General features: G+C 42.6%; 48 protein-coding genes, 5 tRNA genes and 1 riboswitch (1 of these 54 running past the window's edge). Of the genes, 20 read left to right on the top strand and 33 right to left on the bottom strand.

What is annotated here, in order from left to right; genetic code table 11:
• Positions 1-50: 50 nt before the first annotated feature.
• The 9 genes from FTU01_RS03620 to secA all read right to left on the bottom strand — a co-directional run bounded on the left by FTU01_RS03620 (position 51) and on the right by secA (position 6,583).
• Positions 51-126: transfer RNA gene (locus FTU01_RS03620), tRNA-His, on the bottom strand.
• A 78-nt stretch (positions 127-204) separates the two neighbouring features.
• Positions 205-281, bottom strand: a tRNA-Pro gene (locus FTU01_RS03615).
• 18 nt (positions 282-299) lie between these two features.
• Positions 300-375, bottom strand: a tRNA-His gene (locus FTU01_RS03610).
• 36 nt (positions 376-411) lie between these two features.
• Positions 412-488 (bottom strand) — tRNA-Arg (locus FTU01_RS03605).
• A 35-nt stretch (positions 489-523) separates the two neighbouring features.
• Positions 524-600: transfer RNA gene (locus FTU01_RS03600), tRNA-Pro, on the bottom strand.
• A gap of 154 nt (positions 601-754) precedes the next feature.
• Positions 755-1,822 (bottom strand): quinolinate synthase NadA, encoded by a 1,068-nt coding sequence (gene nadA / locus FTU01_RS03595; RefSeq protein WP_179993243.1) that lies wholly within the window; start codon positions 1,820-1,822, stop codon positions 755-757.
• Between the two features lie 152 nt (positions 1,823-1,974).
• The gene (gene argJ, locus FTU01_RS03590; protein ID WP_180138167.1) at positions 1,975-3,195 is read right to left on the bottom strand and encodes a bifunctional glutamate N-acetyltransferase/amino-acid acetyltransferase ArgJ; all 1,221 of its coding nucleotides are present in this window, start codon (positions 3,193-3,195) and stop codon (positions 1,975-1,977) included.
• 154 nt (positions 3,196-3,349) lie between these two features.
• Positions 3,350-3,703 (bottom strand): hypothetical protein, encoded by a 354-nt coding sequence (locus tag FTU01_RS03585; protein WP_159124164.1) that lies wholly within the window; start codon positions 3,701-3,703, stop codon positions 3,350-3,352.
• Between the two features lie 153 nt (positions 3,704-3,856).
• A complete protein-coding gene (secA, locus tag FTU01_RS03580; protein ID WP_180031926.1) occupies positions 3,857-6,583 on the bottom strand; it encodes a preprotein translocase subunit SecA in 2,727 nt (908 codons plus the stop codon).
• A gap of 331 nt (positions 6,584-6,914) precedes the next feature.
• Here secA and FTU01_RS03575 point away from each other — a divergent pair, with 331 nt between their 5' ends.
• Together FTU01_RS03575 and FTU01_RS03570 are read left to right on the top strand one after the other, a co-directional pair.
• Positions 6,915-7,556 (top strand): peroxiredoxin, encoded by a 642-nt coding sequence (locus FTU01_RS03575; RefSeq protein WP_104426585.1) that lies wholly within the window; start codon positions 6,915-6,917, stop codon positions 7,554-7,556.
• 647 nt (positions 7,557-8,203) lie between these two features.
• Positions 8,204-8,794, top strand: a complete 591-nt coding sequence (locus FTU01_RS03570) for a dual specificity protein phosphatase family protein (RefSeq protein ID WP_180138164.1) — start codon at positions 8,204-8,206, stop codon at positions 8,792-8,794.
• 5 nt (positions 8,795-8,799) lie between these two features.
• Here FTU01_RS03570 and FTU01_RS03565 read toward each other — a convergent pair whose 3' ends face one another.
• From FTU01_RS03565 to trpA, 4 genes are read right to left on the bottom strand one after another with little or no spacing between them, the layout of a single operon-like run.
• Complete coding sequence (locus FTU01_RS03565; protein WP_373684505.1) at positions 8,800-9,846, bottom strand: SPOR domain-containing protein; 1,047 nt, start codon at positions 9,844-9,846, stop codon at positions 8,800-8,802.
• The gene (gene folC / locus FTU01_RS03560) at positions 9,837-11,120 is read right to left on the bottom strand and encodes a bifunctional tetrahydrofolate synthase/dihydrofolate synthase (protein ID WP_180138162.1); all 1,284 of its coding nucleotides are present in this window, start codon (positions 11,118-11,120) and stop codon (positions 9,837-9,839) included. Before folC ends, FTU01_RS03565 begins: the two co-directional genes overlap by 10 nt.
• Positions 11,117-12,013, bottom strand: coding sequence for an acetyl-CoA carboxylase, carboxyltransferase subunit beta (accD, locus tag FTU01_RS03555; RefSeq protein ID WP_180138160.1), 897 nt, complete (start codon positions 12,011-12,013; stop codon positions 11,117-11,119). The genes folC and accD overlap by 4 nt, the downstream gene beginning before the upstream one ends.
• A gap of 1 nt (position 12,014) precedes the next feature.
• Positions 12,015-12,815: a tryptophan synthase subunit alpha gene (gene trpA / locus FTU01_RS03550; protein WP_004782187.1), complete on the bottom strand. Its 801-nt coding sequence runs from the start codon at positions 12,813-12,815 to the stop codon at positions 12,015-12,017.
• 365 nt (positions 12,816-13,180) lie between these two features.
• Here trpA and FTU01_RS03545 point away from each other — a divergent pair, with 365 nt between their 5' ends.
• Positions 13,181-14,512, top strand: coding sequence for a Na+/H+ antiporter NhaC family protein (locus tag FTU01_RS03545; protein WP_180138159.1), 1,332 nt, complete (start codon positions 13,181-13,183; stop codon positions 14,510-14,512).
• Between the two features lie 40 nt (positions 14,513-14,552).
• Here the strand turns inward: FTU01_RS03545 and FTU01_RS03540 are convergent, their stop codons facing one another.
• A complete protein-coding gene (locus FTU01_RS03540) occupies positions 14,553-15,590 on the bottom strand; it encodes an AraC family transcriptional regulator (RefSeq protein ID WP_180053982.1) in 1,038 nt (345 codons plus the stop codon).
• 140 nt (positions 15,591-15,730) lie between these two features.
• On the opposite strand from FTU01_RS03540, the gene FTU01_RS03535 reads away from it, so the two are divergent.
• Positions 15,731-16,609, top strand: a complete 879-nt coding sequence (locus FTU01_RS03535) for a metal-dependent hydrolase (protein ID WP_179993252.1) — start codon at positions 15,731-15,733, stop codon at positions 16,607-16,609.
• A 63-nt stretch (positions 16,610-16,672) separates the two neighbouring features.
• Here the strand turns inward: FTU01_RS03535 and FTU01_RS03530 are convergent, their stop codons facing one another.
• The 3 genes from FTU01_RS03530 to FTU01_RS03520 form a co-directional block, all read right to left on the bottom strand.
• Entirely contained in the window at positions 16,673-17,665 is a 993-nt protein-coding gene (locus tag FTU01_RS03530; RefSeq protein WP_180138157.1) for a DUF2804 domain-containing protein, read from the bottom strand.
• 361 nt (positions 17,666-18,026) lie between these two features.
• Positions 18,027-19,271: a tryptophan synthase subunit beta gene (gene trpB, locus FTU01_RS03525; RefSeq protein WP_004782182.1), complete on the bottom strand. Its 1,245-nt coding sequence runs from the start codon at positions 19,269-19,271 to the stop codon at positions 18,027-18,029.
• Positions 19,252-19,896 carry a phosphoribosylanthranilate isomerase gene (locus FTU01_RS03520; protein ID WP_166139520.1) on the bottom strand — a complete coding sequence of 215 codons (645 nt, stop codon included), beginning with the start codon at positions 19,894-19,896 and terminating at the stop codon, positions 19,252-19,254. Before FTU01_RS03520 ends, trpB begins: the two co-directional genes overlap by 20 nt.
• A gap of 143 nt (positions 19,897-20,039) precedes the next feature.
• Positions 20,040-20,250, top strand: a riboswitch (cobalamin riboswitch).
• Positions 20,251-20,287: 37 nt separating this feature from the next.
• Here FTU01_RS03520 and FTU01_RS03515 point away from each other — a divergent pair.
• The 7 genes from FTU01_RS03515 to FTU01_RS03485 all read left to right on the top strand — a co-directional run bounded on the left by FTU01_RS03515 (position 20,288) and on the right by FTU01_RS03485 (position 27,847).
• The gene (locus tag FTU01_RS03515; protein ID WP_180138155.1) at positions 20,288-22,111 is read left to right on the top strand and encodes a TonB-dependent siderophore receptor; all 1,824 of its coding nucleotides are present in this window, start codon (positions 20,288-20,290) and stop codon (positions 22,109-22,111) included.
• A gap of 95 nt (positions 22,112-22,206) precedes the next feature.
• Positions 22,207-22,791, top strand: a complete 585-nt coding sequence (locus FTU01_RS03510; RefSeq protein WP_159124153.1) for a cob(I)yrinic acid a,c-diamide adenosyltransferase — start codon at positions 22,207-22,209, stop codon at positions 22,789-22,791.
• 145 nt (positions 22,792-22,936) lie between these two features.
• The gene (locus FTU01_RS03505) at positions 22,937-23,650 is read left to right on the top strand and encodes a glycerophosphodiester phosphodiesterase (protein ID WP_179993256.1); all 714 of its coding nucleotides are present in this window, start codon (positions 22,937-22,939) and stop codon (positions 23,648-23,650) included.
• 425 nt (positions 23,651-24,075) lie between these two features.
• Positions 24,076-25,242 (top strand): acyl-CoA desaturase, encoded by a 1,167-nt coding sequence (locus FTU01_RS03500; protein ID WP_104495369.1) that lies wholly within the window; start codon positions 24,076-24,078, stop codon positions 25,240-25,242.
• Positions 25,243-25,380: 138 nt separating this feature from the next.
• Positions 25,381-26,826 carry a YdiU family protein gene (locus tag FTU01_RS03495; RefSeq protein WP_180138153.1) on the top strand — a complete coding sequence of 482 codons (1,446 nt, stop codon included), beginning with the start codon at positions 25,381-25,383 and terminating at the stop codon, positions 26,824-26,826.
• A gap of 76 nt (positions 26,827-26,902) precedes the next feature.
• Entirely contained in the window at positions 26,903-27,277 is a 375-nt protein-coding gene (locus FTU01_RS03490; protein WP_180138151.1) for an MmcQ/YjbR family DNA-binding protein, read from the top strand.
• Between the two features lie 15 nt (positions 27,278-27,292).
• Entirely contained in the window at positions 27,293-27,847 is a 555-nt protein-coding gene (locus tag FTU01_RS03485; RefSeq protein WP_218952466.1) for a GNAT family N-acetyltransferase, read from the top strand.
• A gap of 93 nt (positions 27,848-27,940) precedes the next feature.
• On the opposite strand, the gene FTU01_RS03480 is transcribed toward FTU01_RS03485, so the two are convergent.
• From FTU01_RS03480 to baeS, 4 genes are all read right to left on the bottom strand, one after another.
• Positions 27,941-29,296, bottom strand: coding sequence for an amino acid permease (locus FTU01_RS03480; RefSeq protein ID WP_180138149.1), 1,356 nt, complete (start codon positions 29,294-29,296; stop codon positions 27,941-27,943).
• 219 nt (positions 29,297-29,515) lie between these two features.
• Positions 29,516-30,022: a GNAT family N-acetyltransferase gene (locus tag FTU01_RS03475; protein WP_180138147.1), complete on the bottom strand. Its 507-nt coding sequence runs from the start codon at positions 30,020-30,022 to the stop codon at positions 29,516-29,518.
• A gap of 90 nt (positions 30,023-30,112) precedes the next feature.
• A complete protein-coding gene (locus FTU01_RS03470) occupies positions 30,113-30,799 on the bottom strand; it encodes a response regulator (protein ID WP_034704234.1) in 687 nt (228 codons plus the stop codon).
• Positions 30,800-30,813: 14 nt separating this feature from the next.
• The gene (gene baeS, locus FTU01_RS03465) at positions 30,814-32,478 is read right to left on the bottom strand and encodes a sensor histidine kinase efflux regulator BaeS (protein WP_179993261.1); all 1,665 of its coding nucleotides are present in this window, start codon (positions 32,476-32,478) and stop codon (positions 30,814-30,816) included.
• 137 nt (positions 32,479-32,615) lie between these two features.
• On the opposite strand from baeS, the gene FTU01_RS03460 reads away from it, so the two are divergent.
• The 3 genes from FTU01_RS03460 to FTU01_RS03450 all read left to right on the top strand — a co-directional run bounded on the left by FTU01_RS03460 (position 32,616) and on the right by FTU01_RS03450 (position 37,308).
• Positions 32,616-33,245: a hypothetical protein gene (locus FTU01_RS03460; RefSeq protein ID WP_159124146.1), complete on the top strand. Its 630-nt coding sequence runs from the start codon at positions 32,616-32,618 to the stop codon at positions 33,243-33,245.
• 309 nt (positions 33,246-33,554) lie between these two features.
• Positions 33,555-35,357 (top strand): acyl-CoA dehydrogenase C-terminal domain-containing protein, encoded by a 1,803-nt coding sequence (locus FTU01_RS03455; RefSeq protein ID WP_159124145.1) that lies wholly within the window; start codon positions 33,555-33,557, stop codon positions 35,355-35,357.
• Between the two features lie 169 nt (positions 35,358-35,526).
• Entirely contained in the window at positions 35,527-37,308 is a 1,782-nt protein-coding gene (locus FTU01_RS03450) for an acyl-CoA dehydrogenase C-terminal domain-containing protein (RefSeq protein WP_180138145.1), read from the top strand.
• A 52-nt stretch (positions 37,309-37,360) separates the two neighbouring features.
• Here FTU01_RS03450 and FTU01_RS03445 read toward each other — a convergent pair whose 3' ends face one another.
• Positions 37,361-37,567 (bottom strand): hypothetical protein, encoded by a 207-nt coding sequence (locus tag FTU01_RS03445; RefSeq protein WP_125279369.1) that lies wholly within the window; start codon positions 37,565-37,567, stop codon positions 37,361-37,363.
• A gap of 172 nt (positions 37,568-37,739) precedes the next feature.
• On the opposite strand from FTU01_RS03445, the gene FTU01_RS03440 reads away from it, so the two are divergent.
• Positions 37,740-38,237, top strand: coding sequence for a phosphate-starvation-inducible protein PsiE (locus FTU01_RS03440; protein WP_005232065.1), 498 nt, complete (start codon positions 37,740-37,742; stop codon positions 38,235-38,237).
• A gap of 91 nt (positions 38,238-38,328) precedes the next feature.
• On the opposite strand, the gene FTU01_RS03435 is transcribed toward FTU01_RS03440, so the two are convergent.
• Positions 38,329-38,769: an RcnB family protein gene (locus FTU01_RS03435; protein ID WP_180138143.1), complete on the bottom strand. Its 441-nt coding sequence runs from the start codon at positions 38,767-38,769 to the stop codon at positions 38,329-38,331.
• 178 nt (positions 38,770-38,947) lie between these two features.
• Here FTU01_RS03435 and FTU01_RS03430 point away from each other — a divergent pair, with 178 nt between their 5' ends.
• Positions 38,948-39,406, top strand: a complete 459-nt coding sequence (locus tag FTU01_RS03430; RefSeq protein WP_004782151.1) for a hypothetical protein — start codon at positions 38,948-38,950, stop codon at positions 39,404-39,406.
• Between the two features lie 82 nt (positions 39,407-39,488).
• Here the strand turns inward: FTU01_RS03430 and FTU01_RS03425 are convergent, their stop codons facing one another.
• Both FTU01_RS03425 and znuD read right to left on the bottom strand, forming a co-directional pair.
• Positions 39,489-40,952, bottom strand: a complete 1,464-nt coding sequence (locus FTU01_RS03425) for a phospholipase D family protein (protein WP_180138141.1) — start codon at positions 40,950-40,952, stop codon at positions 39,489-39,491.
• Positions 40,953-41,057: 105 nt separating this feature from the next.
• Positions 41,058-43,184, bottom strand: coding sequence for a zinc piracy TonB-dependent receptor ZnuD (gene znuD / locus FTU01_RS03420; protein WP_180138139.1), 2,127 nt, complete (start codon positions 43,182-43,184; stop codon positions 41,058-41,060).
• A 141-nt stretch (positions 43,185-43,325) separates the two neighbouring features.
• On the opposite strand from znuD, the gene FTU01_RS03415 reads away from it, so the two are divergent.
• The 4 genes from FTU01_RS03415 to FTU01_RS03400 all read left to right on the top strand — a co-directional run bounded on the left by FTU01_RS03415 (position 43,326) and on the right by FTU01_RS03400 (position 47,237).
• The gene (locus tag FTU01_RS03415; RefSeq protein WP_180002344.1) at positions 43,326-44,090 is read left to right on the top strand and encodes a DUF4184 family protein; all 765 of its coding nucleotides are present in this window, start codon (positions 43,326-43,328) and stop codon (positions 44,088-44,090) included.
• 161 nt (positions 44,091-44,251) lie between these two features.
• Positions 44,252-46,036 (top strand): aspartate--tRNA ligase, encoded by a 1,785-nt coding sequence (gene aspS, locus FTU01_RS03410; RefSeq protein ID WP_034704264.1) that lies wholly within the window; start codon positions 44,252-44,254, stop codon positions 46,034-46,036.
• Between the two features lie 115 nt (positions 46,037-46,151).
• Entirely contained in the window at positions 46,152-46,373 is a 222-nt protein-coding gene (locus FTU01_RS03405; protein ID WP_005232078.1) for a hypothetical protein, read from the top strand.
• A gap of 18 nt (positions 46,374-46,391) precedes the next feature.
• Positions 46,392-47,237, top strand: a complete 846-nt coding sequence (locus FTU01_RS03400) for a lysophospholipid acyltransferase family protein (RefSeq protein WP_180138138.1) — start codon at positions 46,392-46,394, stop codon at positions 47,235-47,237.
• On the opposite strand, the gene FTU01_RS03395 is transcribed toward FTU01_RS03400, so the two are convergent.
• From FTU01_RS03395 to glnE, 8 genes are all read right to left on the bottom strand, one after another.
• Positions 47,234-48,151, bottom strand: a complete 918-nt coding sequence (locus FTU01_RS03395) for a hypothetical protein (RefSeq protein WP_180025140.1) — start codon at positions 48,149-48,151, stop codon at positions 47,234-47,236. The two genes, FTU01_RS03400 and FTU01_RS03395, sit on opposite strands and share 4 nt — an antisense overlap.
• Before the next feature lie 12 nt (positions 48,152-48,163).
• A complete protein-coding gene (locus FTU01_RS03390; protein ID WP_180138136.1) occupies positions 48,164-49,024 on the bottom strand; it encodes a WlaTC/HtrL family glycosyltransferase in 861 nt (286 codons plus the stop codon).
• Positions 49,025-49,056: 32 nt separating this feature from the next.
• Positions 49,057-49,827, bottom strand: coding sequence for a glycosyltransferase family 25 protein (locus tag FTU01_RS03385; RefSeq protein WP_180025138.1), 771 nt, complete (start codon positions 49,825-49,827; stop codon positions 49,057-49,059).
• A 13-nt stretch (positions 49,828-49,840) separates the two neighbouring features.
• Entirely contained in the window at positions 49,841-50,605 is a 765-nt protein-coding gene (locus FTU01_RS03380; RefSeq protein ID WP_180138134.1) for a glycosyltransferase family 25 protein, read from the bottom strand.
• 3 nt (positions 50,606-50,608) lie between these two features.
• Positions 50,609-51,583 carry a capsular polysaccharide biosynthesis protein gene (locus tag FTU01_RS03375; protein WP_180138132.1) on the bottom strand — a complete coding sequence of 325 codons (975 nt, stop codon included), beginning with the start codon at positions 51,581-51,583 and terminating at the stop codon, positions 50,609-50,611.
• A gap of 27 nt (positions 51,584-51,610) precedes the next feature.
• Positions 51,611-52,381 (bottom strand): glycosyltransferase, encoded by a 771-nt coding sequence (locus tag FTU01_RS03370; RefSeq protein ID WP_180138130.1) that lies wholly within the window; start codon positions 52,379-52,381, stop codon positions 51,611-51,613.
• 396 nt (positions 52,382-52,777) lie between these two features.
• Positions 52,778-53,704 (bottom strand): branched-chain amino acid transaminase, encoded by a 927-nt coding sequence (locus tag FTU01_RS03365; protein ID WP_180002350.1) that lies wholly within the window; start codon positions 53,702-53,704, stop codon positions 52,778-52,780.
• A 24-nt stretch (positions 53,705-53,728) separates the two neighbouring features.
• Positions 53,729-56,301, bottom strand: the 3' portion of a protein-coding gene (gene glnE, locus FTU01_RS03360) for a bifunctional [glutamate--ammonia ligase]-adenylyl-L-tyrosine phosphorylase/[glutamate--ammonia-ligase] adenylyltransferase (protein ID WP_180031545.1). The gene runs 178 nt beyond the window's last position; the window shows 2,573 of its 2,751 coding nt (coding positions 179-2,751); its start codon lies off the right edge, out of view; its stop codon occupies positions 53,729-53,731.

The raw sequence follows: 56,301 nt of genomic DNA, 5'->3' as shown, positions 1-56,301 counted from the left end.
CCAGGTGCACTACCAGGCTGTGCTATGCTCCGATGTTCAACTCAAAGAGTTGGGGTGAATGATGGGATTCGAACCCACGACAACCGGAATCACAATCCGGGGCTCTACCAACTGAGCTACATCCACCATTACGGTGTCTTCATTATTTAGACATAAAAAAACCGCTTGACGCGGTATCATTTATCTTAACCACCATGAAGAAGATGGTCGGAGCAGTAGGATTCGAACCTACGACCCCCTGGTCCCAAACCAGGTGCACTACCAGGCTGTGCTATGCTCCGATGTTCAACTCAAAGAGTTGGGGTGAATGATGGGATTCGAACCCACGACAACCGGAATCACAATCCGGGGCTCTACCAACTGAGCTACATCCACCATTGCCTTGGTTCTTAAATATCAAGCCACCAAAAATGGCGCGCCTGACAGGATTCGAACCTGTGACCATCCGCTTAGAAGGCGGATGCTCTATCCAACTGAGCTACAAGCGCTTTACTGATGATTTTCACCATCCGCCTTGAAGAATTGGTCGGAGCAGTAGGATTCGAACCTACGACCCCCTGGTCCCAAACCAGGTGCACTACCAGGCTGTGCTATGCTCCGATTCATCTCAGCTTTCGTATCAAGCTTATCGCTTGGTACGGTGTGCATTCTAGGCGTGACGCCATAAGACGTCAACACCTATATTTAAAAAAAATCAAAAAAACACTTCAAGCGTTTATTTATCAAGCATTTCAGACATTTTTTATACAAAATCTTAGCGTTTCAAGCTGGCACTAAAATCCAGCATACGATCTAAAGGCAGTTTGGCTCGTTGAGCTAATGCGGGGTCAACATGAATCTCCTGATCACGATGTTGTAGAACATGCAAGATTCCATCTAGCTCGTTCATGGCCATCCAAGGACAGTGTGCACATGAACGACAGGTTGCTCCTTCTCCAGCGGTTGGAGCTTCAATCAAAATCTTATCTGGCACAGCCTGCTGCATTTTATAGAAAATACCGCGATCTGTTGCCACGATCAAACGCTGATGTGGCAAGGTTTGAGCTGCCTTGATTAACTGAGAAGTACTTCCGACTGCATCAGCAATTTCTACCACAGACATCGGTGATTCTGGATGGACCAGCACTGCCGCATCTGGATATAAGGCTTTCATATTAGCAATTCCGCGCGAACGAAATTCTTCGTGGACGATACACGCGCCATCCCAAAGCAGCATGTCAGCACCGGTTTTATTCTGGATATAACGCCCTAGATGCTGATCCGGTGCCCAGATAATTTTTTCACCTAAACTATCGAGGTGTTCAATAATCTCAACTGCACAACTTGAAGTCACGACCCAGTCAGCGCGGGCTTTAACCGCAGCCGAAGTATTAGCATACACCACTACAGTATGATCAGGATGCGCATCACAGAATTTGGTAAATTCTTCTACTGGACAACCCAAATCCAGTGAACAGGTCGCTTCAAGAGTTGGCATCAGGACGGTTTTTTCTGGTGAAAGTATTTTTGAAGTTTCACCCATGAACTTAACCCCAGCTACCACCAAGGTCGATGCGGGATGGTCACGTCCAAAACGCGCCATTTCCAATGAATCGGACACACAGCCACCAGTCAGTTCTGCCAGTTCCTGTATTTCAGGATCACAATAATAATGTGCAACTAGTACTGCATTCTGCTTTTCCAATTCGGCTTGAATCTGTGCAAATTTTTCCTGTTTGGCCTGTGCACTGATCTGATGCTCTTTGGGTTCTCCTAAACGATCTAAATGCGCCTGCACAATCGATTTGGCTTCATTGGCTATTAATTTGGTCGCATCATTCATAACAACTCTTACTCTACCCTCATGGTTCATTATTCAACGAACCTTTCACCCTACATCCCGGTCATCTCTAGCAAAATACTTTTTTGACCAGTCATTAAAAATCATAAGATATAAAAAAAGCCCCACAACGGAGGCTTTAGAAACAATCTGAATTATGAACGATAATCAGCATTGATCTTCACATAATCATAGGACAGGTCACAGGTATAGACTGTATCTTTTGCTTCACCACGTCCAAGATCAACACGAATCGTCATTTCAGCTTGTGCCATCACACGTGCACCTGCCTCTTCGGTATAGTCTGCTGCTGCACCACCATCCTTGCAGATTTGTACATCATCTAACCAAACCTGAATTTTTGCAACGTCTAAATTCGCCACACCTGCATAACCGATTGCAGCCAGAATACGCCCCCAGTTTGGATCAGAAGCAAAGATCGCAGTTTTCACCAATGGAGAATGCGCGATACTATAGGCCACGTCACAGCATTCCTGAGTATTGGCGCCACCTTCTACTGCAACTGTGATGAACTTAGTCGCACCTTCACCATCACGCACAATCAGTTGCGCAAGACGTTTCATGGTACGCATCAATACTTCAAGTACAGCTGCATAACGCGGATCTTCAACTGATGAAATTTCTGTTCCACCGGCCTGACCTGTAGCAATAAAAATGCAAGAGTCATTGGTTGAGGTATCCCCATCAATGGTAATGCGGTTGAATGACTGATTCACTGTCTCAGATAAAAGCTGTTGAACCAGTTCACGGCTGATTGGCACATCAGTCGCCACATAACCTAGCATAGTGGCCATATTTGGGCGAATCATGCCGGCACCTTTGGAAATCCCGGTCATGGTATAAGTAATGCCGTCCAGTTCGAACTGTTCAGATGCACCTTTTGGTGTAGTGTCTGTGGTCATGATGCCGGTTGCCGCATCGATCCAGGCATCATCACGCAATGACTCTAATGCAGGCTGCAAACCATTCAGAAGACGTTCCATTGGTAATTGTTCGCCAATCACCCCTGTTGAAAATGGCAATACTTCTTCAGCTTTCACGCCTGCAAGTTCAGCCAGTTTGGCACAAGTGGCTTCAGCATTCGCCATACCTGTAGCACCTGTACCCGCATTAGCATTTCCGGTATTAATCACTAAATAACGTGGATTACCTACCGCCAGATGTGCTTTAGAAACATGCACAGGGGCAGCACAAAAAGCATTCTGGGTAAATACACCTGCAACATTGGAGCCTTCAGCCAGTTCAAATATCACCAGGTCACGTCGGTTCTGATAGCGTACATACGCTTCTGCCGAACCAATTCTCACCCCTTTTACCACATGCATCTGTGGCATAGATACGTCACCAACTGCCATTTTTAAATGTCCAATATTGAAGTTTCAGAAAAATACAGCTTAGTTGATCTTCATTAAAAAATCGAGCCAAAGCCAGATGAACACTCACTTTTCTTATGGTTTTTCACAATAAAAAACCAGTCATGGTGACTGGTTTTATTAAACTGGATCAAACTTAGTTTTTAGCCAGCTGGGTTGATTCACTCAATAAAGCCTGTTTCGCCTGTTGCTGACTTGCCGCAGAAAGCGCAGGGTTAGAAGCAACAATACGGTCAGCATTCGCTGCATTGGCTGCTGCAATCGCTGCAGTCTGCAAAACGATTGGACGGTTTGAATTATTAAAGGTATAGCGAATGCCAGTACGCGGACTTGCAATGGTCACCTGACCATCTGTACCCGTCTGAACCTGAGCCGTAGTTGGACCAATGGCCTGCTGAACTTTAGCAGGTGTCGTTGTTGCTGTTTCAGCAAAACTTAAAGTCGGGATTACCAAAGCAGCAACCATCATCGTTTTTAATACTTTTGTCATTGTTTCTTCCACTTTGCGGTGTTCAATCTGCCATTAAATACCATTTAATCCGGTACAGTGCAAACAGTATTCATCAGCTGAAAAGTCCATATACATAAAAAGATCAGGACCATTTGGTCCTGATCTTTTTATAGTTTAGAAACTTAGCAGAAATTAGATCTTGCCATGACACTGTTTGTATTTCAGACCTGAACCACATGGACAAGGTGCATTACGGCTTGCCGGTGCTTCAAAGACTGGTGCAACAGGATTGGCCTGCGCATTTTGTTCAGTGGTGATTTCATCTTCTTCAGCCAGTAATCCATCAAATTCCTGATGAGATAACTGCAAACGCATCGCTTCAGCCTGTGCCTGCTGCTGTGCTTCCATTTCAGCCAGCTCTTCAGGTGTTGGCACATGGATACGTGACAGATCAGTAATGACGTCAGATTTAATCACGCCCAGCATGTTTACAAACAGGTTATAGGCTTCTTTTTTGTATTCCTGCTCTGGGTTTTTCTGTGCATAACCGCGTAAATGAATCCCTTGACGCAGGTAATCCATCGCAGCCAGATGCTCTTTCCAGTGACGGTCCAGAGAGTTCAGCATGAAATGACGTTCAAGTGATGCTGCAGATTCAGCACCCATTTGTTCACGACGTGAACGGTAACGATTTACCACTTCTTCAGTAATTCGCTCAACCAGTGCTTCTTCATCTAAACGACGATCCTGCTCTAACCATTGTGCAACTGGCAGATCAATCGATAAGTCTTCACGTAGTGCAAGTTCCAGACCTTCAATATCCCACTGATCATGAATTGATTCAGGCGGAATATAGTTGGCGATCATGCCCTGCATCACTTCACGGATCATCTCTTCGATATAATCCTGCAATGAACTTTCAGCCAGAATCTCATCACGCTGACTATAGATAATTTTACGCTGCTCGTTATTCACGTCATCGTATTTCAACAGGTTCTTACGAATGTCGAAGTTACGTGCTTCTACTTTACGCTGTGCATTTTCGATTGAGCGTGACACCATTTTGTGTTCAATCGCTTCATCTTCTTTTAAGCCCATTGCACGCATCATGGCAACCACACGGTCACCCGCAAAGATACGCATCAAGTCATCTTCAAGAGACAGGTAGAAACGCGATACACCCGGGTCACCCTGACGGCCCGCACGACCACGCAACTGGTTATCGATACGGCGAGATTCATGACGTTCAGAACCGATAATATGCAAACCACCAGAAGCAAGAACTGCTTCATGATTCGCTTCCCATTCTGCTTTCAGGCGTGCTTCATCTTCAGGGGTTGGGTTTTCAATTTTGGCCAGTAGCGCTTTCCAGTTACCACCCAGCAAAATATCGGTACCACGACCGGCCATGTTAGTTGCAATCGTTACAGCACGCGGTGCACCCGCTTGGGCAATAATATCTGCTTCACGCTCATGCTGTTTGGCATTCAGGACTTCATGTTCAATACCAGCTTCTTTAAGCTTGTCAGAAAGAATTTCCGACGCTTCAATAGTGGCCGTACCAATTAGGATTGGCGCAACACCAGCTTCATGAACACGCTGGATTTCCTGAATAATCGCGTTGTATTTGCCTTCACGATTCAGGTAGATCAAATCGTTCTGGTCATTACGGATCATTGGACGGTGGGTTGGAATGATTACCACATCCAGACCGTAAATTTCTTTCATTTCCGCAGCTTCAGTATCTGCAGTACCGGTCATACCGGATAATTTTTTATACAGACGGAAATAGTTCTGGAATGTAGTAGTTGCAAGAGTCTGGTTTTCCGGCTGGATTTCCAGACCTTCTTTTGCTTCAACTGCCTGGTGCAGACCTTCAGACCAGCGACGACCTGGCATGGTACGACCGGTGTTCTCATCGACGATGATCACTTCACCTTCATGGATGATGTAATGCACATTACGTTGATACAGATAGTGCGCACGAATCGCAGCAGTCACATGATGCAGCAAATTCAAATTAGAAGCTGAATACAGGCTTTCACCTTCAGCCAGCAAGCCCATTGCAATCAATTCACTTTCAATGGTTTCAAAACCGGTTTCAGTAATTTCAACAGAACGCTGTTTTTCATCAATCCAGAAATGACCGCCATCCGGTACTTTTTCTTCTTTCTGTGCTTTTAACTTCGGTGGAATGCTGTTGATCGCTGCATAAAGCTGGGAGGAGTCTTCACTTTGACCAGAAATAATCAGCGGTGTACGCGCTTCATCGATCAGGATCGAATCGACCTCATCGATAATGGCATAGGTCAGACCACGCTGTTTTTTCTCAGCCAGCGAGAACACCATGTTGTCACGAAGATAATCGAAACCGAATTCGTTATTGGTACCGTAAGTGATATCTGCTTTATAGGCTTCAGATTTTTCTATCGGATTCTGCATGGAATAGATAATCCCAATGCTTAAACCCAAGAATTCGAACAATGGACGGTTTAACTCGGCATCACGTTGTGCCAGATAGTCGTTCACCGTGATGACATGGACACCCTGCCCGCTCAATGCATTAAGATAACAGGCCAGCGTCCCCATCAGGGTTTTACCTTCACCGGTACGCATCTCGGCAATCTTGCCTTCATGCAGGGTAATACCACCAATCAACTGTACGTCGTAGTGACGCATTCCCATAACACGTTTTGCAGCTTCACGACAGACTGCGAATGCTTCAGGAAGTAACTTATCTAGGCTTTCACCCTTATTATATCGTTGTTTGAATTCTTCAGTTTTTGCAGATAAGTCTGCATCGCTTAGGGCTGATATCGTCGGCTCGAGCGCATTAATCTTGTCTACGATTTTACGCATGCGTTTGAGTTCGCGCTCATTTTTGGTACCGAAGATTCCTCCGATCAGACTTGCCAACATGAATAGACTCTCTAAATCTTGCTTGTCAAATAAATATGTTCTTAGTCGTTATTATGGTGCTAGAAATTTGAACTACAAGGGTTTTGCCAGAAAACCAATGAAAAAAACTCATCCTTCGTCCTAGCCCTGAGACCTAAGGCAAAGTAATGTAGCAAATTTTACCCATGCAATATAGTTAATTAGACGACTGATTTGTCTGATTCTGAATCGACAGCCTACTTCTTTATTCGGTTTATTCATAAGAAATTCTAAAAACACTATTTTTAATCATAAAAAAATTGGTTCATATTTATTCTCATCGACACATTACAAGATCAATTGAGGCAAGAAAATGAGTTTACGTTTAGGCGATACCGCACCGAATTTTGAACAGCAATCTAGCGAAGGCTTAATTAACTTTTATGACTTTCTAGGCGATAGTTGGGGCATTTTATTTTCACATCCAGCAGACTACACACCTGTATGTACCACTGAACTGGGCTTTACCGCGAAACTGAAAGACGAGTTTACAAAACGTGGCGTGAAAGCGATTGCGCTTTCTGTTGATGATGTTGAATCGCATCATGGCTGGATCAAAGACATTAATGAAACTCAAGGTACGACCGTTAACTTCCCGATCATTGCTGATCAGGACCGAAAAGTGTCTGAGCTGTATGGTTTCATTCACCCAAATGCCAGCGAAACCCTAACTGTACGTTCTCTGGTAATCATTGATCCAAACAAGAAAGTGCGTCTGATTATTACCTACCCTGCATCAACAGGTCGTAATTTCCATGAAGTATTACGTGTAGTCGACTCTCTGCAATTAACCGACAATCATAAAGTTGCAACTCCAGCAAACTGGCAACATGGCGATGATGTAGTGATTGTGCCTTCACTGAAAGATGAGGAAGAAATTAAACAACGCTTCCCTAAAGGTTATAAGGCAGTAACTCCATACCTACGTCTGACACCACAGCCTGAGCGAGGATAAGCGAAGCACTGCTTCGCCCGAGCGCAAGAGCCATAGCTATGCTATGGCTGGTAAGGAATTAAAAGGACTCCTTTTTAATTTTGCGCAAGGCAAGCGTAGCGCGCAGTTTCCATTGTACTGCCCTTGCGCAAGACGAGAAGCTATGCTTCGAGTGACAAAACTGAAAGCACTGCTTTTCAGTTTTGCGCAAAGCAAACGAAGTGCGCAGTATTTGAAGCACTGCTTTAATTTGTGACAAGACAAGCGCAGCGCGTAGCTTCCAAAACACCGCTTTGCTTGAATGCAAGACGAGAAGCTATGCTTCGAGTGATAATTTGAAAGCACTGCTTTAGTTATTCGTAAGACAAGCGAAACGCGTAGTCTCTAAAAGGTGGTACTTTTTCGCTCAAGAACCTCAGCTATGCTAAAGTTATACGGATAAGCAAAGTTACTGCTCTTTAACCATGACACCGAAAATTTAGAAAAAACTCTCCACCATGAAAATGAAGATCATCATGCATCAACCCTCATTTTCATGTTTAGTTTGATACCCACCGACGAGCCGGGTTTTCGAACTTTTCCCATCAAGCCTGTCTTCGGACAGGCTTTTTTTTGAAAAAGCCGATATGCTGTTGAAGAGAATGATTAAAAAGGTGAGTTAGGTTGCAATGAAAAATAATTATGTACTTCTTCTGGTTTCTACGCTTGTTTTATCTGGCTGTACTCCAGCGCTGCCTGAACAGGAACGCCCAATGCATTGGGGACAGGAACTGCATGAAGAACATAATTTTTATCAGATTAGCAATGAACTTTACCGAAGTGAACAGCCAAGCGATGAACTGACGCCCTTATTAAAACAATATGCCATTAATGTGGTGATCAACCTGCGTTCACGCGATAAAGATACGGATATTTTGTCAAATGAAGACCTCAAGCTTAAACATGTTCCCATTCATACCTGGGCTATGAATCGCGAGGATTTACTGAATGTGATGCAGTTAATCCAGCAGGCACGACAAAATAATGAAAAAATACTTTTACACTGTTATCACGGTTCAGACCGTACCGGTGCCAGTGTGGCCATGTACCGGATTATTTTTCAGAACTGGCGCATTGAAGATGCAGTACAGGAAATGAAGCATGGCGGTTATGGCTTTCATTCCATTTGGCGCAATATTGAAAAATTATTTACCCCTGAAAATGTAAAATGGATTCGCGAGCAACTCGCGAATCCATCTACAGAAACTTCGGTTAAGTAAGAGAGTTAACGCTTATCTAGCGGCACCCAGTCATTTACCCAGGCTGATTTCATGTTCAGGCTGGCATCAGACGCGATTTTCTTACGCAGTGCATCTGCTGTTTCACGGTCTTTAGATGGACCGACCATAATACGCACACCTTTAGATGTCTGGCTCTTGGTGACCTTGTAGCCTTTGGCTCGCAGTTTGGCCGCAATGGCATCAGCATTGGCTTCATTGGCAGCCAGGGCCACCTGCACCATCCACTGTTTATCACTTTCACCTTCAAGAAGTTTACGGGCTTTTTCAGCTTCAGCCTTTTTCTTGGCCTCTTCTGCTTTATGTTTCTCTTCAGCTTTGCGCTTTTCTTCTGCCTTACGTTTTTCTTCTGCCTTACGTTTTTCTTCAGCAGCTTTATGCTCAGCTTCTTTTTTCTTTTCAGCCGCTTTGTGCTCTTCCTCGGCCTTACGTTTTGCTTCAGCTGCCTTATGCGCTTCTTCAGCTTTACGTTTCTCTTCTAGCTTACGTTTTTCTTCTGCAGCCTTCTGCTCTGCCTGTTTCTTGGCAGTATCAGCTGAAGTTTGGGCTTTTTGCTGCTCAAGTTTCTGCTGTTCTAACTTTTTTTGTGTAGCAGCCTTGTCTTCAGCCAGACGTTTTTGCTTCGTCTGTTCATCTTCTGCCAGCTCAGGTGGAATATTGTCTGAACTTTGCTGTCCCATACGATGGGCATTCAAAGCAGCATATTCTTCAGCCGCACGACGTGCTGCATCTGCCTCAGCCTGCTGTTGCATGGCTAAAAATTCAGCTGCACGGGCTTCCTGTTCAGCCACTGCTTTTTCGCGGTCACGACGCTGCTGTTCCAGCAGACGTTTTTCTGTTTCCACATCGACTGTTAAAGAACCTAATGAATTGTTGACTGTATCTTTTGATTCTACTTCTGCAGCCAGTGCCGGGTTTTGCTGACGATCCTGATGAATTTCATTTTGGCCTTTCAGGAGTAATGCTGCCAATAAAACACCACCACCTAGTAAAACAACGCCACCCATCCAGCGTTGTTTGTTATTCATTGACATTCTTCCAAATACTCCCATACCGCTTCTAAGGTATGAAATGATCCACATACCAAAATCAGCTGATTATTCTCTGTTTCATCCAGCGCTGATTTAAAAGCTAATTTTACATTGTCAAATTGTTCTATCAATTCACCTTGCAATGCATCAGTCAAAAGTGTGACCTCTGCCGCACGTGGCACAGATAATGGTGCAATTTTCCACAAATGAACAGTGTCTTTCAACAACTTGACGACAGAATTTATATCTTTATCTGCCAGCATGGAAAATACACAAATGACTTCTTTATATTTCTTGTTGTAATTTAAATAATTGCGTAATTGTTTTAACAGGAACTCTACCCCATGCGGGTTATGTCCGGCATCAAAAATTACGGTCTTATTCTGAATTTCTCGGACTTCAAAACGCCCCGGCAATTTAGCTGCCTGAATTCCTCCCACAATCGCTGTCTGGTTGACTTCCAGACCACTCAGCAAGATCGCTGCAACCGCTGTCGAAATATTATCCAGCGCCAGTGAACCTGTTGGCAATTTTAAAGTCGTACCCGACGATGCAAAAGCCCAGGTTTTGCCATCTTCAAAGGCTTCATAGAAATAATCACGGTTGATAGCATACAACGGCGCATTGCATTCAGCAGCTTTATCCAGAATGGCTTGCGGAATATCTTGCTGACCACCAAATATCACGGGAATATTCGGACGGATAATACCAGCTTTTTCAAAAGCAATTTTTTCAATGGTATCACCGAGCCAGTCGGTATGATCCAGTCCGATATTGGTGATGACTGCAACATCCGGATTAACCACATTCACGACATCCAGACGGCCACCCAATCCGACTTCCAGCACCCACACATCACACAGTTCATGTTTAAAAATCACAAATGCAGCAAGTGTGGTTGCTTCAAAGAATGACAGGCTTAAATCGCATTCGCGACGTGCCCGATCGACTTCAACAAAAGCATCAATCAGCAACTGGTCTTCGACTTCAACCCCACGTAATTTCACCCGTTCATTAAAACGATATACATGAGGAGACTGATACAGTCCGACCTTAAAACCCTGAGCATTGAGAATGGCAGCCAGAGTCGTGGTCGTTGAACCTTTACCATTGGTTCCGGCAACCGTCAGGACTTTAGCCTCCGGATTGATCACGCCCAGCTTTTCAGCCACAGGAATAACACGTTCCAGGCCTAAATCAATCCCCGTAACGTGAACATGGCTCCAATAATCGAGCCATGTATCAAGTGAATCAGTTGCTAATGGTGCTGTGTTCAAGGCAGGTTCATCAATTTCGTGATAATACGATAAACTGTATCACGTAATGCATGACGGTGAACAATCTGATCGATTACACCATGATCAAGCAAATATTCAGCACGCTGGAACGGTTCGTCCAGTTTTTCACGTACAGTTTGTTCGATCACACGTTTACCCGCAAAGCCGATCATGGCTTTCGGTTCAGCCAGATGTACATCACCCAGCATAGCTAAAGACGCAGTGACACCACCGTAGACTGGATGGGTCAATACCACCACATAAGGCAGACCTACTTCTTTCAAACGCTGAATCGCTGCTGAAGTACGTGCCATTTGCATCAAAGACAGCATGCCTTCCTGCATACGCGCGCCACCAGAAGCTGCAAAACAGATCAGAGGTTGATGTGTTTCAATCGCACGCTCGGCTGCCTGCACAAAACGGTCACCCACTACGGTACCCATAGAGCCGCCCATGAAGTCGAATTCAAATGCAGTTGCAATCATTGGCACGCCTTTCAGCAGACCTTGCATCACGATCAGTGCTTCAGTTTCACCCGTTTTCTTTTGTGCTTCCGACATACGCTCAGGATAAGCTTTGCTGTCGACAAATTTCAGTGGATCTTTGGCCGTAAATTCCTGACCCATTTCAGTCTGTACCTGATCAAAGAACCAGTTCAGACGGTCACGTGCTTTCATTTTCAGATGTTCATCGCATTGTGGACAAACATAAGCATTAAATGACATTGCAGTACGTGTCACCAAAGCATGACATTCAGGGCACTCAATGGTTGGCTCTGTGAATGTCGCTTTTAGGGTAGTTTGCTCATCAGGTACATGAATGCCCGGAACAATACGCTCCGTCCATGGGGTCGATGGGCTCAGAATTTTGCCTGATTTCACTTGTTGACTCATACTATAACTCATCGAGCGCTGCTCGAAGCTCCTTGACTTTATTCACCGTCGCAATAACGGCTTGTTCTGGCGCGAGGGTTGCAAACTGTTTTACAAACGCACTTCCCACAATAACTGCATCGGCAGCAACACCCATCGCTTTCGCAGATGCAGCATCACTGATACCAAAACCCACGCCTACAGGAACATCTGTCTCTGCCTTAATTTTCTGAATACGTGCAGCTGCTTCAGATACATCTAATGTTGCAGCACCCGTCACACCTTTCAACGACACATAGTAAATAAAGCCACTGGCCTGTTTCACTACATGCTGAATACGCTCATCAGTTGAGGTCGGAGCCAACAGGAAAATCTGATCCATTTCATATTTTTCCAGCACCTGCCCCAAATCTTGAGCTTCTTCAGGAGGAAGATCGACCAGAAGCACGCCGTCGACACCGCATTCATAGGCATAAGCCACAAACTTTTCATAGCCAATGACTTCAACCGGATTGAGATAACCCATGAGTACCACTGGTGTTTCGCGGTCTTTCAAGCGAAATTCTTTCACCATGTGCAGGGCATCCAAGGTATTAGTGCCACCGGCCAGCGCGCGTTCAGCAGCCAGAGCAATCACCGGACCATCTGCCATTGGATCTGAAAAAGGGAGACCCAGTTCAATCACGTCGACGCCAGCGTCCACCATCTGGTGCAGCAAAGGTACGGTTACCTCTGGATGCGGGTCACCAGCCATAACATAAGAAACTAAAGCTTTACGCTGTTGAGATTTAAGTTGTCCAAATCGTGTGGCTAAACGAGACATAGGGCTGAGCTTTCCTTAAGGTGTTTCAAACTTGAGACATTGACTATGTAGAAATACAAGACATCGCATTGTAACGCTATTTTTTGTACATTGAACAGTGTGCAACATCGACCTCTGGCATTTCATTTCCTGTGCGAGGATTTCAGAACAACCCGAAGGGATCTATTTACGATTATTTTGATTTTTTTCTCAATGATCAAAGATGCCTAATTTTGGCATTCCCTAAAATGTTGAATATTTAGATAAACTTATTTTTATCATGGAAAAATTAATAAAAATGCAGGTGTTAGCGCATTCATTTAAAGTTTTCTGAAATTGCAAAACCTGTTTTATACTAGCCCCATTCTCTTATTTTTTTATCTCCTATGCAGACTGACTCTGAAGGTACAGTGCAGGCACGCGCCATTGCACTGTTGCCGCTTATTGTATTTTTAACCATCTTTTTAGGTAGCGGGATCTATCATTCTTTGATCGGAACTGAATTTGCGTTTTATCAGATTAAAGCACCTGTTGCCGCCCTGCCCGCGATTATCTTGGCTGCATTAGTGTATCGTGGCAAACTCAACCAGGGTATTGAAGAATTTCTGAAAGGTGCCAGCCATCCTAACCTGATTCTGATGTTCATGGTATTTATGCTGGCCGGTGCTTTTGCCAGTGTTAGCAGTGCGATTGGCAGTGTTGATGCCACCGTACAGATGGGCCTGTCTGTCATTCCTCCGAGTTTTGTCTTACCGATGCTGTTTGTGATTTCGGCATTTATTGCGACGGCGATGGGTACCTCTATGGGAACCATTGCCGCCTGTGCACCCATTGCCTTTGGCTTTGCACAAGTGACCGAGATTCCGGTGGTTTATGCGATCGGCGCCGTGGTCGGTGGGGCAATGTTCGGTGATAATCTGTCCATGATTTCGGATACTACCATTGCTGCAACCAGCAGCCAGAAAGTGCAGTTACGTGACAAATTCAGTGTCAATGTCTGGATTGCTGTGCCGGCTTCTATCGTCACGATTTTGATCTATATCTTCAATACTGGTAGTTCTAGTCCAGTCGAATACAAGGACTTTAACTGGATTCTAGTCCTGCCTTATATTGTGGTCTTTTTACTGGCTTTTAGCCGTCTGCATGTTCTGGCGGTTTTAACCATCGGTGTCGTGTTATCGGGTTTATTCGGGCTATTTGCTACGCCAGATTTCAATATCCTCAAGCTGAACACTTCCATTTATGATGGCTTTGTCGGCATGTTTGAAGTGGCATTGTTATCCATGTTCCTGGGTGGCCTGTCTGCGATCATGCAACGTGAAGGTGGTTTACGCTGGCTGATCGAACGCATCTACGCGCTGACCCGCTTATTTAAAGTGGGCCGTCAGCGGGCCGGTGAAATCGGGATCAGTTTCTTGGTCGTATTTTCGAATCTGTTTGTAGCAAATAACACTGTCGCGATTATTCTGGCTGGTGATATGGCCCGTGAAGTGGCGAAAGAATATGGGGTTGATCCGAAACGTGCCGCCGCCCTGATGGATATTTTCTCCTGTGTGGTACAGGGGCTGATCCCTTATGGCGCACAATTATTACTGGCCTGTTCGATTGCCAAACTTTCTCCAGTCGAGCTAATCGGGGGCGTGTATTATTGCTGGATTCTGGCAATCTTTGCAGTGATCGCGATTGCTTTCCGATACCCTAAATTAAAAACAGCTTAAATTAAGTCATGAGATAAAGCGGCCAATGATGGCCGTTTTTTTATGCCTGATCCTGTTTTAATTGTTTTCTATATTGCAATAAAGTCCGGCCTGTTGCCGCCTTATAAGCACGGGCCAAAGCCGACTGGTCAGAATAGTCTAGTTGCTGGGCAATCTCGGTCAGGCTTAGGGGCTGATGCAATAAGCTTTCACAGCGTTTGATCCTTTCCTGCTCCAATAGTTTTTTAAAAGAACTACCTTGCTCATTTAGCTGACGCTGCAAGGTTCGAGTCGATACAAACAGTTGCTCGGCCAGCTGTTCAATTTTAATCGCCTGTTGTCTGCTTCTTAGATGCTCCGCAACCACTTTTTGAGCCTGAGTCAAAATACTTTCCACGGGTGATTTAGCTGCAATCGCTTCTTCAGCTTGACGAATCAATAACTGTAATAACATTGGATCGGCCTGTTCCGATTTCAGGTTCAGTCCCTGTATATCCAGTTCAAAGCCATAATCCTGCTGTGAAAACTGCACTTCCGCAGCATAGAATTTTTGATAGTGAATTCGGGCAATTTCTGGCGCATGAGCAAAACGCACCCGACGCAAGAGCAAAGGATGATCCTGCAAAATAAAACGTCCCAATTGCACCATGGCTGCGATAGTTAGCTCATTCAGCAGGTTATAACGCTCATCCTGATAAATCCAATACAATTCAATACTCTGCGCATGCTGTCTTAGTTGCAATGGGACAAATTCACTCCCATCAATGACCAGTCGCTGAAAACGCATGATATAGCCGATGATCTCAGGAATACTGCTGCTTTTAGATACCATATAGCCCAGCACACCAAAATGTTCTGGCCGAATGCACTGCACAATTTCAAAAATTAACTGTGGACACGCTAGCTGTTTTTGGGTTCTTAACAGGATGCTATTGAGAAAATCCAGCGGAACTTGTGCATCAAAAGGCTGATCAATCAGTCCAATGAGCTGAGGTCGTAGATCTGCAAGAAACTTTGCGGTTAAAGGTTCTATATTTAAGCTACGTAAATAGGTGGCCCATAGCTGGATATAGCCATTGGAGATTTTGATGTCCTGCATGAGCGCGTCCCTGTCTCCGCTGCGAATGTATATTTTATTTTTCTCTGGCGTAAAATGTATAAAAATTGGCCATATCTGTCAAAACAATTTGTGCAATTCTGAACATACTGTCAGCATCTTCAGAAAAAGAATGAAAGCAGATGAACGCACCTTTAAAATCTTCCGTACAGCCTGTGGTACGCAGTAATCTTGATTTTAAGCTGAGTGAAATTCCGCGTTACTGGTTTGGTGGCGATCCATTCCTGACCCGTATGTTTGATGCACTGAGTCTGACCTTTCCAGATGGTGAACGTTATTTCATTCAGAGTGTGCGTCTGTTCCGCGACCAGATCAAAGATCCAGATCTACAAAAACGGGTAGCGGATTTTATCCGTCAAGAAGCCCAGCATGGCATTGCCCATGACAAGATGAATAACCTGATGCGGGAACAAGGCATGCCGGTCGATCAGTTTATTCAGCGTCTGAACTACATGATGAACTATGACCTGAAGAACCGTTCACCTGAGTACAATATTGCAGTCACTGCAGCCGCAGAACATCTGACCGCGCTCATGGCTGAAACTTTTTATGGACAAAAAGATACTTTAAGAAATGCCCATCCTTTTGTTCGCGCCATGTTTGCCTGGCATGCGATTGAGGAAATGGAACATCGTGATGTGGCTTTTGATGTGATGAAAGATGTGGCAAAAACGCCAGAATGGCTGCGTCAATATACTTTGCTCATTACGACTTTGCTGATGTTTGGTTTTACCATTTACCGTGCCAATGTCATGCTTAAACATGATGGCTTTAGTCCGCTGCAACGCTTGCAAATGAATATCAGGGGCTTACCTTGGTTCTTTGGCAAAAAAGGGACTCTGACTCGTATGGGTAAACAGTATCGTGACTGGTTTAAAAAGGATTTCCATCCATCCCAGCACCCAGTGATTGCTCAATATGAGGTTTGGGTAAAAACGCTGGCAGAAACCGGCGACCCGATTCAGGCAGGAGAAGCCTTCTGGCAAGCTGCAGAAGATTAAACCTCGAAATCAAAAGCCTTCGAGATTGAAGGCTTTTTTAGATTTAGAAGTTAGAAAAATGAATTACCATTTGGCATAGTGCTGTTCTAAAAGTCCATATTCATTAACCAGTACAATATCTTGGCCATCTTGTCGGATAGTACCGGATACTTTTGCTTGCCACTGGCTAAACTGGCTGCCGACCAGACGCAGATTCAGATTTTCATAACGGCGCCAGCCTGTGTATACATTCAGGTTCAAGCAGCCATCCAATGACTGGATGTTCCAGCGTTCGTCAGATTCCTGCTGAAATAACACATCCGCCACAGGATAAATTTTGCCATTTACCCACAAACAGTTTTCATTACCAAAGCTTTCATTGACACCGGAAGCGAGATTGATCCCGATACGGTTACGATTGGTATCCCAGAAATTACAAGATAGCCAGAACCAGGCAGTTTCAGGACGCAAAAAGCCGCAGGTATCATCCAGAGAGGCGAAGGTGCGCTCATTAAACTGGATGGTTTCACCCTGCTTATTTACGAAATAACCTTCACAACCCAAAGTGGTCAATTTCTGGGTATAGGTCCAGCCATTGATTCCGGTCGGACTGCACATACTCAGCGGATCTGTACCTGCACAGAAAATTCGGGCACTAAGCTTGATTTCACCATATTTGGTCACATGGATATAACGCACCCCATTGGCATGCTGGATATCAATCTGAAAGGGAGATTTGTGAAAATAACTATGATTAAACAATGGCTGTTCATCTAGCACCGTATTGCGCGAGAAGAAATTGATCGCATTCCATTCCTGCACTTCATTGGTGCTATGGTTATAGATATAGAAAAAACTGTGCCCGGCCCAAGCGATATCCGCAATTGCAAGGCCAATCGTATAATGCTCGTGTTGAATACTACAGAATTTAAATTTTTTATATTTTAGTTGTTTACGCCATCCCTTGAGTACATCACCATAGGGATTTTTGTACTGGTACGTATGGTAATCAATACTTTTTGGAATTTCCTTGAAACGTCCGTAACGTGGTTGTCCATTTTCCTGAATTAAATCCATTAAGACATTCCATCTCAATCAAAAACTATTTTTGCTTGAAGCTATTATGCCGATTATTGAGATTTGATAAAGAATTTTTTAAAACCGTTCGTCAGCTCTTCCGGCCAATTCTGCTTAAAATAACCATTTTAATTTTCTGAATGAGAAACTGATTTTTTGCTGTTTTATCCAGAACTTGTATAATTTTTATACCACTTCCAGCCAGATTGATCCTTCCTCTTCATCTTTAAAAATTTTCTTATCTATAAAAATAAAAAAATCGTACTGAATAGCTTCAATACGATTTTTTTAATCCACCTTACTCTCCTTTTAGATAGGAGGGTTTTCACCCCTCTTTGAAAAAGAGGGATCGGAGAAAATTTTACATCTCAACCATTTCCACGCCATCAATACGGGCAACAGTCATCAAGTCTTTATCACCACGACCAGAAACGGTCGCAATAATGATTTGATCCTTGTCCATGGTTGGGGCAAGTTTAGTGACATAAGCCATCGCATGTGAGCTTTCAAGCGCAGGAATGATCCCTTCGATCTTGGTTAGATCACGGAAACCTTGTAACGCTTCCTGATCATTGATCGGTACATAGTTCACGCGTTCCATATCTTTCAGGAAGCTGTGCTCCGGACCTACACCCGGATAATCCAGACCGGCAGAAATTGAATGCGTTTCAATGATCTGGCCTTCTTTATCAGACATCAGATAAGTACGGTTACCATGCAGTACACCGACGTGACCCGCATTTAGTGGTGCAGAGTGCTTGCCAGTTTCAATCCCTAAACCTGCGGCTTCAACACCATACATTTTCACATCCTGATCGTTCAGGAATGGATAGAACAAGCCCATCGCATTTGAACCACCACCGACACAAGCGACTAACGCATCTGGAAGGCGACCTGCCTGTTCCTGAATCTGACGGCGTGCTTCACGGCCAATGATGGACTGGAAGTCACGAACCAATTGTGGATATGGATGTGGACCTGCCACGGTACCAATCACATAATAAGTTGAGTCAACATTGGTGACCCAGTCACGCATTGCCTCGTTCATGGCATCTTTTAATGTTTTAGAGCCACTTTCTACAGGGACAACTGTTGCACCCAGCAGACGCATACGGTAAACGTTCATCGCCTGACGTTTCACGTCTTCAGCACCCATGAACACCACACATTCAAGACCTAAACGTGCTGCGATGGTTGCCGTTGCTACACCATGCTGACCGGCACCAGTTTCTGCAATAATGCGTTTTTTGCCTGAAAGTTTAGCCAATAAAGCCTGACCAATTGTGTTATTTACTTTATGTGAGCCAGTATGGTTCAGATCTTCACGTTTCAAGTAAATTTGCGCACCACCCAACTCTTTTGACCATCGTTCAGCATGATATAAAGGACTAGGACGACCTACGTAGTAGGCTAGATCACGGTCGAATTCTGCCAGAAACTGTTCATCATCTTTCATGCGGAAATAAAGCTTTTCCAGATCTTGTAAAGCCGCCATCAGAGTTTCTGACACAAAACGCCCGCCATGGATACCGAAATGTCCACGCTCATCCGGGAATTGGGTATAGTCAATCACGGGCTTGTTGTGATTAGTACTTTGCTGATCCACGATGGACTCCTTGCATAAAGCGTTCTATGAGTTGTTGGTCTTTTATACCTTTTGCGGATTCGACACCACCACTAACATCAACAGCATAAGCCTGTGTGGTGTGAATTGCTTGCTCGATATTGTCCGGGTTTAAGCCCCCAGCCAGGATCAAGGGAATATCTAATTGAGGAAAGGTGCTCCAGTCAAAGCTGTGGCCGGTACCACCTTTTAAATCAGGATGCCATGCGTCTAACAGTACTGCGCTGGCCCCTGCTGTCTGATAACGTTGAATCTCAGCGACTACGTCCAGATCAGGTTTGACCTGAATCGCTTTATACCAGCGACGCCCAACCTGCTTTGCGATAACCTGACATTGTTCAGGGCTTTCATCACCATGAAACTGCAGAATATCCAGCGGAACAGTTTTTAAAATATCCTGGATGTCATCTGCCGTACTATTAACAAATAAGCCCACCACTTGAATATAAGCTGGCACTGCTTTGACCAGCACTTCAGCCTGTGCCTGAGTCACGCTACGTGGGCTCGGTGAATAGAACACGAATCCAATGGCATCACAGCCGGCATCAGCAACAGCTTGGACATCTTCAACTCGGGTGATTCCACAGATTTTGGCACGGGTTCGCATATAGTGTTGGCTCTGATTTACCAAGATATCAAGTAATCTATGAGATTGGGGTGAATCATTGTAATGCAAATCATCGATCTTGCGTAAAGTTCATACGGATTATTCTTGATCTTGATTGTTTAAGTCATAAGCAGACTTTATACTTGCCACAATTTGCAACGAGTCAAGGCCTTAAGGCTTTAGGGAAGTTGGTGCAAATCCAACGCTGCCCCCGCAACGGTAAAAAATGAAAAGCTTGTCTTTATAAATCCTCAGGATTTACACCACTGCATCAATATGTGGGAAGGTGGATAAGTAAGTATGTTTCAATACTGCATTTAAGTCCGGATACCTGCTTGTTGTGTTCTTTAACTCAATCATTCACGGGGAGTGAATGTATGGAGCACATCTCATGTCTATTCCATTTCAACCTACTGCCTTGGTAGGTGCGATCGCACTTGCGTTGGGTTTTACTTCATCTGTTCATGCCGCCGAGCAAAAAGTTGCAAAAGCCTCTTTAGATACCATTGTAGTCACGGCAACTCGCTCTGCAGAAAACATTGAAAATGTACCTGCGCGAATTTCAGTGATTGAACCTGCGACTCTTGAGCAATCCCCTATTGCTTCATTGCCAAACTTATTGAAAAAAGAGGCTGCTTTAAACGTCGCTCAACTAGGCGGTTATGGACAACAATCCTCTATTTTTATGCGAGGCACAAGCTCGTCACATACACTCGTTCTGCGTGATGGCATGCGATTGAATACTGCTTTAAGCAGTTCAGCTTCTCTCCCTTTTATTGATACTACCGATATCAAGCAAATTGAAATTCTGAAGGGTCCAGCATCAGTTTTATATGGTACAGATGCCATTGGCGGCGTCATTCATATGATTTCTAAAACACCTGAACAATCAGGTGCATTTATAACAGGTGAAATTGGCGAGAATAAAACTTACAAATCACTCGTGGGTGCCGATTTAGCTGAAGATGGTTTTTATGCCCAAATCCGTGGTCAACGCCTGGAAACTGACGGAAAATCTGTTCTAGATGATGAAGATGAAAATTACTCCTTTGACCAAAAAGGTTTCAGCACAAAATTTGGCGTCCACAAAGACCAATATGGCTTATCTCTCGATTACAGCCAAAATAAAGGCACAAGTGATTACAATGCAGGTAGCCTCACTTCACAAGATTTTGAAAATGAAATGGTTAACCTGAGAGGACGAATTAACCTAGGCTCACAATTAGAACTCAATGCTCGCTTATCCCAGTTTGACGATCAATTAGATCAAAATGCTACGAATTATCTAGGTCAGGTCGATTATTCATATAGCACTACTCAAGAAGCAGAATTGTATGCCAAACTCAATCTAAATGATCAGCATCATATTTTACTAGGGACAACGTATAGCAATCTTGATGGTGATGTTCTTTCTTATGGAGTTGCCTACAAAGGTGATGTTTCCTCTCAAGGATATTACACACAGCATCAATATCAATCAGATAAACTCAATACACAACTCGGCATCCGTGTTGAAGACAACGAAAAGTATGGCTCTCATACTGTAGGGCAAGCTGCTGCACGTTATGTAATATCACCTCAACTCAGCGTCTATACGAATATTGGTTCAGCTTTTCGTTCACCAAACTTAAACGAGCTGTACAGTGGTGAATCTGCAAATCCAAATTTAAAAGCCGAAGAAAGTCTGTCTTATGAAATTGGCTTAGACCAGGCCCTCACTCAAAACTCATCTGTTTCATTTTCCGTGTATCAAAACGAAGTGGATAACATGATCCAAAAAGTTGATGGCAAGTTAAATAATATCAGCGAAGCAACGCTTCGTGGTGGCGAGCTGGCATGGAACTGGAAACAAGACGATTGGTTCATCGATACTGCTTTTGCGTATGTACAAGCTAAAGATAGCAAAACGAATATTGAGTTAGCTAAACGACCACGTCAAACCCTCACTCTGACCACAGGTTTGGAAAATGAAATTTATGGGATGAGTGCTTCTCTTATTGCCCGTTCCAAGTCAAAAAGCTGGAGTGATTCAGACCATAATCCGGGCTATGCGACCGTCGATTTAAATGCTTACTGGAATATCAACCCACATGTCAAAGTATTTACCAACATAGAAAATGTCGGTGATGTGCGTCATAAGATCGAATACAACTGGAATAATTATTATGTTGATGAAGGCCGCCTCGCTTCTGCCGGCGTGACTTTTAAATATTAAGCTCATTCCAATCCAAGCAAATACTTTTGAGAATCATGTCATGCCTATGGCATGATTCTTTTTATTTACAGCATGCAATAATTTAAGGAACTCTCATGGGTCACCGTTTAAGTAAAATTTACACGCGCACAGGCGATTCGGGCACTACCGGACTGGGTGATGGTTCACGTGTAGCCAAAGATGATTTGCGTATTGCCGCGCTCGGTGATGTGGACGAGCTAAATGCCATCATTGGGGTTTTACGCGCACAAATCGCGGCAAGCAGCATTCAGGATAAAGCGACTTGGGATAAATCTTTAAGCCTGATCCAGCACTGGTTGTTTGATCTGGGTGGTGAAGTGTGTATCCCTGGCTTTAACCTGGTTCAACCAGTCTCGATTGATTTTCTGGAAAATGACATCGATCGTATGAATGAAGCTTTGCCGATGCTGAAAGATTTTATTTTGCCTGCGGGTACTTTAGTTTGCAGTTTTGCTCATCAAGCCCGTGCCGTGTGCCGTCGTGCAGAGCGCAGCGTGATGTCAGTTCACTCACGCGACCAGAATATTCAGGCGACTTCCCTGCAGCTATTAAATCGCCTATCTGACTGGCTGTTTGTGGCTTCACGCACCTTGCAACGTGTTGAAGGTGGTTCTGAGGTGTTATGGCAAAAAAATATCAACGAAACCATTGATCAATAAATCCGCTAAAATGTATTAAATTGCACGGAAAATTCTGCGCCAACAGTATTTGCAACAAAGTGTTTCAGGCGCAGAATATTGCAATACTCCTGTCACAACTCTTCATCATTATGTTTTCATCTTCACTTCTTCAGGTTATCGCAGCATGCGCATAATTGGACATCGCGGTGCGCGTGGGGAAGCACCTGAAAATACACTAGGCGGTTTTCAATATATTCAGGATATCGGGATTCGCGCAGTCGAATTTGACGTACGCCAGCTTAAAGACAATGCCCTGATCATCATGCATGATGATAATTTTGTACGCACTACCGGTTTGCAAAAGCCCCTCTACGAATGTAACCGTCAGGATCTCAGTCAATATAATCACGCAGTAAAATGGTCAGAATGGAACAAGGTCGAAGCCACTCCTATGCTGGATCAGACCTTAACCGTGATTCATAACTTTGACCATATTGAAGTTGAAGTCAAAAGTGTAGCGAGCCAGGCCGATGCTGAAAAAATCACGCTTGAGCTTGAACAGCAGTTACAGGGTTATGAGCAGTCAGTCGTGATTACCAGTTTTGATCCTAAAATCCATCAGGCTTTGCAACAGCAAAATTCCAGTTTAAAACGCGGCCTTCTGATTGAAACAGATGTGAAATATCAGGCAATTGATCAAGCTTTAGAACTTGGCTGTTGTCAGATTGGCTGGATGAATGAGCTGGCCAGCAAAGATATTATTCAAGCCACACAAGCTGCCAAACTCACCATCAGCGTCTGGACCGTAAATGATGTTAATCGTGCCAAAGAATTACGCGACTGGGGTATTCAGGGTCTTATTACGGATTATCCGAAGTTAATGATGCAACATCTTTAAATGACCCAAAATGCAAGATTCTATATAAAGATTATTTTTCTTTAAGCCTTGAAAAATCATTTAAAGAAGAATACCTGTCTGTAATCTTGTTTAACCTTAGGTTATGGGTTTGCTTACAAATTTATTTCTCTGCAATCTAGTAGAAAAAATGAACATTCACTTAACTCATTTTAAGAAAATAAATTTGATTAAAAGCTTCAAAAATCTCAGTGATTTACTCGGAAATCAGAGCCTGTCTAGCTCGTGAAAATGGTAGTTTTCATCCTACTTATTCTGTTACCGATAAGTACAATACAACCGTACAATAATGCTAGTGATGCCCTAGGGGGGCGTGCTAATATGAATGACTTAACCGCTGTTAAAATAAACAATAGCGGCCTCTGCTTTTTGTTATACCTTCCCAGGTTCCAGGAGTGCTGTTGGAGATGAATGCTCCCCTACCTCAAGCCCCAATTAACTGGGTCGCTGTGTTTGCTCTGGTAGTTTTACCCATTGTAGCTGTTATCGCGATTCCGTTATATGCGTATCACCATGATTTTAGCCTTGCCGCTTGGATCAGTATGTTTGTTTTGCTCGGCGTTAGCAGCCTGGGGATTACAGCGGGCTATCATCGTCTTTGGGCACATCGTGCTTATGAAGCGACTTTACCTTTAAAAATCATTTTAATGATCATGGGTACCTTTGCCGTGCAGAACAGTATTCTGTACTGGGGTTCAGGTCACCGTACCCATCACCGTCATGTCGATGACGTGGAAAAAGACCCATATTCAATTAATAACGGCTTCTGGTATGCGCACCTGGGCTGGATGCTGCGTGACTATCCTGCTGCAGAACCAAACTACAAAAATGCACCAGACCTGCAAAACGACAAAGTCGTTATGTTCCAGCACAAATACTATGTGCCTTTAGTAATTGCAGTACACGCTGCGATTCTCTTGCCAATCGGCTGGGCTGTAGGCGATGTCTGGGGTGTATTATTATTGGGTGGTCTGGTTCGTTTAATCCTGAGCCATCACGTGACCTTCTTCATTAACTCACTGTGCCATATGTGGGGTTCACGTCCTTATACGGATGAAAACACTGCACGTGACAACTTCTGGTTAGCAATTGCAACTTGGGGTGAGGGTTATCATAACTACCATCACATCTTCCAGTATGATTACCGTAATGGCGTGAAATGGTGGCAATATGATCCAACCAAATGGTTAATCTGGACTTGCTCTAAACTGGGCCTGGCTAAAAATCTGCGCCGTATTCCAAGCTTTAATATCAAAAAAGCTGAACTGGCAATGAAGTTTAAATATGCTGAGCAGGATCTGGCGGTATATGGTCATAATGTCAATGAAGACATTATCAATGTGAAAAGTAAAATCGCTCAGGAATATGAAGCTTTTACTCAAACATTGAATGACTGGGCCAAACTCAAAGAACAGGAAATACAGGTGAAAAAGGCAGCTGTAGCAGAAAAGATTCACCAGATGGATGACAAACTTAAAGTTGAATTCCAGCTGGTTGAACAGCGTCTTTCCCATCATCGTGAAACACTGAATCTGTTAGTACGTAATTTGAAAAAAGCGCCTGTCTCTCAATAAGATTTAGATTCTCAAAAAAGCTCCTGAAATCAGGGGCTTTTTTTATTTTTGTCTGTCTTACTTATACTTTCCTTTTACAACAGTTTTAAACAGAGATCTTTGTTATATTGCTTCTATTGCCTAAATATTTTAACTGCCATGTACTTTAATTCCCGATATCAGACTCTCCCTCCTCGTCTTTATCATCATCAGCCCCCACTACCTTTAAAAGGTGTTAAAGCGGGACATTTTAATGCTGCGCTTGCGGATCAACTGCAATGGTCTGAGGAAGATAAAGCACAATGGGTCGAAATCTGTAGTGGTCAAAAAACCTTTGCCGAGTTTGAACCTTTGGCCATGGTTTATGCTGGCCATCAGTTTGGACAATGGGCAGGACAACTGGGTGATGGACGTGGTTTATTAATCGCCCAGATTCTAGATAAAGATAACCAGACCATTGACCTGCATTTGAAAGGTGCTGGTGCAACGCCGTATTCGCGTATGGGAGATGGTCGTGCAGTCTTACGCTCGGTAATTCGGGAATATCTGGCCGGACATGCCTTAAATGCGCTAGGTGTAGAATCCAGTAATGCTGTCGGCTTTACCTCTTCCGCTCAAGGTGTACAGCGTGAAAAACTGGAACAGGGCGCGATGCTATTACGGACGTCTGACTGTCATATCCGGTTTGGACATTTTGAATGGATCAATCAGTATCAGCCAGACTTGCTGCCTGTATTCACACAAAAATGTATGGAATGGCATTACCCGCAATGTCTGCAAGCAGAACAGCCTATTCTGGCATTTGCTACCCAAGTGATTCAGCGCACGGCAGTGATGATTGCCAAATGGCAGCTGGTCGGATTTGCGCATGGTGTCATGAACACTGACAACCTGAATATTACCGGTTCAACGCTAGACTTTGGTCCTTATGGGTTTATGGAGCGGTTCCGTCCCAACTGGATTAATAACCACTCGGATTATCAGGGTCGCTATACTTATCAGCAGCAACCAAGCATCGGCCACTGGAACTTGTGGATGTGGCTGAATAACCTGATTCCATTATGTCCTGAAAACTATGATGAAGAACAATGGAAACAGGATCTGGCCCAATGTCTGGAACATTATGAACCGACCTTCCTGGAACATTATAAGCATGGCCTAAACCAGAAAATGGGCTTACCGAGTTTTCACAAAGACAGCTTTGACTGCGCCATGGCTTTTCTCAGAATCTTACAAAGCGAGCAACTCGACTATACGCAAAGCTTTATTCGCCTGCAGAATCATGAATATGAAGCAATCAAGGATGATTGTTTGGATCGCCGTCAGTTTGAAGCATTCCTGACTCAATATGAAGCGATCCGCGAACATCAGGATACTGGAGAATTAGATGCCGCCATGCAACTCGTCAATTCACACTATATCCTGCGCAATCATATGGCACAGAAAGCCATTGAACTGGCTGAGCGGGATGACTTTTCTGAAGTCGATCGCCTGTTTAAATTATTAAGTCAGCCTTATTTAAAACAGCCAGATCTGGAACACCCTGAAGATCTAGGGCCATTGCCGAGTGATGTACCTGAAGTCATGGTAAGTTGTTCATCTTAATTTATTCACAAGACGACCAAAAACTGTGGATAATTTAAGCATTATCCACAGTTTTATTTCGGTTTATTCATAACTTATGACCTTACATCAAATCTCAGCACAGATAGCGATAAGTTTACCTGAAGTCACTGTGACTCAGCCTTTCGGTGAAGGTTGTAAGGTATTCAAGGTGCTAGATAAAGTCTTTATGCTTCAGTTCTATCTCCAAGGCAAAGCTGTCATTAATTTAAAAGTAGCGCCTGATCATGGTGCTATGCTGCGAGATATTTATTCTTATATCCATGCTGGCTGGCATATGAATAAACAACACTGGATTTCAGTGTATGAAGATAATCAACTGGATGAATCTCTGGTTGAGGACCTAGTACAGAATTCTTATGAGCTGGTAGTATCGAAATTAAAGAAAGCAGAAAAAGTACGAATTAAGTTATTACGAACATTAGAAAAATAAGTGCAGATACCACCGATGACTAAGATCAAGCCAATAACATTAAAGACAAAGCGTTTAATTCTTCGCTCCTACCACTGTGGTGATGAAATCAATTTATTTCAAAACTATTTTAGCGATCTAGCAGCGTCAAAATATTTGCAAAGACATCCACATCGGAACCAAACTCAAACTCGACAAACTTTAGAAAACTGGGCGGGACAAAAGTGGGAAAACTCAGATCCTGAGTTTATGTGGATTATTGCAGATCATTTAACCCAGCAACCTATGGGTATTTTGATCTTTATACAAAGGCATGACATTGGAGAAATTCACTTCGGGCTTGGGACTCCTTATCAGGGACAAGGTTTGATGTGTGAAGCGATGACTTCAGTGATCCAATTTTTAAAACAAACTAAAAAACTCAATAGAATTGAAACCTTTTGTGCTACTGAACATTTAGCGTCAAGACAAGTGTTAGAAAAAACAGGTTTTCATAAACAGCAACTGCTTCGTGCTTGGACCATCTTTCCTTTATTGGGAAATGACCTTAAAGACTGTATTCAGTATATTCTGCCACTAAGATCAAAATAAACCTTAACTCATCTAAAAGCTTTAGATATTGCGACAATATGAAAAAAGCCCAATCATTTCTGGTCGGGCTTCTTCTGATTGGAGATTTTAGGCTTAAGCATTCCTTTTATTCAGAAACTTAAACACGCCAAACAACACCGCAATCCACACCGGCAACATTAACACTGACAACATAAAGCCTTGTGTCCACATGATGTATAAAATCATCAGCATAAAAGCTAAAACAAAATAGTTACTAAACGGCGCAAAGATTGCTGGAAATTTTGTTTGAATCCCCTTTCGTTTGATGGCTTGTCTAAATTTCAAATGAATCAAACTGATCATCATCCAGTTCAATACCGCAGCTGCTACTACAATATAAATCAGGTAACTCAAGGCTTTTTCAGGCACAAAGTAATTCAGGATCACACAGCCAAAGATCAGAAATGCGGAGAACAATACCGCTGCCACAGGCACACCATGTTTATTCACGCTCTTAAATAATTGCGGTGCATTCCCTTGTTGAGCCAGCCCCATCAACATACGGCTATTGGCATACATGCCACTATTACAAACTGAAAGTGAAGCAGTTAAAATAATGAAATTCAGTAAATGTGCAGCCCATTCAATCCCCATCTGGCTGAAAATCATTACAAATGGACTATGATCTAAATCGCCTAAATTCAGCTGATTCCATGGTACGAGTGAAAGTAATACGGCAAGCGAGCAGATATAAAATAAAAATACCCGAATCACAGTTTGATTTACAGCACGTGGAATGTTCTTGTCAGGATTTTCGGTTTCTGCCGCTGCCATACTAATCAGCTCAATACCACCAAAAGCAAACATCATAAAAGCGAGCATATAAAACAGCCCATCAAAGCCATTCGGAAAAAATCCACCATGAATCCATAAATTGCTGATCGAAGCGGTTGAAGTTGCATCGGCAGTGAGGAGTAAATATATGCCAAAGATAATCATTACAATGATGGCAAAGACTTTAATCATCGATAGCCAGAATTCAGATTCACCATAAATTTTGACATTGGCCAGGTTGGCAAGTGTTACCGCCAAAAAGAAGATGAGTACAGACACCCAAGCTGGAATATGTGGCCACCAGTAATTGATATATTTGCCAATGGCGGTCAGTTCTGTCATTGCGACCAGAATATATAAAATCCAGTAATTCCAGCCGGTTAAAAAGCCTGGAAATTTACCCCAGTATTTAAATGCAAAATAACTGAATGAACCAGTCACAGGCTCATGCACAATCATCTCGCCCAACTGGCGCATAATCAGGAATGCAATCAAACCACCAATCAAATAGCCCAGAATAATGGAAGGTCCTGCGGACTGAATAATCTGTGCGGACCCCAAGAATAATCCGGTTCCAATGGCGCCACCCATAGCAATCAGCTGGATATGACGATTCTTTAAACGGCGCTGTAGTTGCGGTGCTTCACTCTCCAAGACACGCTCTCATGATGAATAGAAAACCGAATTGTAGCGGGTCTCCAACTAATCAACTAATACATAAATTTAAGTTATTAATTATTAAACTTTTATTTCTTGTATCTACTCAGATAAAAAGAAATACAAATAATTGATTTCATAATAGATGCTATTTAAAAGTTATTTACCTTTTAATGCTCCATAACTTTTCAATAGAAATAGCTCGTTTTTGATGGATTATTGCGTCGCATTAAATGCCTCATGGTAAACCGCTTCTCCATGTGGAATAGATCCATTAAATGCAATGACTTGAAAATATTCTGGAGGAACATCCTTGAGGTAAAGTTCTGGAAAAGCCTTAAACCCGAAACGACCATAATATTGAGGATCACCGAGCACTACACATCCTTCAGCCCCCAACTGTTGCAGGCGATCTAAAGCTACCCGTATAAGTAAAGTGCCGATTCCCTGTCCTTGTTTTGCAGGTAATACCGAAATTGGGCCAAGACCGTACCAGCCAGTTTCACCTGAAGAGATAGTGACAGGTGAAATAGCCACATGGCCAACCAGCTGATTATTTTCAAGTGCAACTAGAGAGATCGTTAACTGCCCATGCGTGCGCAAAGCATTGACAATAAATTGTTCAGTATGACTTGAATGGTCAGTATTTTGAAAAGCCGCTCGGGTCAATTTAGCAATGGCTAGAATATCTTCTAGCCGTTCATCCCGAATGATGATTTTCATTATTTTGGCTCTCTTATATTGATCATTTTCAGAAATAAAAAAGCGAACAAACCAAGAAGTCTATCCGCTTTTCTTTAACGAATTCGAATATCAGTCTTCAGGATATTCAAAACGATACCCTACACCATAAACGGCCTGAATCCATTCATGACGATTTCCGGTTTCTGCAGCATCTGAAATTTTGCGACGCAGGTTCTTGATATGACTATCAATCACACGGTCTGCCACATCAAAACTGTCCGGATTGATATGATCAAGTAGCTGTGCACGTGAATACACCTGGCCGACATGTTCTAGGAACAGCTCCAACAAACGGAATTCAGTCGGTGTCAGGTTCAAGGCTTTTTGCTGGTACCAGATACGCTGTTGTGATTTATCCATACGGAATAGATCATTGCTTTCCGGCTCAGCTTTACGGTCTAAACGGCGTAATACGGCTTGCACACGGGCAACCAGTTCTTTTGGACTAAATGGCTTGCAGATATAGTCATCCGCGCCCATATTCAAGCCCAGTACACGGTCAATTTCTTCAGTACGCGCAGTCACCATAATGATCGGCAAGTCTGATTGCTCACGTACTTTACGGCAAATGGTCAGACCATCCATACGCGGCACCATCAAGTCCAGGATCATCAGGCTCGGTTTACGCTGGGTAAAACTGTTATATGCTTCTTGCCCATCATGAAACACGCTGACTTCAAAACCAGCAGCCTCTAGATAATCTCGCACCAACAGGGCAAGTTCGACTTCGTCTTCAACCAGCATAATATGTTTCATGAATATATTTTCCTTTATGGTTTCATTTGTTTAGGAAAGCTCAGTTTGCATCGTAAACCACCTAATGGTGAATGTGCAAAGCTTAAGCTACCACCCATAGCCTGAGTAATTTTACAAGATAAGGCCAGACCCAAGCCTGTCCCACCGGTGGCACGGGTACGCGAATCATCAACACGATAGAAACGCTCACCAATGCGGGCCAGCTGCTCATCAGTCAAACCGAATGGACTGTCATCGACATATAAAGTCCATTCTTTCTCATTCTGTTCGGTATGGATATGTACCTGACCACCGGCTTCTGTATAACGGATACTGTTGCTAAGCAGGTTAGCTACAATCTGCTTGAAACGGTCCAGATCCAGCTCGACTTCAGCACCGTCACCTTCAATAGTCACTTTCAGATCAGCCTGTTCAAATTTAGGCTGGAAGTTCATTAATTCCTGCTGCACCACCTCCCATGGATTTACAGTTGCATAGTAAAACTGTAATTGCTGGGCATCAGCCTGCGCTAGAGCTGCCAAGTCCTGAGTCAGTTTTTTCAGGCTGGTTACCTGTGCCAACATCGACGCAAAATGCTCTGGTGTCGGTTTACGGATTCCATCCTGCATCGCTTCAATTTGTGCCTGCAAGACTGCCAGCGGAGTTTTCAGTTCATGTGAGGTATCTGCTACCCACTGACGGCGTGAAGTTTCATGCTGATCCAAAATCACGGCCAGTTGATTCAGCTCATTAGACAGATCACCCAGCTCATCATTACGTTTCACTTTCACCTGATGCTGATAATTACCACGAGTCAATTCACGCGTACCGTTCAACAAACGCTGAATCGGTTTTTTAAAATAAGTTGCCAGTAATAATGCAGCAATCAGACTGGCTAGAATACTTAAACCATAAACTAAAAATAGGTAACGTTTCTGATTACTAAAGAAATTAATACTTAAAGCATCATCTTGGTCTAAAACCGGTTTCAAGCCCAGATAACCGACCACCTGGTTTTCAACCATAATTGGACGATAGGAAATCTGCTCATCTGACGCCTCACCTACTACAAAACGCCGTTTGGCATCATAGAGTGACAGGCGTGAACTTAGACCCAGACGGTCTGGCATCTGGATGAACTGCTTCTTGCCGGTAGGCGGCTGAACTGACTGTTGACCGCCATTATTGTCTTTACGGTCGGTTCTAAACAGGTTCTGATTGGAACTAAGTGGAAATCTTAAACCTTCAAAGGGCTGGAATTGTGAAGGCAGGTTAGATGCCAGAATACGCAATTCTTCTTCATTGACTGAACGCGATGTCAGATTTGGTTCAACCATACTTGAAGGCGCTACAGTGGCTAAGGTCTGCTCCTGAAAGTAACGCTGCTGTAAGGCAATATCATACTGACGCCGCAACCACCAGCGCGATAAACGGTCATAATCATCCGGTGCGGCTTCACCTTCGATTTGCAGAATCTGCGCCTGAATGGCATTACCCCAGTCTTCATATACCGTATAGACATCAGCCAGATTCTCGATCACATGATCCAGCTTCTGCATTTCTACATCTGCAACATAGCGGGTAAAGTTGCGCTGCATATTCAGATGCAATACGCCCAGACTCACCGTGGTAATTACCAGGGTGGTCAATAAAACAGTCAAAAACAGACGTAATGCAATCGGAATACGGCGAATCTTCAAAGTAAAAATCTCAGTTTTTCTTCTCTATATTCATTATTGTAGCGAACACAGACTTAAAAAACTCTCCATTGTTTCTTCATCTTTATTATTTAATCTTTACTCATCAAAAAGAATCAGCTCTTGAATGGGGTAAAAACATGAAAGCAATGACAAAAATCGCCTTAATCAGTGCCAGTGTTTTATCGATGGGTGCATTGACTGCCTGTCAATCTACGAGCAACGTGAATGAGCAGAAAGATCATTCTCGCATGATGAAACATCATGAAGGTCAAAAACAGCATCGTCTCACTCCAGAGCAACGCGAACAATTCAAAGCCGCTCGTGCAGAACGCATGCAATTGCATAAACAGATTCAACAGGCCTGTGACGGTAAAGCTGTAGGTAGTGCAGTCCAAATCAAGGCGGGTGATAAAACCATTGATGGGCAATGCAAGATTTCTTTCAAACCTGACCATAAAGGCATCACAGGTCAACGTGGTGAATTCCGTAGTATGCGCGGTGAACATCGTCCAATGCGTGGTGAATTCCGAGGTGGTATGAACCGTGGAGAAGCATTAACGGATAGTCAACGTGCAGAAATGGTTAAACAGTATGATCAGCGTTTATCAGAACGTCAGGCTCTACAAACTGCGTTTGCCAACGCTTGTAAAGGTCAAACCCACGGCAAGGCCGTTCAAGTGAAAGCGGGTACTCAAACTATTGATGGTCAATGTATCGTGCACTTCCAGCCGAATGCACCCATTAAGATGACTAAAGCTGCATCTTAATCTTCTTCTACGTTTCTTATTCATTCAAATTCAGGCACCTTCGGGTGCTTTTTTTTATAGCTGACTCCTCAGTCCTCTTTTGACCATTCATGTTCTGCTAATTTCTACAAAAGTCTTTGCAGTCAATATGTTTACTGTTCTGTGCAGATTAATCTTTGACTTTATAGTCACCAAGAAAGCCGCCTGAAAGCTTGTATGGCTGGGCAAGATGTTGCACGATTAGATTCATAGCAATACGTGTCACTGAAGGCACGTTTCAATTAATTTAGGATGATAACGCTGGTCTAAACCAGTATTGAGGAAACCGATATGCCACAATACAAAGCGCCCTTACGTGACATGCAATTCGTTCTACACGAATTATTAAATGCTGAAGAACATTACGCAAAACTTCCTGCGTTTCAAGAAAACGTAAGCCGTGAGTTGGTTGATCAGTACCTAGAAGCTGCAGCTGACTTCTGTGAAAATGAATTATCTCCTCTAAATCAGGTCGGCGACCGTGAAGGTTGTACCTGGAATGACGGCGTTGTAACGACACCGACTGGCTTTAAAGAAGCTTACCAAAAATACATCGAGCTAGGCTTCCCTTCTCTTTCTGCTGAAGAGCAATACGGCGGTCAAGGCTTACCAAATTCTTTAGGTATCACTCTTTCTGAAATGGTGGGTACTGCGAACTGGGCATGGGGTATGTACCCTGGTCTGTCTCATGGTGCAGTTCGTACTTTAGAACACCACGGTTCTCAAGAACAAAAAGACGCTTACCTGCCTAAACTGGTTTCAGGTGAATGGACAGGTACCATGTGTCTAACTGAATCTCATGCAGGTTCTGACCTCGGCATCATCCGCACTAAAGCTGAACCACAAGCTGATGGTAGCTATGCAATCTCTGGCGAGAAAATCTTTATCTCTGCTGGTGAACACGACATGGCAGAGAACATTATTCATATCGTACTTGCTCGTCTGCCTGGCGCGCCTAAAGGTACTAAAGGTATTTCTCTGTTCATCGTACCAAAATTCAACCTGAATGCTGACGGTTCAATCGGTGAGCGTAACGGCGTACGTTGTGGTTCAATCGAACACAAAATGGGGATCCATGGTAACGCAACTTGTGTCATCAACTTCGATAACGCCAAAGGCTTCCTGATCGGTCCTGAAAACCGTGGTCTGAACTGCATGTTCACCTTCATGAACACTGCACGTATCGGTACTGCTGTACAAGGTCTGTCTGCATCTGAAGCGGCGTTCCAAGGCGCTTTAACTTATGCTAAAGACCGTCTGGCAATGCGTTCTCTTTCGGGTCCTAAAGCACCTGAAAAAGAAGCTGATCCAATTATTGTTCATCCAGCTGTACGTAACATGCTTTTAACTCAAAAAGCATTTGCTGAAGGTGGTCGTGCACTGGTTTACCTGTTGGCTCAATATGCTGATGTGGTTGAACAAGGTACTTCTGAAGAAGAGCGCAAGTTCGCTGACAATATCCTGTCGCTATTAACTCCAATCGCAAAAGCATTCCTGACTGAAACTGGTTCAGAAGCTGCGAAACATGGTGTTCAAGTCTTCGGTGGTCACGGCTTTATCTCTGAGCATGGCATGGAACAAATCGTACGTGATACACGTATTGCCTGCCTGTACGAAGGTACGACTGAGATTCAAGCACTGGATCTGTTAGGCCGTAAAGTACTGGGTACTCAAGGTGCGATGTTGAAAGACTTCACTAAGATCATCCACAAATTTGCGGAAGCGAACAAAGACAATTCTGCAATGAAAGAATTTGTTGAACCGCTTGCGGCATTGAACAAAGAATGGGGTGACCTGACCATGCAGATTGGTATGCGTGCGATGCAAAACCCTGAAGAAGTGGGTGCAGCTGCAGTAGATTACCTGTACTTCTCTGGTTATGTAACACTGGCTTACCTGTGGGCTCGTATGGCACTGGTTGCTCAAGAGACTCTTGCTGCAGGTACCACTGATGCAGACTTCTACAATGCTAAATTGACGACTGCACGCTTCTACTTCAAGAAAATCCTGCCACGTGTTCGTTCACACGTTGACGTGATTGCAACTGGTGTAGAACCGCTTATGTCTTTAGATGCTGAACATTTCGCATTCTAAGCTGATGCAGTTTTAAATGCATAATAAGAAAAAGGACGGCCATCTTCAGGCAGTCCTTTTTCTTTATAAAGAGTTACAGAATTAACCTTTAGTCGTCTAACATTCAGATTTTTAATGCTTTAGACTGAGCCAAAACAATCCAATTAAACAATAAAACAGGTGACATACTATGCCAATTTATAACGCGCCACTTGCTGACATGAAATTCATCCTGAATGATGTTTTCAATGCAGAACAGTTCTGGCAGGCCAATGAAAATCTTGCCCACTTGGATACTGCCACAGCAGAAGCCATTCTTGAAGAAATGGCGAAGTTTGCGCAAAACGTCATGCTTCCTCTGAACCGTACCGGCGATGAAGAAGGCGCAAAATATGAAAATGGCAATGTCACCACACCAGCTGGCTTTAAAGAAGCATTCAAACAATATGCTGAAGGCGGCTGGATCGGTCTGGGTGCCGATGCAGAATGGGGCGGCCAGGAAATGCCGAAAATGCTCACCGTACTTTCTGATGAAATGCTGTTTGCAACTAACCCATCTTTCATGCTCTACCCGCTTCTTTCTGTGGGTGCAGGTATGGCTTTAAACAGCTATGCATCTCAAGAGCAAAAAGAAACCTATCTTCCTAAAATCTATTCTGGTGAATGGTCAGGCACCATGTGCTTAACTGAGCCACATGCCGGTACTGATCTGGGTATTATCAAAACCAAAGCTGAACGTAATGAAGATGGCACGTATAGCATTACCGGTACCAAAATCTTTATCACGGGTGGTGACCACGATCTTGCTGAAAACATTATTCATCTGGTACTGGCAAAAACTCCTGATGCGCCTGCCGGCTCTCGCGGTATTTCCCTGTTCATCGTACCGAAGTTCCTGGTCAATGAAGATGGTTCAATTGGTGAACGTAATCCAGTTGGTCCTGGTTCAATCGAACACAAAATGGGGATCAAGGCCTCTGCAACATGTGTAATGAACTTTGATGGTGCCAAAGGTTATCTGGTAGGTAAAGAAAACGAAGGTCTGGCAGCCATGTTCGTGATGATGAACTACGAACGTCTGTCTATGGGCATCCAGGGCCTAGGTGCTTCAGAATTTGCTTATCAAAATGCTGCGCAATATGCGACAGATCGTTTACAGGGTCGTAGTGCCCTTGGTGCTCAATCACCAGCTAAACCGGCAGACAGCATTTTAGTACATGGTGATGTACGTCGTATGTTGCTGAATGTTCGTGCGAACAACGAAGCATCGCGTGCATTTGCAGTTTATGTAGGTCAACAACTGGATATTACTAAGTTCTCGACTGATCCTGAAGCCGTAAAAAAAGCCAATGACCGTGTGGCACTGTTGACACCAATCGCGAAAGCTTACCTGACGGATACTGCATTCCAGGCAACCCTAGATGCACAAATGGTCTTTGGTGGACATGGTTATATCCGTGAATGGGGCATGGAACAATGTATCCGTGACCTGCGTATCTCACAGATTTACGAAGGAACCAACGGTGTTCAGTCACAAGATTTGATCGGCCGTAAAACTATTAAATGTGGCGGTGCGTACATCGGTGAATACATCGAAGAAATCCGTGACTTTGCGAACCAGTTAGATGCAGACCTGAACTTCATTAAAGATGCAACTTTAGATGCAGCTACTGAAGTCGAATCATTGACTCAATTCGTGCTTGAAGCTGCTGGCGAAAATGCAGAATTCCCGAATGCAGCAGCAGTTGATTACCTACACGCAGTAGGCCTATTGAGCTTCTCTTATATGTTTGCGCGCATTGCCAATGCTGCAAAAGACAAAGATGGCGAGTTCTACCAAAACAAACTGGCACTGGTGCGTTATTTCACGCAACGCATCTTGCCTGAACTTGCACTGCGTATCACTAAAGTGAAAGCTGGTTGCGAAGTAGTGATGAATTTCTCTGAAGATTACTTCACGACTCAAGCTTAATCTTGACGTGAATCCATATAAAAAGCCCTGCATCTGCAGGGCTTTTTATGCACTATACTTTTTCAATCAAGATCGTATCTGGTTGCGTCGTTATTTTAGGATTGAAATGCTTATTCACTATTTTAATTCCCCCTTGCGACTCTAAAGATTCACACAGTTCAAGTACCTTCTGCATCTCTTCAGCCTTGATCCCCGTGCCCAGGATTAATTTTTTTCCTGCTTCTAATTGACTAATTTTTGTTTGAATTTTGTCCAACATTTTTTTCTCCTATTTATTCAATGTAGTTCTCATACAATATAACAAGTTAGTGCAAAAAAAGTGCAAAAGTTCGAATAATTTCACTTTTATTTTATTTTTCTCTTTTTGTGCATGATCTTTGCTAGTTCTTTCCTGTTCATATGTTATTTCACATGAAAATCAGGAGGAGAACATGAGTAAATCTGAGTCTAAAGTGAAAAGAATAGAGACTCTCCTCGACCGATTTGGTAATCTTGCCGTTGAAAGTTTCCATTATCTTGCGCTGTTCATTATTGGCTGTATGGTGATCTGGTCTGCAGGTCATACTGTATTTGACATCTTGACTGTCAAACAGTTTGCCACCATTGATGATATTCTTTTACTGTTTATCTATCTGGAACTTGGTGCCATGGTGGGCATTTATTTCAAGACCAATCATATGCCGGTCCGGTTCCTGATTTATATTGCAATTACTGCCCTGACCCGTTTACTAATTTCTGATATTCAGCATACGCACAAAGCCAGCATGGATCAGGTTATTATTACCGGTTCGATTCTGATTCTAGCTTTTGCCATTCTGGTGGTCCGTTATGCGTCCTGGACCTATCCATCTGTCATTCGTGACAAGCATAGCGAAAAGCCCTTACCAGAAGGTAAAACCCCACGCCCGGAAGATGATGAGTTGGCATAGTCATAGAAAAGTCCCCCTTTGCAAAAGGTGAGAAGCACTGCTTCGCAAGAGGGTAATTAATCACCCCTCCTAACAAGAGAGGGAATTTCTTTTAACGATTATTCATCAATACATAACGTCCATTTTCATAAATCCAGTAACTTCCGCGTGGTGGTGCCGCTAATCCCAAACGCTGCCAGTCACTAATCACTGTATATCGCGAACTTTCAATGCGAGCCACATTTGGATCACCATTGACCCAGCTATAGCTATTGGAATTCTGGTAAATCGTGGTCGGTGCCTGATACTGGATATTGAACCCGCTTTGGCTCTGCGCAGGAGGATAATATCCGCCATGGGATGGACGTTGCGGATAATAGGGCCGCTGCCAATGAGGCGGCTGCGGTGCATAATGAGGACGCGATGGAGGACGATGTTGAGGTTTAGAACGATCAATACCAGTATAGCCTACCCAGGCATTATCCGCCCAAGCGGGCGCTGCAATACCGAACAGGAATGAAGCCAGCAATGCACCTGAAGCTAATGTTTTCATAAGTGCGTCCTCCAAAAATTTCTGTCCATATTTTAACCAAAATCCATGCAGAAAATATGGATAAATCCCCTACTGCTGCAAAGTTTTGTAATTAATTCCATGACTTTAACAGGCTTGCGTGATGAGCGCTGAAGTACGTATGCTAATATCACTTTTTTAATGCTTTGAGTTGCATACTGTGTCTGATTTAAATTTCGATCGTTTATATGAATATTTTTGCAAGGTACCCAGTGTTCAAAAAGGACTGATTGATAGCTATGGCTCGGATGGTAAACAGGCCTGGTGGTTTAAATTTCAGATCAATGTCGATCATCCTCTGGCATGGCAAACTGTGCAGGAACTAGGTCACGTCCTGAACTATATTTCTAAAAATGAGCGCCTGCCGACTCAGTTTCTTCCAGTTTCTCCACCGCCTTATATGAATGGTGTAGCCAAAGATTTCCTGTCTTGGGTGATCCAGTGCAATCATGCTGATTTTCCACCAGATGTGGTATGTGACTGGCTAGAAGCACGTTTACCAAATCCGGTAGATGATGAAGCACAATGGAAAATCAAGACTGATATCTCTGAACTGGATGAGCTGACAGATAAAGAATTGGATCAACTGGTTCCGCCGAATCCAGAATCGAAAAGCTAATACTAGAAATCTCCCTAAATCCCTCTTTGATAAAGAGGGACCTTCCTCTCTTTTTTAAAGGGAGGTTAGGAGGGATTTAAAATCAAAACGTCGACCAACCACTCCATTCCATAAAACGGTATAACCAGTACTTCCAGAATGACTCTTCAGCATATTGAGCATAGTCCACGCTCATGGAACGGCCATTCAAATTAGACCAGGCCGTATTGAAATACCGCTGCGCATCACTAAAGACTTCCGCCTGAGGCTGTCCGAGCACACGCAGATTGGTCTCCAGATTATAATTTTTTAGGTTACGTGCCGTGAAATTAGCGGAACCTAAAATCATTTCAGATTGCTGAGCATCATATTTCATCAGAATTTTATTATGACATTGCTCGCCTTGAGTATTACACCAGCGTACCGGAATACCAGCTTTATGCAGTTCTGAAGCCACCTGCCGGTTAGGAATGCCATTTTTTTCACGACCAAATGCATCTTTGTTTGGATCAAGTAAAATTCGAAGTTTTACACCACGCTCATGCGCTGCAATCAGCCCTTTCACAATCTTACGCTCTGACAGATAGAACATCGCCAGATCAATCTGCTCATCTGCTTTCGCCGTTTCAAGCAGCTTTAGAACTCCCTCATAAATGGCTTTTTCAGTTAGCACCTGAACTTGAGGCTGGTTTTTTTCCGCTTCAAACTCACCTGCAATCACAGCCGGCATATTGGCTTGAGACATGATCCCGACCGCCTGTTCTGTTGCAAGAATATCAATTGCTGTCCTGCCCCAGACCAGTAGACCAATATTGGAGTGCCGTGAACTGCCATCATGGGGGTTCATTGAAGTGACCAGTGCTTTCCAGCCCTGATCTGTATCAACGACCAGTGTTTTACGATGATTGGCTTTGAAATTAAACAAGTCGAAATAACTGCGTAAAGTCACTTTTTCTGGACCAAACGGATTCGGCAACCAGCCTTTTTCCGGATTATTGCCAATCCCCTGACAGCATAGATACCAGAAACCTGACCAGCTTGGATTAGAAGCACGCAGCGGTGTCAGATTGGTTTCGATTACATCTACTCCTGCCTGACGCAGTTCACGATAATGCTGTGCTGTAATTCCACCGTAGACAGAATTAATCGGATCGGTAATAAATTTGATTTCCACTTCAGGCTGCATCAATCGCTTGTTGAGTAAGGCCTCTGTGAGCTGTTTGCTGAGTGCCTGATGTTCCTGTTTAGAGGCACCGGTTTGCTGATTAAACAGGAACATATCCAGCACGATCAGGGATTTTGCTTCCTCAACCATCTTCAGCATTTCATTAAAAATCTGATGATCCAGTTGTTGCTTGCCCTGTGCATCCAGATAAGTCTGATCGACCAGAAATTTCACCTGTGCATGGCGCAGCTTACCCGTGTAATTCAGCCCTTCAGGTAAGGGTTTATAAGTATGATAAATTGCTGAAGCCAGATAACTGGCCATCAGCACACCAATGATCAAGGCCGCATAACGGCGGTTTGACCAGTTCAGTTTATTGTGAATTCGTTGAAAGATACGCATAAAAAAAAACCTAACCCAATATACTCAGGCTAGGTTTAATCTGATGATTTTTCAAGTCTATTTCAGTGACAGTACTTGGATTCGGTCAGTTATTTCATCTGAATCCTAGAAATCATATTGTACGCCGACTGTGAAATTACGTCCGACTTGCGGAATATTCGACAGGAATGAGCTATGTGAATAGACCTGATCATCGAGCAGATTATTGACTTTAAAATAAACCCGATAGGCATTTTTATCAGCAATGGTATTGGCATAGCTTAGACCGACATTGACCATGTTGTAGCCTTGGGTTTCATCTTCATAACTGGCCGTTTTGTCCTGATTAAAGACATGATAATACTCTGCCATTCCTGACCAGCCATCGGCAAAGTCTGCTTCAACCTTGGTTCCTAAGCGGCCTGCTGGAATACGGGGTGCATTTTCACCCTCAATTTTGCCGCGCACGTAATCACCGAATACACCAAGCTTGTATGTGTCATTTAATGCATAAGTAGCTTCTGCTTCAGCCCCATAGAAACGAGCTTTATCTTGAGTATATTCTACCCCACGCAAATTTCCATTTCTGGCGGTTGTCGCACCGTAGATATAGTCATCAAACCAGTTATGGTAAATATGCGCATGATAATCCAGCTTAGCACCTTCATATTCGAAACCCAGCTCCAGGTTATTCGAGCTTTCTTTTTCCAGATCAGGATTACCGACTTCATAGGTATTGGTGGCAAAATGCAGACCATTGGCATACAACTCTTGCGCCAGTGGTAAACGTTGCTGATGTGAACCTACAATGGATAACTTATAGTTCGGGGCAAATTCCCAATTCGCAGCGGCAGAAGCAGAGATACCTGTGCCTGAATAATTTTTCTGTTCAGATTCAACTTGTACTTTTTGATGATCAACACGTGCACCCAGTTCGACATGCACATCACCGAGTTGTTTATGCTCTAAAGCAAACAGACTGTATTTTTCAGTTTTGGTATCTGGCATGACTACGCTTGAACCATGAACATGATGTTCTTCATCATCTTCGTCACCATCTTCATGATGATCATGTTCTGTAGCAGCCAGATTGATTTTCTGCTGGCTATATTGGGTGCCAATTACCCCTTCCCAACCAGCAACCGGAACATGCACCAGCTCTAAACGGCCATCGTAGCCTTTGCTTTTGAAATTACTAATCACTTCATTTTCTTCCAGCTCATCATGCTCATAATCGGTAAAGCTGGCATGGGCACGTAACTTGTCAAAACCGGCAAAAGGCTGTTCCAGTTCAGTACGTACTTCATAACGTTCAGATTTCAGATCTACCCATGGTCCGCCATGCTCTTCTTCATGCTCTGCGGTAGCACCCAGCTCTGGACAGCCATGGAAATGATCACCATGCAATACACAGCCATGATATTCATGACTATGCCCCGGCAAGCCATATTCATCCTGACGGTTGCTATAAGACAGGCCAACGAAACCACGATCATGAATCCATGATCCACCAATATTCACGGTCTGGCCTTCAGCAAAGGTATTACCTACACGACGTTCTTTGTGAAAATGTGAATGATCGCCATGAGGTTCTTCTACTACATAATCAGGCGCAATATAGTCATTGGCTTTGTGTTTAGTACCTTCGACACGCAGCGCAAAATTTTCACCGACTGCAGCAGTCACGCCTGCACTTGCCAGTTTTTCATCACTGCCCGAGTTGTAACGTAGTCCAACAGTCCCTTCCAGACCATCTTCCGGCATTTGGGTTGGGATCTTCTGATCAGTGACATTAACCAGACCACCGACGGTTCCCGCGCTATAAAGCAAAGTTGATGGGCCACGAATCACTTCGACCTGTTTGGCCAGAATCGGATCAACAGTTACCGCATGGTCAGGAGATAGAGTAGATACATCAGCCGTTTCAGAAGCATGCTGCAAAACTTTGACACGTGGACCATCTTGGCCGCGGATTACCGGTCGGCTCGCTCCGGTTCCATACTGATTTGAATACACTCCAAGTTCATCAGCCAGCGCATCACCAATAGCCGTCGCACGTTCAGATAAGGCTTTCTGGTCCACCATCAGATCAGCAACTGCAAAATCTGCCGCAGTCTGTACCAGTGGATGAGCTTGTACCTGAATGGTATCCATGGTTTGTACAGGAATAGAAGAAGATGACTGTTCAGCAAATACCGTAGGCGCAACTACAGCAAAAATTGAGAGTGTTATTAGATTCTTAGAAAAGGACATGACCCAAGCTCAAATTCAGCAATTTCGAATATTGTTATAATATAACATTTCATTGTTTTTGCAATCTTTTACGATAATCAATGAGATATTTTATTAGAATGTCATTTGAATATTTTTCATTGTAGTAAAACACTATTTTTTATGCCCTTTACTTTATCTCATGCTGTACTCGCTCCACCTATTTCATATTTAACTGGCAATCGGCTACCTGTTGCTGCGCTAGCGATTGGCAGTATGGTTCCTGATCTGTACCGTCTTTTTACCCATAAGAATTCTAATATTACTCATTTATGGTCTTCGCTGATTCACCCTGATTTATGGATTGGTCTTATTTTTTGTGCGGTCTGGTACCTGATTTACCGGCCAGTGATTTATCGTTTCATTGGCATACAACATGATTTAAATATTCATAATCTATTTTCAGCATTCAGATTTATTTGCGCTATGTGTATTGCAGTGATGATTGGGACAGCAACCCATATTATTTGGGATGGTCTCACCCATGTGGATTTTCGAACCTTTGCCTTTTATGACATTCTCAGCCAGCAGTATCAAATTTTAGGGCGAACTTATCCTCTACACCGGATTTTGCAGATCGGGACTTCTGCTCTGGCTCTGCCTTTTATTCTATGGATGAGTCTGCATTACTATAAAACTCACCAGCAATATTTAAGCGTCAGTCACAAGATCCTCCTCTTTTGCTGGGGTCTATTCGGTCTATCTACGCTCACAGGTTTATTTTCGACATGGGACTATATGCGCTATATTCCGGATGATGCTTGGCGATCTGATCTGTATTATTTTACCGGCCGCTCTATCAATGAATTTAGCCAGGGCTTTTTAATCACTTTTAGTCTGGGCTGTCTGCTATTTTTATTTCTGGATCGTGATCGGCGTATGGGCTAGGAAAATCTCTCACTTCCTGCTTATTCACTTTAAAATGATACTGTTTTTGCCTCAAGTTCTTGTGACAACATGCCCAAAGAGGCATAATCCTACCTTTGCTAAAGGCGGTACGCTGTTTACGTATACGCTTCCTTAACCCATATAGTTGGATTTTTAACGCTATGATGCGAACTCATTACTGCGGTTCTTTAACCGAAGCTCAAATTGACCAGACCGTAACATTATGCGGTTGGGTACACCGTCGCCGTGACCACGGTGGTGTCATTTTCCTTGACATGCGTGACCGTGACGGTCTTGTTCAAGTGGTTATCGACCCAGATACACCTGAAGCGTTTGCAACAGCAGACAAAGCACGTTCTGAATACGTATTAAAAATTACAGGCCGTGTACGTCGCCGTTATGCGGGTACTGAAAATGCCAACATGGTGAGTGGTCAAATCGAAGTATTGGGTAAAGAAATTGAAGTTCTTGCTCAGTCTGAAACTCCTCCATTCCCACTGAATGACGAAAATACAAGCATTTCTGAAGAAATTCGTTTGAAATATCGTTTCCTGGACATCCGTCGTCCTGAAATGATCGATCGTTTACGTTTCCGTTCTAAAGTGACCAACCTGATCCGTAACTATTTAGACGATCACGGTTTCCTAGACGTTGAAACTCCGATCTTGACTCGTGCGACCCCTGAAGGTGCGCGTGACTACTTAGTTCCAAGCCGTGTATCTAATGGTAGCTTCTATGCGCTTCCACAATCACCACAGCTGTTCAAACAGTTGTTGATGGTAGGTGGTGTAGATCGTTACTACCAGATCGCTAAATGTTTCCGTGACGAAGATTTACGTGCGGATCGTCAGCCTGAATTCACTCAAATCGACATCGAAACATCGTTCATGAGCGATGACGATATTATGGATTTGATGGAAGGCATGACTGTTAAGATGTTCGACGAACTTCTTGGCATCAAATTCGACAAATTCCAACGTATGCCTTATTCAGAAGCAATGCGTGACTATGCTTCTGACAAACCAGACTTACGTATTCCTTTGAAACTTGTTGACGTTGCAGACTTGATGCAAGACGTCGAGTTCAAAGTATTCGCAGGTCCTGCTAAAGATCCTAAAGGCCGTATCGTTGCGCTTCGCGTTCCAGGTGCGGGCTCACTGCCACGTAGCGCAATCGATGAATATACTAAATTCGTTGGTATTTACGGTGCGAAAGGTCTGGCTTACATCAAGGTCAATGAACTTGAGAAAGGTATTGAAGGTCTTCAATCACCTATCGTTAAATTCATCGAGCCAATCGTGCTGGATCTGTTGAAACGTGTTGGTGCTGAAAATGGCGACATCGTATTCTTCGGTGCAGACAAAGCCAAAGTTGTGAATGATGCAATGGGCGCACTTCGTGTGAAAATTGGTCATGATATGAACCTTGCAACTTGCGAATGGGCTCCGCTTTGGGTAGTTGACTTCCCAATGTTCGAAGAAACTGATGATGGCAAATGGACTTCTGTTCACCATCCGTTCACGCTTCCTAAATCAAGCGTTGAAGATGTGAAGAATAATCCAGGCGAAGCATTGTCTGTTGCTTATGACATGGTATTGAATGGTACTGAAATCGGTGGTGGTTCACTGCGTATTTATACTTTAGAAATGCAAAAAGCGATCTTTGAAGCGCTGGGTATTTCTGAAGAAGAGGCAGAAGAGAAATTCAGCTTCTTGCTAAATGCGCTTAAATTCGGTGCGCCTCCGCATGGTGGTTTGGCATTCGGTCTGGATCGTCTGGTGATGCTAATGACTGGTGCATCTTCAATCCGTGATGTGATTGCATTCCCGAAAACCAAAACTGCTGAATGTCCATTGACTCAAGCACCTGCACCAGTTGAATCAACTCAACTGCGTGATTTGGGTATTCGCTTACGTGAAAAACCAAAAGCCGAATCTCAAGAATAATTTCTTGATGATTTGAGTAAAAAAGCCCTGTTCTAACAGGGCTTTTTTATTGCATTGAGAAGCCTGCACGACAGTGGCATAATAGCTTCAGTTTCTATTTTTAGGTAATTTGGCAATGGCGATGCGTCCTGCTGTTCGTAACCGTGGCATCATGCTGATCGTGTTTTCAGTCGTACAATGGCTGTTCATGCGCTATATCCTTGCAAACAACCTGTTTAACCTGGACACCAATGACCGTATTGTGTACTTCTGCCTGAGCAGTATTTTAGGTGCACTTGTCATTTTTGTAGGTCTGATTTATATGGTGCTTAAAGGCAATCCTGATCAAGAATCTTAATCAGGCAAGCTGCACACCATGTACGCATTACTCAAGAACTTCTCCAAACTCCCGTTAAGATTCATTCAAAATTTGGCGAAAAGTGTTGGATCACTTCTCTATATCACGAATTCATCGATTCGCCGTACTACAGAAATTAATTTAGGGATTGCCTATCCTGAACTGTCAGCATCAGAACGTACACGACTGGCAAAACGAAGTGTTCAAAGCCAATGCATGACCTATGCCGAGTCAGTCAAAATTTGGGGTTCTGAACCTGAGTTCGCATTAAAACAAATCCGGAATATTCATCATCCAGAAATTTTTACTGATGCACTGAAAAACCCGAATGGAACTTTAGCAGTCGTTCCTCATTTTGGTACTTGGGAGTTACTTAATGCCTGGGTGAATCAACACACTAGCCCTGTCATCATGTATAAACCGAGCAAAAATCCTGATGTCGATCGGTTTATGCTCGAAGCACGGCAACGTTTAAATGCTACCCTTGTTCCGACTGATGAAACTGGTGTAAGAGCTTTATTCAAGCATCTAAAACAGGGTGGATTTGCTGCCATTCTTCCTGACCATGTGCCCAAAGAAAGCGGCGGTATTTACTCACCTTTTTATGGACAGAATGCTCTATCTTCTACCCTGCTGTCTAAGTTGGCTGCAAAAACCCAATGCTCTGTGATTGGCTTAAGTTGTTTACGTCATGATGATCTAAACGGCTTTGATATTCATGTAACTGAGTTATCAATAGATATTCTTTCTAAAGACTTACAGCTTTCTGTAGATACCTTAAACAAGGAAATGGAGCGAATGATTAACATTGCTCCAGAGCAGTATTTGTGGGGTTATAAAAGGTTTAAGAAAGTTAAAAGCTAATTTAAATATTTTTTAATAAAAATATTTTCTATATCTTTATGACGGTCATATTGATGAATTATAGTTGATACGCGTCCATCTAAATCTAGGATCTCATTATTACAATTTAATATGATCTCATTTCTAGGAACTAAACCTACAGTTGAAATAATAGATTTAAGAGGATCACAATGAACGACATCTTCAAAATTATTAGAATAAAGCAATTTATTATGTATACCTTGATCATAATTAGAACGAACCATCTTGTAATAAGGTAAAGACATAAACTCATCAATCATTGTTTTTAAATACAACATAACAGACTTATGATCTCCTAAAGTGACTCCTGCACAACAGATTTTCTCTGATCCAATTTTATTGAGATATTGTTTCCCATATACGTCGCTAATCCACTTTATATGAAAATCATCTTGCCCAATTAGAATACGAGAATGTTCCATACCTAAGTATAATCCATTCAAATTATTATCAAATGGATTACGCTGTACAATCACATCTCGTGTGTCTGTCAACATAATATCTTCATTAGTACTTTTTAATAAAAGATAATTGTAATAATCAAAAAATCTCGAAACATGTGGTAGCCCGAGAAAATATATAAAATCTTTTTTCAGAGCGGGCTCTAAGTTAACAATAATACCACTTAGAATTTTTATTAGTTTTTTTAAATTTTTACCAATTTTTTTCGTTGAACTTAGTATCCCAATTCTACTTAAGCTAAATTCCAGTTTAAAGGCATAATCTTTTTTTAAAAAGTATAAATTATAATCTTCATATTGATTATCATTTATAAAAAGTACAACTTTCCCTTCATATTTTGCGACACTTAAGCTCTCTAAAAAAACCTCCACTTTATCTGGTGTATAACCTGTAGCTGCCCCCAAAATAATTGATGATGTCAAATCTTTCATATATCCTACTTTTCAATTCAATCGCAATAAAGTTTTAAACTTCTCAAAAATATTTGATTTTGATTTTTCATCAAATAACTTGAATAAGTTAAACCATTTGTTTTTACCCAAATAGTTTAATTTGATATTATCTTTATCTTCTAAAAAGGCCATCATAAATACTCCTTGATCGTCATCAACCATAGAATCAAGTAATATTTCTTTTTGACAGTTATATACTATATTAGAAAAATTAAGCCATTTTTCTTTAGTGCCAACAATTGCACCACCTATAATAAAAACTTGATTTCTTAAAATTGATTCATTGACCAACTCTTTACTAATCTTAAAGTTTTTATTAATCGTGAAAAAATGAATTTTATCTTCATTAAATGGATATTTCCATTTCACTAAACCATTGAGTGTTTCTTTACTTCTACAATAACCAAAATCTACCCAAGCCACCAAATGAGTATTTACCAACTTACTTGTTATAGATTTTTTTACGAAATATGCTTTCAAATTAGTTACTAGAACATAATCTGGCGACCAATATTCTGGATTTCTTGATTGAGCTGGGTCAACTGTGTTTTTAAATACACTACTATTTTGTACAGCTTTTATTTTTTCTCTACAATCTGAAAATTTACTATTAATATCAATTTCCACTACAATAGTTTTTTTATTTTTTCTTATTTTTCTAATCTTTTCTGAAAATTCTGAAGAAGTAAAAATTATCATATCATTTTCTAATTCAGCTAAATTAGAAAAATAATCTAAATACTTTTCAGGAGAACGTTGCAAGTAACTAGGATGGCCTTTTTCTACGCTCCAATTCCCTCTGCCTATATCAAAGAATGCACTTACTATTGTAATTTCAGATTTATCAATCACTTAAAATACCCTTAAATATTAAAAAATCTTTATTAGTAAAATTTTACATTATTTGCAAATAAAGTATATTTCACCTGACTAAAGATACGCAGCAATTCCTTTTGTATTTTTGCCCATCCCTTCTTCTTATATTTCTTCATCCTTACTTTACGTTCATCTATTAAATCACTTGAAAGAACTGTCTTCTTCTCTGGATATAACATCATTTCTTGTATACAAATAGCTGGTGACATTTGATAAACGTCACATTGCTTAGTTTGAATAAAATCTCTAAACATTAACTCATCTAGAGGTATTAAATGTTGCTGTTGTATATAAGTGAGATAAGCTTTTGCTCCTTTTAAGGACAAAATATATCCAGCCGTTCCTAAATTTTTACTGGTTAACCGTTTAATTTTACGGTCAGTGTTTTCAATATTAAATGTATCTTTCGCCAATAAAACTTTTTCGGAGAATGCTTCAGTTTTAATAATATGCCAGTTTTCTTGAATCCATGCAGATGTACTAAAAATTGAGAATGCATCTTGACCCAAAAAAATATCATCTTCAAATACTGCAATATATGGAATCTGCTCGTCGACCATCTTTTGCCAAACAGAGACATGGCTCATAAAACATGCCAACTCGCCACCTGTTAAATACTCATCCCCAACATTCAAGTGCATTTTTTCCGCTAAAGGTTTGGCTAAATCTGGTGTCAAAGCATCAAAAAAATCAAAATTTATATTTTGCTTTCCAAATTCCTTACAAATGTGTTCACGACGTGCAGTAGCTGTTTTTAAACTAATAACAATATTTTTCATAACCCAGAATAATCTATTTTGATTTTATTAAATGTTTTAAAGCGAAATAGCGGTCACGCCACATACGTTTTTGCTTTTTAAAACCATACGAAAACGCACGATTTTCTTTTTCTTTACGAGAAATCCCCTGCGTGGCAATTGTACCTAAAATATCACTATCTAAGCCTGCTGGACGAACCAAAGCTGGCCATACGCCTAAACCCTTACCATTTTTACTTAGCCAGGTTTGGAAGAAAATATCTACAGGCATATTAATGGTTCGACCTGCTTGTACAAATTCTTGGGCACCTTGGCGTGACCAAATCAGGCCTAAACCGCGAATAGGAAAATAAAAGGCATGCCATAAACTAATTGTGTTTATATAGGTGATATCTTTAGCAAACTTTTTCTTTTTCGCTGCGATGTTCACTAAATACCAATCTAGATCTTTATGTGTATCTAAATAATCCAATGTGGCTTTTAGTTGCTGATGAAAATTATCATCAATTTTCATATCGTCCTCGAGGACAATTAAATAATCAGCATCAGTAGTTAAGAATTTCTCAGTACAACCATAATGACTTAAATAACAACCTAGCTCAGAATTCATCAAACGACGCCCTAAAAGCTCTTGTGTACCTTGGTCATCATATTGGCTAAATTCAGTCAGTGCTTTACCACGGCCATCAAAAGCAGTGAACCGTTCAAACGGCCATTTCACAGCGTTTAACTGCTGCGTTGCCTGCTCTAGACGCTGATCACTACCATCTAGATTAATTAAATAAGTAACAACTTTCATAATTTACTCTTGATATAGCAGTGACTGTGGTAAGTAATCTTTAAATTTGGCATTTAAAGCATCAATCACTTGCTGTCTCTGCTCTACGGCAAATTGATCTAAACTTTGCACACACCCATAAGGAATATCAGCTTGATGTAATGCTTGCTTAAAAACCTCAATGCCTTCAGCATTTTTCAAATAGGCAATAGGAACATCAGGCAATAAAGTCGCATGCTGATTTTGAATACACAAATGATTACTCAACCCAACAGGGAGCAATTGATAAAAACTACGAAAACGCGGTGAAATTTGTTCAATTAACAGTTGCGGATGTTCTTTAAAAAATGTTGCTAGTACTTGCTGCACCAACACGTGTGGACGATGATGAATCTCAAAATAACGTTCAAGCCCAACCACATCAGCACTCAGCATTTGTGCCATAGTGTATTTGGCTTTCGGAGTTTTATTCAACGTTTTATTGAGCCAATTTCGCCATTTAAACTTCAGCTTTAAAGCTTTGCATGATTGCCAATGACCATAGATTTTTACTTGATCATTTACAATAAAGTCTTCCACATTTGATGGTGCATTAAAGAAAAAATCATCATTTAAGTAAAGAAAATACGGTGAAATATTAGGGATATTCCACAACATCATTTCAATAGATAATGAATTAAACGTCGGTAAATACTGCTGATAACCCGCAAATAAAACCTGATGATCTATGATTTTTATCTGATCTTTTTTGGCAAGCCCTTGTTGCTCAAACTCATCTAACCATAGCGGTTTTTGCTGATCTGTCACTACATAAATATGTCGCACATAAGGTACATATTTTAAAATCGAGGCAATGTTGTAATAAATTTCATTATTACTGGCAAAACGCGTCGCTTCAGTTTTAACATGGCTTTGTCCGAGATAAGACAAGCGCTTTTGCTGAAGTCCGACATCATTATCATCGACCCATGCAATGACAATATCTAAGTGCTGCTGCATATTTAATTTAACACTCAACAAAGAGACTTACTGCCAAGCATCCTTGATCCACTGGGATGGCAACACATAGCGATACCATTTACCACCACCACCATTAATGGCATCAGGTGGATTAATTTCCCCATGGAAAATAATAATTTTTACGCCCTCAGGCTTTACTGGCGGCTTGAAATAAGCCATCGGAATTTTTTGTAGGCAATGGTATTTATAGCTCTTACACCAGCTATCTGGCCAATAGCTAAGTTTCTTCTCCTGATCCACATACCAAGATAGATAAGCCTGCTCATTACGGAATTTTTGACGGATTTCATCAAAGTGTTCACGGAAATATGGTAAAAGGCCTGGTAAAGCTCCAAGCTTAAAGCGATAAACTGAACTATTCCCCGTAATACGCCATGGTCGTTTCCAGTCATGGATAATCAGAAACTCACCCGGATGTGTAAAGAATTCATCGATATTATCGACAATCACCACATCCAGATCTAAAAATAAAGCATTTCCTTTTAAACCATAGAGATCCGGTTCAAAGGTAGAGAGCTTATTCCAGCCACGTTCTGGCGCCCCTTCTGGCAAAGCCAATGGTGGAATAGGAAAGCATTGCACATTTGGATCAATCCCTTCAGTACGGTCAGTTAAACACACCATTTGAAAATCAACGGTTGTGTGTCGCTTCACCATATTGTAAAGACGATTGACATATTCAGACCCATATTTTGTGCCCCATTTCATACAGATCACAATATTTTGTTCAGGTGACTGTTCACTCTGAGTCTTAAGGTCATTTTGCTTTGCGTTCATGCACCCATCATCCACCTATGCAATATCAGTATCATACCATTACTGGTACTGACTGAGCCTATTGCTTTTCATTTCTGCACAGTTTACCGCAAATCTCATAAAGAAATATAATCTTCATTTTTTCATCACAAGAATTGAATATTTTTCCAGCAACTTATATCAAAATAAAGTTCATATTTGAATGATAAGTATAGAGCAACACTAATTTTAGTTGTTCGTTACGCTTATTCGTTTATTTTTATAGTGAATATATAACTTTCCAAAATATGAGAGTCGTCATTTTTTCTGCAATTTATTGGCTTCTCTACCTAACAACCTAATAGTTTAATATTTTGAGAAAGAGTCACTAAAATAAAAAAAGGACTCAAATGAGTCCTTTTTTATTTGCTAATTCACTTATTTTACATAAGTTAACCAGTGTGCATATTTAGGGTCTTTACCCTGAACCGCATCAAAGTAGGCTTTCTGGATTTGAGTCGTAATTGGACCACGTACCCCTTCACCAATTTGACGGTCATCATATTCACGGATTGGTGTGACTTCAGCTGCAGTACCAGTAAAGAATGCTTCATCTGCGATATAGAATTCGTCACGAGTAATACGGCGTTCTACCACTTCATAACCAAGATCTTTAGCAATGGTAATAATCGATTGACGTGTAATACCGTCTAATGCGCCACCAGCGATGTCTGGAGTATGAATTACGCCATCACGTACCAGGAATACGTTTTCGCCTGAACCTTGGCATACATAGCCTTGCGGATCAAGCAGCATTGCTTCGTCATAACCAGAATGTGCCACTTCTTGGTGAGCAAGAATCGATAATGTGTAGTTACCAGATGCTTTGGCTTTACACATAGTCACGTTTGGATGATGGTGTGTGAATGATGAAGTTTTTACACGAATACCTTTCGCCATCGCATCATCACCAAGGTAAGCACCCCAGCTCCACGCTGCAACTACAGCATGAATAGTATTGTCAGTAGCAGCAATACCTAATTTTTCAGAGCCAATAAAAATAATTGGACGTAAATAGCAAGATGCCAATTTATTTTCACGAACCACATCAATTTGAGCTTGTTCTAATGTTGCATGATCAAATGGAACTTTCATTTGATAAATTTTTGCAGAATTGAGCAAACGTTTGGTGTGTTCTTTCAGACGGAAAATAGCCGTTCCATTCGGGGTTTCATAAGCACGGACACCTTCAAACACACCCATGCTGTAATGCAAAGTATGTGTTAATACGTGAGTTTTCGCCTCACGCCAGTCTACTAGTTGTCCATCTTGCCAAATGAAACCATCACGATCAGCCAAATTCATGCCACAAACTCCAATTTTTCACAATTATTCACTATCCAGTGCAAATACTGCACTTGGATCAATCAGTCTTTGCCATAACTTGCAAACGGTCTTTCGGGTATCGTGCCAGTCGCTTGCAGACACTTGCATGGATTGATTTGCAAGGGCTAAGCGATGGCTCTCGGCGCGTTCACGGAGATAAGCCTGAATCAGAGCAGTCGCATCGTCGCTGGATAAGCAACCTGATTTTGCGGCATCCTCAAGGATTCTTACATTGTCGGAGTAATGGGCGAGATCTTTATTCGTCCCACTCCAAGCTAACACCGCATACTGTGCCATAAATTCGATATCAACGATACCACCTGCATCTTGTTTTAAATGAAAAATCCCATCTTTTTTTTGCTCTTTGGAAGAACCCAGATGATCTTTCATTTTCTGACGCATTTTCAGAACTTCACTACGTACATGACAGATATCGCGTTTCTGGGTAAGAATTTTACAGCGTAGTGCTTCAAATGTCTCTCTCAGGCTATTTTCTCCGGCAATGGAACGTGCGCGTACCAAGGCTTGATGCTCCCATAGCCATGCATTTTTCAACTGATATTGCTCAAATGCTTTCAGGCTAGTGACCAGCAGCCCTGCTTCTCCAGAAGGACGTAGACGGGTATCGACTTCATAGACACGTCCATCCAGTGTTTGTGTGGTCATGAGCGACATAAACTTCTGTGCCACACGCATGGCAAACTCAAAACCGCTAATCGGCTTGAGACCGTCCGTATCTGCCTGCTCACCCATATAATGAATGAAGACCAGATCCAGATCCGAACCATAACCCAACTCAATGCCACCGACTTTGCCATAGCCAATGACGGCAAAAGCCGTATGTTCTATTGAGCAGCGCTGCCCTTCTGCATCCAACGGAAAACCATGTCGTTTAGCCACAATCTGATAAGCCAGATGCAGCGCAGCATTCACTGAGACTTCTGCAATATCCGTTAAGGCATCCGAGACTTTCATTAAAGGACTTTCTGCCAACACATCACTGGCAGCTACCGCAAGGACATTGGATTTTTTAAACAGGCGCAGCACCCGCATCTGATCTTCAACCTGATCAATTTCGATTCTGAGCAATTGCTGACGCAGGCTATCTTCCAGATCCTGCCGCTTAGGCAATTCAAAATCCATCGACAGGAACTCATCCAGCAATACCGGATAATGAGTAAGCTCCTCACAGATCCAGGGGCTGACAGTCGCCATCTTGACCAAACGCTGTAAAGCGCCTTTACTTTCAATCAGCATCACCAGATATACCGTACGACGCATGACCGATTCAACCAATGGCATCAGGCGGACCAGTGCAACTTGCGGTTTATCTGATTCCAGAATCGCCTCTATCAGATAAGGCCAAAATGTTTTTAAACGTTGAATGGCTTTGGCTGGCAGTTTTTTTAAGGCATGTCCATGCCAGAATTCATGTACCAGATTTTTCGCATGATCATCTAAAACTTCATTCAGCTGTTGTTCGAGTTGAGAAAAACTTTTGCCTTGAGGCTCTGGTCCATTTTCCTTGATCAAGTGCTCAAACTGGTAAATCACTTTAGCGCGTTTTTGATCCAGCACTTCCATAAAGGCGGACCAGTCTGAAAAGCCCAAAGTATCCACAATACGTTGACGTAAATCTGGCTCAGTCGGCAAACATTGGGTTTGTTGATCATGCAGCGCCTGAATAGCATGCTCTACCCGACGAAGGAATAAATAGGCATCTTCGAGGTCAGTCACCGCCTGTTCATCCAGCAGTTCAGCCTCATCCAGATGATTCAGGCTGACCAGACATTGCCGGTCTTGCAGCTCTAACTTGGCTCCGCCATAAATCAGCTGAAAAACCTGCACGATAAATTCAACTTCACGAATCCCGCCTGCGCCAAGCTTGATATCATCTTCAATATTACGGCGCTGTACTTCACGCTCAATCATCGCCTTCATTTCGCGCATGGCTTCAAAAGCGCTGTAATCGACATATTTACGGAATACAAAAGGACGGGTCATATCCAGCAGTTCATCACCTTCTGGACTCGGATTGACGATGCGGGCTTTGATCCAAGCATAGCGTTCCCATTCACGCCCATGCTGGCTAAGATATTTTTCTAGTGCGGCATGACTGATGGCCAGAGCAGAACCATCACCCCAAGGTCGCAGACGCATATCAACACGGAATACAAAACCTTCAGCAGTGATATGGTCTAGCAGATAGATTAACTTTTGCCCCCATAGAATGCAGAACTGCTGAACATCAATGCATTTGCGCCCATCCGTTTCACCCTGTTCATCAAAGGCAAAAATCAGGTCAATATCACTGGAAAGGTTGAGTTCCTGAGCGCCCAGCTTGCCCATTGCAATAATAATGAGATCCTGAACTTTACCGTTATAGCCAATTGGCTGGCCATATTTGGCGACTAGAGGAATACGGGCAAACTCTTTGGCAGCACAGATACAGGCATCAGCGAAATCAGACAGCTCGCGGGTCAGTGTGATGACATCGGTGAGTTGATTGGCATCCTGCCAGATCCAGCGGAACATCAGGCGAGCACGCAGAATACGTAAACTACGCATCCACATGG

The sequence above is a fragment of the Acinetobacter sp. YH12043 genome (assembly GCF_013419915.1).
In the GTDB taxonomy this organism is placed as follows: domain Bacteria; phylum Pseudomonadota; class Gammaproteobacteria; order Pseudomonadales; family Moraxellaceae; genus Acinetobacter.
The sequence above is the reverse complement of the archived record's forward strand: the minus strand, read 5'-3'. Positions and strand labels throughout refer to the sequence as shown.

Excerpts from the sequence above, each read along its gene's own strand:
- nadA (WP_179993243.1), bottom strand. The coding sequence starts at position 1,822 with ATGAATGATGCGACCAAATTAATAGCCAATGAAGCCAAATCGATTGTG.
- argJ (WP_180138167.1), bottom strand. The coding sequence starts at position 3,195 with ATGGCAGTTGGTGACGTATCTATGCCACAGATGCATGTGGTAAAAGGG.
- FTU01_RS03585 (WP_159124164.1), bottom strand. The coding sequence starts at position 3,703 with ATGACAAAAGTATTAAAAACGATGATGGTTGCTGCTTTGGTAATCCCG.
- secA (WP_180031926.1), bottom strand. The coding sequence starts at position 6,583 with ATGTTGGCAAGTCTGATCGGAGGAATCTTCGGTACCAAAAATGAGCGC.
- FTU01_RS03575 (WP_104426585.1), top strand. The coding sequence starts at position 6,915 with ATGAGTTTACGTTTAGGCGATACCGCACCGAATTTTGAACAGCAATCT.
- FTU01_RS03570 (WP_180138164.1), top strand. The coding sequence starts at position 8,204 with ATGAAAAATAATTATGTACTTCTTCTGGTTTCTACGCTTGTTTTATCT.
- FTU01_RS03565 (WP_373684505.1), bottom strand. The coding sequence starts at position 9,846 with ATGTCAATGAATAACAAACAACGCTGGATGGGTGGCGTTGTTTTACTA.
- accD (WP_180138160.1), bottom strand. The coding sequence starts at position 12,013 with ATGAGTCAACAAGTGAAATCAGGCAAAATTCTGAGCCCATCGACCCCA.
- trpA (WP_004782187.1), bottom strand. The coding sequence starts at position 12,815 with ATGTCTCGTTTAGCCACACGATTTGGACAACTTAAATCTCAACAGCGT.
- FTU01_RS03545 (WP_180138159.1), top strand. The coding sequence starts at position 13,181 with ATGCAGACTGACTCTGAAGGTACAGTGCAGGCACGCGCCATTGCACTG.
- FTU01_RS03540 (WP_180053982.1), bottom strand. The coding sequence starts at position 15,590 with ATGCAGGACATCAAAATCTCCAATGGCTATATCCAGCTATGGGCCACC.
- FTU01_RS03535 (WP_179993252.1), top strand. The coding sequence starts at position 15,731 with ATGAACGCACCTTTAAAATCTTCCGTACAGCCTGTGGTACGCAGTAAT.
- FTU01_RS03530 (WP_180138157.1), bottom strand. The coding sequence starts at position 17,665 with ATGGATTTAATTCAGGAAAATGGACAACCACGTTACGGACGTTTCAAG.
- FTU01_RS03520 (WP_166139520.1), bottom strand. The coding sequence starts at position 19,896 with ATGCGAACCCGTGCCAAAATCTGTGGAATCACCCGAGTTGAAGATGTC.
- FTU01_RS03515 (WP_180138155.1), top strand. The coding sequence starts at position 20,288 with ATGTCTATTCCATTTCAACCTACTGCCTTGGTAGGTGCGATCGCACTT.
- FTU01_RS03510 (WP_159124153.1), top strand. The coding sequence starts at position 22,207 with ATGGGTCACCGTTTAAGTAAAATTTACACGCGCACAGGCGATTCGGGC.
- FTU01_RS03505 (WP_179993256.1), top strand. The coding sequence starts at position 22,937 with ATGCGCATAATTGGACATCGCGGTGCGCGTGGGGAAGCACCTGAAAAT.
- FTU01_RS03500 (WP_104495369.1), top strand. The coding sequence starts at position 24,076 with ATGAATGCTCCCCTACCTCAAGCCCCAATTAACTGGGTCGCTGTGTTT.
- FTU01_RS03495 (WP_180138153.1), top strand. The coding sequence starts at position 25,381 with ATGTACTTTAATTCCCGATATCAGACTCTCCCTCCTCGTCTTTATCAT.
- FTU01_RS03490 (WP_180138151.1), top strand. The coding sequence starts at position 26,903 with ATGACCTTACATCAAATCTCAGCACAGATAGCGATAAGTTTACCTGAA.
- FTU01_RS03485 (WP_218952466.1), top strand. The coding sequence starts at position 27,293 with ATGACTAAGATCAAGCCAATAACATTAAAGACAAAGCGTTTAATTCTT.
- FTU01_RS03475 (WP_180138147.1), bottom strand. The coding sequence starts at position 30,022 with ATGAAAATCATCATTCGGGATGAACGGCTAGAAGATATTCTAGCCATT.
- FTU01_RS03470 (WP_034704234.1), bottom strand. The coding sequence starts at position 30,799 with ATGAAACATATTATGCTGGTTGAAGACGAAGTCGAACTTGCCCTGTTG.
- FTU01_RS03460 (WP_159124146.1), top strand. The coding sequence starts at position 32,616 with ATGAAAGCAATGACAAAAATCGCCTTAATCAGTGCCAGTGTTTTATCG.
- FTU01_RS03455 (WP_159124145.1), top strand. The coding sequence starts at position 33,555 with ATGCCACAATACAAAGCGCCCTTACGTGACATGCAATTCGTTCTACAC.
- FTU01_RS03450 (WP_180138145.1), top strand. The coding sequence starts at position 35,527 with ATGCCAATTTATAACGCGCCACTTGCTGACATGAAATTCATCCTGAAT.
- FTU01_RS03445 (WP_125279369.1), bottom strand. The coding sequence starts at position 37,567 with ATGTTGGACAAAATTCAAACAAAAATTAGTCAATTAGAAGCAGGAAAA.
- FTU01_RS03440 (WP_005232065.1), top strand. The coding sequence starts at position 37,740 with ATGAGTAAATCTGAGTCTAAAGTGAAAAGAATAGAGACTCTCCTCGAC.
- FTU01_RS03435 (WP_180138143.1), bottom strand. The coding sequence starts at position 38,769 with ATGAAAACATTAGCTTCAGGTGCATTGCTGGCTTCATTCCTGTTCGGT.
- FTU01_RS03425 (WP_180138141.1), bottom strand. The coding sequence starts at position 40,952 with ATGCGTATCTTTCAACGAATTCACAATAAACTGAACTGGTCAAACCGC.
- znuD (WP_180138139.1), bottom strand. The coding sequence starts at position 43,184 with ATGTCCTTTTCTAAGAATCTAATAACACTCTCAATTTTTGCTGTAGTT.
- FTU01_RS03415 (WP_180002344.1), top strand. The coding sequence starts at position 43,326 with ATGCCCTTTACTTTATCTCATGCTGTACTCGCTCCACCTATTTCATAT.
- aspS (WP_034704264.1), top strand. The coding sequence starts at position 44,252 with ATGATGCGAACTCATTACTGCGGTTCTTTAACCGAAGCTCAAATTGAC.
- FTU01_RS03405 (WP_005232078.1), top strand. The coding sequence starts at position 46,152 with ATGGCGATGCGTCCTGCTGTTCGTAACCGTGGCATCATGCTGATCGTG.
- FTU01_RS03400 (WP_180138138.1), top strand. The coding sequence starts at position 46,392 with ATGTACGCATTACTCAAGAACTTCTCCAAACTCCCGTTAAGATTCATT.
- FTU01_RS03395 (WP_180025140.1), bottom strand. The coding sequence starts at position 48,151 with ATGAAAGATTTGACATCATCAATTATTTTGGGGGCAGCTACAGGTTAT.
- FTU01_RS03385 (WP_180025138.1), bottom strand. The coding sequence starts at position 49,827 with ATGAAAAATATTGTTATTAGTTTAAAAACAGCTACTGCACGTCGTGAA.
- FTU01_RS03380 (WP_180138134.1), bottom strand. The coding sequence starts at position 50,605 with ATGAAAGTTGTTACTTATTTAATTAATCTAGATGGTAGTGATCAGCGT.
- FTU01_RS03375 (WP_180138132.1), bottom strand. The coding sequence starts at position 51,583 with ATGCAGCAGCACTTAGATATTGTCATTGCATGGGTCGATGATAATGAT.
- FTU01_RS03370 (WP_180138130.1), bottom strand. The coding sequence starts at position 52,381 with ATGAACGCAAAGCAAAATGACCTTAAGACTCAGAGTGAACAGTCACCT.
- FTU01_RS03365 (WP_180002350.1), bottom strand. The coding sequence starts at position 53,704 with ATGAATTTGGCTGATCGTGATGGTTTCATTTGGCAAGATGGACAACTA.